The 56,177-nt window shown below is 61.9% G+C and carries 52 protein-coding genes and 2 pseudogenes; 19 read left to right on the top strand and 35 right to left on the bottom strand.

Going from position 1 to position 56,177, the window contains the following annotated elements; all coding sequences use genetic code 11:
* Positions 1-79 precede the first annotated feature (79 nt).
* The 4 genes from F6X40_RS32730 to F6X40_RS32715 are packed head-to-tail and all read right to left on the bottom strand — an operon-like array spanning position 80 to position 4,504.
* A complete protein-coding gene (locus tag F6X40_RS32730; RefSeq protein WP_187630671.1) occupies positions 80-1,144 on the bottom strand; it encodes a WD40/YVTN/BNR-like repeat-containing protein in 1,065 nt (354 codons plus the stop codon).
* Positions 1,145-1,197: 53 nt separating this feature from the next.
* Positions 1,198-1,416, bottom strand: a complete 219-nt coding sequence (locus F6X40_RS32725) for a DUF1329 domain-containing protein (protein WP_410452554.1) — start codon at positions 1,414-1,416, stop codon at positions 1,198-1,200.
* Between the two features lie 26 nt (positions 1,417-1,442).
* Positions 1,443-2,792, bottom strand: a complete 1,350-nt coding sequence (locus F6X40_RS32720; RefSeq protein ID WP_187630670.1) for a DUF1329 domain-containing protein — start codon at positions 2,790-2,792, stop codon at positions 1,443-1,445.
* Positions 2,793-2,806: 14 nt separating this feature from the next.
* The gene (locus tag F6X40_RS32715) at positions 2,807-4,504 is read right to left on the bottom strand and encodes a DUF1302 domain-containing protein (protein ID WP_262421637.1); all 1,698 of its coding nucleotides are present in this window, start codon (positions 4,502-4,504) and stop codon (positions 2,807-2,809) included.
* 1,329 nt (positions 4,505-5,833) lie between these two features.
* Between F6X40_RS32715 and F6X40_RS32710 the strand changes: the two genes are divergently transcribed.
* Positions 5,834-6,493, top strand: coding sequence for a TetR/AcrR family transcriptional regulator (locus tag F6X40_RS32710; RefSeq protein ID WP_187630669.1), 660 nt, complete (start codon positions 5,834-5,836; stop codon positions 6,491-6,493).
* Positions 6,494-6,637: 144 nt separating this feature from the next.
* On the opposite strand, the gene F6X40_RS32705 is transcribed toward F6X40_RS32710, so the two are convergent.
* The 15 genes from F6X40_RS32705 to F6X40_RS32635 all read right to left on the bottom strand — a co-directional run bounded on the left by F6X40_RS32705 (position 6,638) and on the right by F6X40_RS32635 (position 21,953).
* Positions 6,638-7,867 (bottom strand): cytochrome P450, encoded by a 1,230-nt coding sequence (locus F6X40_RS32705; protein WP_187630675.1) that lies wholly within the window; start codon positions 7,865-7,867, stop codon positions 6,638-6,640.
* Positions 7,868-7,938: 71 nt separating this feature from the next.
* The gene (locus tag F6X40_RS32700; protein ID WP_262421638.1) at positions 7,939-9,042 is read right to left on the bottom strand and encodes an acyl-CoA dehydrogenase family protein; all 1,104 of its coding nucleotides are present in this window, start codon (positions 9,040-9,042) and stop codon (positions 7,939-7,941) included.
* A 39-nt stretch (positions 9,043-9,081) separates the two neighbouring features.
* A complete protein-coding gene (locus F6X40_RS32695; protein WP_187630667.1) occupies positions 9,082-10,290 on the bottom strand; it encodes an acyl-CoA dehydrogenase family protein in 1,209 nt (402 codons plus the stop codon).
* A 139-nt stretch (positions 10,291-10,429) separates the two neighbouring features.
* Complete coding sequence (locus F6X40_RS32690) at positions 10,430-11,299, bottom strand: MaoC/PaaZ C-terminal domain-containing protein (protein ID WP_187630666.1); 870 nt, start codon at positions 11,297-11,299, stop codon at positions 10,430-10,432.
* Between the two features lie 22 nt (positions 11,300-11,321).
* Positions 11,322-12,128, bottom strand: coding sequence for an enoyl-CoA hydratase (locus F6X40_RS32685; RefSeq protein ID WP_187630665.1), 807 nt, complete (start codon positions 12,126-12,128; stop codon positions 11,322-11,324).
* 16 nt (positions 12,129-12,144) lie between these two features.
* A complete protein-coding gene (locus F6X40_RS32680) occupies positions 12,145-13,311 on the bottom strand; it encodes an acyl-CoA dehydrogenase family protein (protein WP_184064303.1) in 1,167 nt (388 codons plus the stop codon).
* A 34-nt stretch (positions 13,312-13,345) separates the two neighbouring features.
* Positions 13,346-14,500 (bottom strand): acyl-CoA dehydrogenase family protein, encoded by a 1,155-nt coding sequence (locus F6X40_RS32675; protein ID WP_187630664.1) that lies wholly within the window; start codon positions 14,498-14,500, stop codon positions 13,346-13,348.
* 31 nt (positions 14,501-14,531) lie between these two features.
* A complete protein-coding gene (locus F6X40_RS32670; protein WP_187630663.1) occupies positions 14,532-15,731 on the bottom strand; it encodes an acyl-CoA dehydrogenase family protein in 1,200 nt (399 codons plus the stop codon).
* Between the two features lie 43 nt (positions 15,732-15,774).
* Positions 15,775-16,917 (bottom strand): CaiB/BaiF CoA transferase family protein, encoded by a 1,143-nt coding sequence (locus F6X40_RS32665; RefSeq protein ID WP_187630662.1) that lies wholly within the window; start codon positions 16,915-16,917, stop codon positions 15,775-15,777.
* A gap of 3 nt (positions 16,918-16,920) precedes the next feature.
* Positions 16,921-17,775, bottom strand: coding sequence for an SDR family oxidoreductase (locus F6X40_RS32660; RefSeq protein WP_184061961.1), 855 nt, complete (start codon positions 17,773-17,775; stop codon positions 16,921-16,923).
* A gap of 44 nt (positions 17,776-17,819) precedes the next feature.
* Entirely contained in the window at positions 17,820-18,635 is an 816-nt protein-coding gene (locus F6X40_RS32655; protein WP_187630661.1) for an enoyl-CoA hydratase/isomerase family protein, read from the bottom strand.
* Positions 18,636-18,652: 17 nt separating this feature from the next.
* A complete protein-coding gene (locus F6X40_RS32650) occupies positions 18,653-19,459 on the bottom strand; it encodes an enoyl-CoA hydratase/isomerase family protein (RefSeq protein ID WP_187630660.1) in 807 nt (268 codons plus the stop codon).
* Between the two features lie 11 nt (positions 19,460-19,470).
* Complete coding sequence (locus F6X40_RS32645; RefSeq protein WP_187630659.1) at positions 19,471-20,271, bottom strand: enoyl-CoA hydratase/isomerase family protein; 801 nt, start codon at positions 20,269-20,271, stop codon at positions 19,471-19,473.
* A 105-nt stretch (positions 20,272-20,376) separates the two neighbouring features.
* Positions 20,377-21,528, bottom strand: coding sequence for a thiolase (locus tag F6X40_RS32640; RefSeq protein ID WP_187630658.1), 1,152 nt, complete (start codon positions 21,526-21,528; stop codon positions 20,377-20,379).
* Between the two features lie 59 nt (positions 21,529-21,587).
* Positions 21,588-21,953: a Zn-ribbon domain-containing OB-fold protein gene (locus F6X40_RS32635; RefSeq protein WP_018425526.1), complete on the bottom strand. Its 366-nt coding sequence runs from the start codon at positions 21,951-21,953 to the stop codon at positions 21,588-21,590.
* Between the two features lie 387 nt (positions 21,954-22,340).
* Between F6X40_RS32635 and F6X40_RS32630 the strand changes: the two genes are divergently transcribed.
* Genes F6X40_RS32630 through F6X40_RS32610 form a run of 5 tightly spaced genes read left to right on the top strand, consistent with a single transcriptional unit; the run spans position 22,341 to position 26,909 of the window.
* Positions 22,341-23,504, top strand: coding sequence for an acyl-CoA dehydrogenase family protein (locus F6X40_RS32630; protein WP_187630657.1), 1,164 nt, complete (start codon positions 22,341-22,343; stop codon positions 23,502-23,504).
* Between the two features lie 49 nt (positions 23,505-23,553).
* Positions 23,554-24,030, top strand: a complete 477-nt coding sequence (locus F6X40_RS32625) for a MaoC family dehydratase (RefSeq protein ID WP_184064275.1) — start codon at positions 23,554-23,556, stop codon at positions 24,028-24,030.
* A 2-nt stretch (positions 24,031-24,032) separates the two neighbouring features.
* Positions 24,033-25,286: a CaiB/BaiF CoA transferase family protein gene (locus F6X40_RS32620; RefSeq protein ID WP_184032199.1), complete on the top strand. Its 1,254-nt coding sequence runs from the start codon at positions 24,033-24,035 to the stop codon at positions 25,284-25,286.
* A 38-nt stretch (positions 25,287-25,324) separates the two neighbouring features.
* Positions 25,325-26,089, top strand: coding sequence for a glucose 1-dehydrogenase (locus F6X40_RS32615; protein ID WP_018425530.1), 765 nt, complete (start codon positions 25,325-25,327; stop codon positions 26,087-26,089).
* A gap of 43 nt (positions 26,090-26,132) precedes the next feature.
* Entirely contained in the window at positions 26,133-26,909 is a 777-nt protein-coding gene (locus F6X40_RS32610; RefSeq protein ID WP_187630656.1) for an enoyl-CoA hydratase-related protein, read from the top strand.
* Between the two features lie 207 nt (positions 26,910-27,116).
* Here the strand turns inward: F6X40_RS32610 and F6X40_RS32605 are convergent, their stop codons facing one another.
* The 3 genes from F6X40_RS32605 to F6X40_RS32595 all read right to left on the bottom strand — a co-directional run bounded on the left by F6X40_RS32605 (position 27,117) and on the right by F6X40_RS32595 (position 31,518).
* Positions 27,117-28,277, bottom strand: coding sequence for an acyl-CoA dehydrogenase family protein (locus F6X40_RS32605; RefSeq protein WP_187630655.1), 1,161 nt, complete (start codon positions 28,275-28,277; stop codon positions 27,117-27,119).
* Between the two features lie 78 nt (positions 28,278-28,355).
* Entirely contained in the window at positions 28,356-29,567 is a 1,212-nt protein-coding gene (locus F6X40_RS32600; RefSeq protein ID WP_187630654.1) for an acyl-CoA dehydrogenase family protein, read from the bottom strand.
* A 19-nt stretch (positions 29,568-29,586) separates the two neighbouring features.
* Positions 29,587-31,518: an AMP-binding protein gene (locus tag F6X40_RS32595; RefSeq protein WP_262421636.1), complete on the bottom strand. Its 1,932-nt coding sequence runs from the start codon at positions 31,516-31,518 to the stop codon at positions 29,587-29,589.
* Between the two features lie 354 nt (positions 31,519-31,872).
* On the opposite strand from F6X40_RS32595, the gene bktB reads away from it, so the two are divergent.
* Entirely contained in the window at positions 31,873-33,054 is a 1,182-nt protein-coding gene (gene bktB, locus F6X40_RS32590; protein ID WP_187630653.1) for a beta-ketothiolase BktB, read from the top strand.
* Positions 33,055-33,114: 60 nt separating this feature from the next.
* A pseudogene (locus F6X40_RS32585) lies at positions 33,115-33,936 on the top strand (MBL fold metallo-hydrolase); the annotation flags it as partial.
* A gap of 87 nt (positions 33,937-34,023) precedes the next feature.
* Here F6X40_RS32585 and F6X40_RS32580 read toward each other — a convergent pair.
* On the bottom strand, positions 34,024-35,001 hold the full coding sequence (locus F6X40_RS32580; protein ID WP_184050184.1) for an NAD(P)H-dependent flavin oxidoreductase: 978 nt from the start codon (positions 34,999-35,001) through the stop codon (positions 34,024-34,026).
* A gap of 193 nt (positions 35,002-35,194) precedes the next feature.
* On the opposite strand from F6X40_RS32580, the gene folE reads away from it, so the two are divergent.
* On the top strand, positions 35,195-35,830 hold the full coding sequence (gene folE, locus F6X40_RS32575) for a GTP cyclohydrolase I FolE (RefSeq protein WP_187630652.1): 636 nt from the start codon (positions 35,195-35,197) through the stop codon (positions 35,828-35,830).
* Positions 35,831-35,921: 91 nt separating this feature from the next.
* On the opposite strand, the gene F6X40_RS32570 is transcribed toward folE, so the two are convergent.
* The 5 genes from F6X40_RS32570 to F6X40_RS32550 form a co-directional block, all read right to left on the bottom strand.
* On the bottom strand, positions 35,922-36,464 hold the full coding sequence (locus F6X40_RS32570; RefSeq protein ID WP_184032187.1) for a nuclear transport factor 2 family protein: 543 nt from the start codon (positions 36,462-36,464) through the stop codon (positions 35,922-35,924).
* An 11-nt stretch (positions 36,465-36,475) separates the two neighbouring features.
* Complete coding sequence (locus F6X40_RS42830) at positions 36,476-36,679, bottom strand: hypothetical protein (RefSeq protein ID WP_262421635.1); 204 nt, start codon at positions 36,677-36,679, stop codon at positions 36,476-36,478.
* Between the two features lie 107 nt (positions 36,680-36,786).
* Positions 36,787-36,984, bottom strand: a complete 198-nt coding sequence (locus tag F6X40_RS32560) for a hypothetical protein (RefSeq protein ID WP_187630650.1) — start codon at positions 36,982-36,984, stop codon at positions 36,787-36,789.
* A 282-nt stretch (positions 36,985-37,266) separates the two neighbouring features.
* Positions 37,267-38,052 carry an SDR family NAD(P)-dependent oxidoreductase gene (locus F6X40_RS32555; protein WP_018425546.1) on the bottom strand — a complete coding sequence of 262 codons (786 nt, stop codon included), beginning with the start codon at positions 38,050-38,052 and terminating at the stop codon, positions 37,267-37,269.
* A 151-nt stretch (positions 38,053-38,203) separates the two neighbouring features.
* Complete coding sequence (locus tag F6X40_RS32550) at positions 38,204-39,103, bottom strand: LysR family transcriptional regulator (RefSeq protein ID WP_187630674.1); 900 nt, start codon at positions 39,101-39,103, stop codon at positions 38,204-38,206.
* 229 nt (positions 39,104-39,332) lie between these two features.
* On the opposite strand from F6X40_RS32550, the gene F6X40_RS32545 reads away from it, so the two are divergent.
* The 5 genes from F6X40_RS32545 to F6X40_RS32525 all read left to right on the top strand — a co-directional run bounded on the left by F6X40_RS32545 (position 39,333) and on the right by F6X40_RS32525 (position 44,441).
* Positions 39,333-39,761 carry a carboxymuconolactone decarboxylase family protein gene (locus tag F6X40_RS32545; RefSeq protein WP_187630649.1) on the top strand — a complete coding sequence of 143 codons (429 nt, stop codon included), beginning with the start codon at positions 39,333-39,335 and terminating at the stop codon, positions 39,759-39,761.
* A gap of 73 nt (positions 39,762-39,834) precedes the next feature.
* Positions 39,835-40,785 carry a phytanoyl-CoA dioxygenase family protein gene (locus tag F6X40_RS32540; protein WP_262421634.1) on the top strand — a complete coding sequence of 317 codons (951 nt, stop codon included), beginning with the start codon at positions 39,835-39,837 and terminating at the stop codon, positions 40,783-40,785.
* Between the two features lie 264 nt (positions 40,786-41,049).
* The gene (locus tag F6X40_RS32535) at positions 41,050-41,967 is read left to right on the top strand and encodes an NmrA family NAD(P)-binding protein (RefSeq protein WP_187630648.1); all 918 of its coding nucleotides are present in this window, start codon (positions 41,050-41,052) and stop codon (positions 41,965-41,967) included.
* A gap of 48 nt (positions 41,968-42,015) precedes the next feature.
* A complete protein-coding gene (locus tag F6X40_RS32530) occupies positions 42,016-42,864 on the top strand; it encodes an alpha/beta fold hydrolase (protein WP_187630647.1) in 849 nt (282 codons plus the stop codon).
* The gene (locus tag F6X40_RS32525) at positions 42,861-44,441 is read left to right on the top strand and encodes an AMP-binding protein (RefSeq protein WP_187630646.1); all 1,581 of its coding nucleotides are present in this window, start codon (positions 42,861-42,863) and stop codon (positions 44,439-44,441) included. The genes F6X40_RS32530 and F6X40_RS32525 overlap by 4 nt, the downstream gene beginning before the upstream one ends.
* Positions 44,442-44,459: 18 nt before the next feature.
* Here the strand turns inward: F6X40_RS32525 and F6X40_RS32520 are convergent, their stop codons facing one another.
* From F6X40_RS32520 to F6X40_RS32510, 3 genes are all read right to left on the bottom strand, one after another.
* Entirely contained in the window at positions 44,460-45,335 is an 876-nt protein-coding gene (locus F6X40_RS32520) for an enoyl-CoA hydratase-related protein (protein ID WP_187630645.1), read from the bottom strand.
* A gap of 43 nt (positions 45,336-45,378) precedes the next feature.
* Entirely contained in the window at positions 45,379-45,684 is a 306-nt protein-coding gene (locus F6X40_RS32515; protein WP_262421633.1) for a spirocyclase AveC family protein, read from the bottom strand.
* 85 nt (positions 45,685-45,769) lie between these two features.
* Positions 45,770-46,558 (bottom strand): DUF72 domain-containing protein, encoded by a 789-nt coding sequence (locus F6X40_RS32510; protein ID WP_184064224.1) that lies wholly within the window; start codon positions 46,556-46,558, stop codon positions 45,770-45,772.
* Between the two features lie 172 nt (positions 46,559-46,730).
* Between F6X40_RS32510 and F6X40_RS32505 the strand changes: the two genes are divergently transcribed.
* Positions 46,731-46,883 carry a hypothetical protein gene (locus F6X40_RS32505; protein ID WP_187630644.1) on the top strand — a complete coding sequence of 51 codons (153 nt, stop codon included), beginning with the start codon at positions 46,731-46,733 and terminating at the stop codon, positions 46,881-46,883.
* Positions 46,884-46,958: 75 nt separating this feature from the next.
* Here the strand turns inward: F6X40_RS32505 and F6X40_RS32500 are convergent, their stop codons facing one another.
* Positions 46,959-49,403 (bottom strand): glucose/quinate/shikimate family membrane-bound PQQ-dependent dehydrogenase, encoded by a 2,445-nt coding sequence (locus F6X40_RS32500; RefSeq protein WP_187630643.1) that lies wholly within the window; start codon positions 49,401-49,403, stop codon positions 46,959-46,961.
* Positions 49,404-49,963: 560 nt separating this feature from the next.
* On the opposite strand from F6X40_RS32500, the pseudogene F6X40_RS32495 reads away from it, so the two are divergent.
* Positions 49,964-51,051: pseudogene (locus F6X40_RS32495) on the top strand (MFS transporter); the annotation flags it as partial.
* A gap of 67 nt (positions 51,052-51,118) precedes the next feature.
* Here F6X40_RS32495 and F6X40_RS43670 read toward each other — a convergent pair.
* Positions 51,119-51,484 carry a hypothetical protein gene (locus F6X40_RS43670; protein ID WP_187630642.1) on the bottom strand — a complete coding sequence of 122 codons (366 nt, stop codon included), beginning with the start codon at positions 51,482-51,484 and terminating at the stop codon, positions 51,119-51,121.
* A gap of 56 nt (positions 51,485-51,540) precedes the next feature.
* Positions 51,541-52,797: a class I SAM-dependent methyltransferase gene (locus F6X40_RS32485; RefSeq protein WP_262421632.1), complete on the bottom strand. Its 1,257-nt coding sequence runs from the start codon at positions 52,795-52,797 to the stop codon at positions 51,541-51,543.
* Between the two features lie 254 nt (positions 52,798-53,051).
* Between F6X40_RS32485 and F6X40_RS32480 the strand changes: the two genes are divergently transcribed.
* Positions 53,052-53,240, top strand: a complete 189-nt coding sequence (locus F6X40_RS32480; RefSeq protein ID WP_184064213.1) for a hypothetical protein — start codon at positions 53,052-53,054, stop codon at positions 53,238-53,240.
* Between the two features lie 7 nt (positions 53,241-53,247).
* On the opposite strand, the gene F6X40_RS32475 is transcribed toward F6X40_RS32480, so the two are convergent.
* Entirely contained in the window at positions 53,248-53,556 is a 309-nt protein-coding gene (locus tag F6X40_RS32475) for a DUF4148 domain-containing protein (RefSeq protein WP_184032175.1), read from the bottom strand.
* Between the two features lie 364 nt (positions 53,557-53,920).
* Here F6X40_RS32475 and F6X40_RS32470 point away from each other — a divergent pair, with 364 nt between their 5' ends.
* On the top strand, positions 53,921-55,648 hold the full coding sequence (locus tag F6X40_RS32470; protein WP_187630641.1) for a methyl-accepting chemotaxis protein: 1,728 nt from the start codon (positions 53,921-53,923) through the stop codon (positions 55,646-55,648).
* A 13-nt stretch (positions 55,649-55,661) separates the two neighbouring features.
* The gene (locus F6X40_RS32465) at positions 55,662-55,958 is read left to right on the top strand and encodes a hypothetical protein (protein ID WP_184064207.1); all 297 of its coding nucleotides are present in this window, start codon (positions 55,662-55,664) and stop codon (positions 55,956-55,958) included.
* Positions 55,959-56,177 lie beyond the last annotated feature (219 nt).

Here is a 56,177-nt window from a genome sequence, read left to right as displayed (position 1 = left end):
CGGCCACGCAGCGCTCCTTACTCCTTGCCCTGCGGCCGATAGCGGGCATTCGCACGTGCGTTCCATATGTAAACAGACCCTAGCGCAACTTCGACAATGCGATCCGCGACAGGCCGGCCGCACCGGCCAGCACCGCGGTGTCGCCGCGCAGCGCCATGGCGAAGATGCCGCCCGGCTGGCTCGCGCCGAGTGTATGAAACGTTGCCCCCTGGTCGACGCTCTCGAGCAGCTCGCCCGCCTGGGTCGCGAGAATAAGGTGGCCGTTCGGCAGTTCGGCCGAAGCGAGAATGCTCGCGCCGGTCGGCAGCGTGATCTTGTCCCACGTCGCGCCGCCGTCGGTGGAGCGATACGCGTTGCCGAGCAGACCGTAGACGATCATCGCGTTGTGCGTGGAAGCGAGACCGAAGAAGCTACCCTTCGACGGCGTAGGCACCGCGACGAAACGCTGCTTGTCGGGATCGAGCTTGAGCAGCAGCCCCTGTTCGCCCGCGATATAAAGCGTGCCGTTGATACGGCGCATCGCATGCAGGTTCAACGCGTTGGGATTGTCGACGCGGTCGAACCAGGGCACCCAGCTCTTGCCGCCGTCGTCGGTATGAAAAATGATGTTGAACGAACCGATGACCCAGCCGGAACGCTCGTCATCGAACCAGACGTCGAGAAACGGACGGCCTCCCTGGTCTGCTTCAAAGCGCTCGGCCTCTTCGCGCGATGCCTTGAGATCGGGTGAATCGCCCTGTTGCTTCGCGTAGTACTCGCTCATCAGCCTGGCCGCCTGCTGGCCGTCGAGCTGTCGCGTCCAGCTATTGCCACCGTCGGTGGTATGGAGCACCTCGCCGTCGTGTCCGACCGCCCAGCCCAGCGCGGCCGACTTGAACGTCACGGCCACCAGATCGGAACTCACCGGCACCTGTACCTGGCGCCAATGCACGGCGGCGTCGTCCGATACGAGAATTACTCCGCGCGGACCTACCGCGACCAGGCGCTGTCCGGCCTGCGCCAGCGCCATTAGCGGTTCATGCGCGGCCTGCGGGTTGATGACGGCGGGCGAGCGCATCGGGTCGGCGAATTCAGCGTAGACCGACCCGCTCGCGGCGCATGCCGCGGCGACGATTGCCAGCCAACGAAACAGGGTCTTGCGCATTGTGTCTCCTTCACAGTAACTGGCGATCGATCACGCGAACAGTCCTGAGCTTTTTATGAAAACTTCTTTGTGCGCCACGTCTTCACATTATTGCGCTGCGCCGTACCCACGTAGCGCAGTTCCCAATCCCACAACGCTTCCTGACCGTCCTTCGGCACCGGGAACGGCTTGCCGCCGGATGCGCCGGAAACGAACAGGCCATTCTTTTCGAGCTTCGCGTTCTGCTGGTGATGCGTCCCGCCAGGCGAGCCGGGCAGGGACGCATCACTCAATACCTGATCCTCAACTCGGCGCGCAATTAGCGCACACCCGCGGATTGCATACGCTCCGGCGTGAAGTAGTCATTTGGGAAATTCACGTTGAAGAAAATCCCGGGCGAGTCTGCCGGATGGCTGCCGAAGATATAAATGCCGCTGTTGAAGTCGTAGAACCAGTTACCGAGCGAATACGGCACCTTGTAGTCGTACGCGGGAACCGTGGTCTCAAAGCCGGCGCGATAGAGCTTGCCGGACTGGTCGTAGGCATCCATCATTCCCCCGCCGCCATCCTCGTCGAAGTACAGCGTCTTCTTGCTGTAGATGTGACGCGCGCCCGGCTTGAGCGTCAGCTCCACGACCCATACGCGGTGCAGCTCCCACCGGACATAATCAGGATTCACGAAATGCGGCGTGGTGATCTTGCTGGCCGGCGTGTCGTACTGCTGCTTGTAGTCGTTGTACGGAATGTACATTTCCTTCTTGCCGACCAGCTTCGCGTTCCAGCGATCGATCTTGCCGTAGAACAACTGGATGTCGTCCATCGTGATCGCGCCGGAATAGCCGGGGTTCGGCGTGTCGTAGGCGAGATCGGGCGCCACGCGCACGCGGCGTTGGCCCGGGTTGTATTCCCACGATTGCTGATCGTGATCGGCCGAATCCGTGAAGTACCAGAAGAGCGTCGTGTCGCCAATCAGGCGGGCCGGTGACGCGTAGTCGTTATATACCTGATACCAGATCGCGAGGGGGCCCTTCTTGCGAAACTCCGCTTCGTCCTTCGACTCGAAATACGGATAGAGCAGCGAACTCTTGAACTGCGCAGCAAGAATCGGCGTGCCGCTCGAATCGACGAGCCACGTCTTCACGTTGTTTTTCTGGGCCGTTCCGACGTAGCGCAATTCCCAGTCCCACAGCGCCTCCTGACCGTTTTTCGGCACCGGGAACGGCTTGCCGCCGAACGCCCCATCGATATAAAGGCCATTTTTTTCGAGCTTGGCACTTTCCGCGTCCTTTTCCGAGTTCTGGAGATACCAGTCCGGATACGAAACCGAGCGGTGCGTCGGGTAAACGTCCATCCGGTAAGTCGGATAGCGCTTGAACAGCTCGATCGAGGCGGCACTCAGTTTGTCGGCGTATTGCTGATAGTTCTGAGCCGTGATTTGCAGAACCGGCTTTTCACCAGGAAACGGGTCGGCCCATTTTCCGGAGTCGGCCTTGAACCCGGTCGGAAAGTCCTTGATGCCCCCCGTGTATGCTGGAATCGTGCCCTCCTTGTTGCCGGCAATTTCCGCGCCGAACGGCGTGATCCCACTCTCGATTGCCAGCGTATACGGCGAGGCCCAAACCGCGGCGAGTATCGCCAGCGCCTTAAGAAGCTTTGGGAATCTTTTCACACGTGCCTCCGTCATCAAAACGTTGTCTGATAGGTGATGCCGATCCACGACTTGTCGCTGTACGGTGCACCGAGCGCCGTCGCGGCTCCCGCCGTTGAGTACCCCTTCTTGTTCATGTAGTAGGTGTAGGTAATGTCCACCTCATGCTTGTTGTAGATCGTGAAGTCAAGCCCGACCACGAAGGTGTTCTGCCCCTGTGCTTCGGCCGCCGGCGCGATGACAGATGAGTAGCCCTTCAGATTCAGATTAACGAACAGCGGCATCGTCAAATCAACCCCAGGGAATACCTGATACCACTGCGGGCTCGCACCAATGCCGACCCCGGCCCAGAAGCGCGTCGAGCAGTTGTTAAACGCGGAGTTGCCCGATGCCGAACATTGGCCCGTGGTGTCATAGCTGGAGTTGGCAAAATTCCGCGCATTCGATTGCACGCTTAGCAGCTGGTTGAACGCGAATTCCGCCTGCAGGAACATGTTGTCCCACATGGGCGTCTTGCCGAACGACTGCGTGACGTTCAGCAGACCGTGCAGCGTGCGACCCGTCGGCGCATCGTTGACCGTCGTCGTGTTGACGGCATTGAGTGGCATGTTCCAGCGATACGACAGCTCGCCTGCCACTGCCGAGCTGCCGATCGCACTGTTGAAGCCGGCGCCGATCAGGTTCACGTCGTTGCCGTACTTCGCCGTAACACCGGGAAGGTTGGTGCCCGGGAAGAGTTCGGGTCCGGCACCCGGGAGTAGCACCGCCGCCCACGGCATCTTCATGGCGAAGTGGCGGTACGTAAATTCATAGGTCGTTGCGATCGAATCGACACGCCACTTGCCGTCGATGCCGATATCGCCGATCTGGCCTTTCGTCGGCGCGATGCGCGGAATCGCGAATGTGCCCAGCCCCGGAATGTTTTGGTAGCTGGCGATCGGAGGGCCGTAAAGAATAGGATCGGCACCGCCGAAATATGTGCCGCCTTCAGGCAGCCGATCGTGATTCCATTCGAACGTGTACTGCGCGCCGAGAGAGAACGTGTCGGTAATGTTCGTCGTCACGTCGGCCTGAGCCGTCGGCAACACGATTTCCTTGAGCGAAGCGCTCGGGCTCTGCGTCAGTTTCATCAGGTCGAGCGGCTGCTGACCGATGGCCACCGAGTTCGCGCCACCCAGCGTAGCAAACGCCGACTGCCCCCAGGTGACTGCCGTCCGGCCGAGCTTGACGTTGACAGAGTGACCACCGAGGTCAAAAGTGTGGAACACGAACGCATCACGCAGCTCGGCGCTCGGCCCCTGGTAGTACTTCTTGATGTAGCTGGTGTACTCGTTGTTCGGATAGTTCGGAGGAAATGCAGGATTGCTCGTATTGTGATTCTTGAACGTCGGGTCGTACCACGCGTCCATACTGATGCGGAAGCCGGACGTGTCCTTGTACTTGAAATCGAATTCGCTGTAGAGGTTCAGCATCGACTGGATCGTGCTGAACTTCGGCGTCGATAGATCGCCTTCGTCGTAGGTCGGGCTGTTCGTGTAGAAGTGGTTCGGGTTCTGAAGCCGGATGCCGTAGTCCGCACGCACCGTGTTGTCCCATTCCATGTCGATGTCCGGGTTCGGCACATCGAAGTGGAAGGCGTTGGCGTTCGCGCTCCACAACCCGCACACTGCAGCGATGCAGGTCGCGTGCACGCCAAGGCTGATCGCACCTGGCTTTAGACTCTTCTGTTTCATGCGTCTCCTCTTGTCTTTGTCGCGCTGCCGCAGAAAAGGCCCAGGCCGTTGGACTGCCGCAGACTTTTGCAATGAAGCGAAACCGGCCTCCCTACCTCGTCAGCATCGCGCCTCGGATACCTCCGACAGCGTCACCAGAATGCGAATGCTGTTCGGAAAGATAAACGCTCGAAACTCGACTGTCAACGCTCGCTCACCCCTAAGTGATGCAATTTTCCGAACGACGTTCAAAACGCGGGGTAAACGTGGATTTGAGTTTGGTGATCAACTCGAAGCGGTCCGCGCATGGCCGCGTGACGCTGACGAGACAGTGGCGACGCTTGCATTTGCGAGGTGTCCGATTCGACTGCGCAGATTGACGATGCAAACCATGGATGGCTTTCGGAACACCGTCCGAGCCGATGATGAATCGATAGGCAGGCCGGGCGCAGCCCGGATTCTTCGATTCTAGTCCGGTACGCAGTACAGGCCACGATGAGCCGGCCTTTCCGTCTTTCCATTCAAGCGCGAAAGCAGGACGAATCGCAGAAGCAGCCGAAAACGCTTGTGCGATCGGATCAGTTTCCTTTGCAGTCCTTTTATATAGGCTGTTCACGGACCGCGATCAGACGAATCCCTTATCCCGTTCCTGCGTAGAAGTGCCTTTCTGGTTTGCGAGGAGGAGGCGGGAACACGCGCCATGCCCCGTCGTCGTGCCGAAAGAAGAATATCGCGAAGGAGTTCTCCGCGGCGGACGACCGCGCAAGTACACACCTCGTCTGGCCTGAATTTGCGAAAGTACATCGGGTGATGTGCACCGAGGTGGTTGCAGTGGGCGCAATCCACTTGTCGATCAGCGAACGCAAAGAACCTTCCCCAACCTTCATGTCCAGCTCCTTCTACCGCCCTGTGCGCGCTGCTGACATCACAACCACGAACGCAAATTGGCGACTCTAACCGGCCAACCCCAAACCCTGCGGATCTGCTGCTTCGGCTTGCGACACACGGGAATGGTCGGTTTCCGGCGTAATGTGTCGATTGACTAAATAGTAGTAGTCAGCCGACCCATTATCAAGCCCAAATGACACCAGGGGAAATGCTGGTATGGACAAATCTACCCTTTATTCGGGTAGGATATGTGATGCCGCGAGTGACTGGATCAGGCTTTATCTAAAAGCTAATTAGTCAGAAGACGCATATTTATTCGTCATCCGACTATCATCAGGTCAATGCCGGCGCTGCCCGATCAGGATCGAACGCCGTTCGTATCAGGCGGGGTATAGCCCGCAGATACACATCCCGGACTGGCAACAAGCGCGAGGACAGCAGACGCCAAGGAGAGCACAACAGATGAAAGACCTGACCATCTCATCGGCAGACCTCGGCAACACGGCAGCAGACGGGCCCAGACGGCGCGGGAACAGAACGACCCGCGTGCCCGCCATCATCGAAGTGGCGATCGAGGTCTTCGCATCCGAAGGTAACGCTGGTTTCACTCAACGCCGCATTGCCAGCGAGGCAGGGATTCGACTGAGGACCTTGCAGCACTACTTCAGCACCCGCGAAGAACTATTGCGGGCCACGATCGAGGCATACACGGATCGCTATTTCGAACACTATCGGACGATCGCCCAAGACAAATCCCGGTCACCGGAAGCACGACTGGATGTCATCGTCGACGAGGCGTTCTCCGTACTGACGGCGAGCGGCGGAAACCGCGTTAGCGCCTTTGTGCTGGAATGCTGGAGCCTCGCAGAGCATGAGCCCTTTCTGCATGCCCTGATGGCGAAATCTACTGCGGATTTTCAGGGTCTCCTGGCGGAACTGATCGCGCAGATCAACCCAACCTTGCCCTCGGGAGAATGCACGTTGCGCGGCGCCCTACTCCTTTCACATCTGCACGGTCTGGTCGTCTTTCTTCGCCGGTCCGGCGCGGGCACATTTAATGCGGACTCGTTCCGTCACGCCATGAAGGTCGTCTGGCGAGCGTTGAGCAAGGCATCTCCATAGAACTGCAAGGCAGCTGCTTGTGCCAGAATCGCGCCCGGCCCGGATCGAGCGGCCGGCGCCATGTGACGGGCGCACCGAGCCGCGGATCCCCTTCTACAGACGCACATGGTCGCAATGGCCTGCTCAGGCCATTGTGACCGATCCTCAGCGGACCACGTCCCAGACAAGAGGCAAGTGGTATAGCGTGCCGTTCACACCTCCGCGGACACCCGCTTTCTCGCCAGGCTTGATCTGGAAATCGGGAATCCGCTTAAGCCATTCCTGAAGGAAAACCTTCAACTCCACGCGCGCAAGGAACGAGCCGGGACAACGATGCGCGCCATTGCCGAACGTCGAATGAATCGGCGTAGGCCGAGCGAAATCGACGCTCAGCGGATCGTCGAACTTCCTCTCGTCCAGACCGTGCAGTGTGGTCGGCATGATGATCATGTCACCCGCCTTCAACTGCACGCCCTTGTACTCGAAATCGTGTGTGATCCGCCGCCCTTGATTGACCACCGGGAAGCGCCGCAGAAGCTCGTCCACGGCCTTCTGCGTCAGTTCGGGGTTGTCGATGAGCTGCTTTCGGTGGGCCGGGCTCCCGGCGAGGAATCGCGCGATAAAGCCCATTGCCGAGGCAACCGTGTCGAGGCCGCCAATCAGCACGAGACCACAGAGCCCCCGCACTTCTTCGTCGGTGAGCGCGCGCCCGTCGATCTTCGAATGGACAATCTTGCTGATGAGATCGTCACCCGGGTTCGCGCGGCGTTCCGCAATCTTCCCCCCCAGGTACTGAAAAATCGCACCGAGCGCCTTGAGCTTCTCGTTGGCATCGACCGGGCGGACCATCTTGTCAGCGAGGCCGAGCAAGTACTCGCGATCCTCGGCGGGCAGCGCCACCATGTTCATGAAAATGCCGATCGGAAGATGCTGCGCAAACCCCGATACGAATTCCACCTCGCCCTCAAGATAAAAGCCGTCGATCAATTCGATCGCCATTTCGCGCGCCTTCTCCTCGAGCTTGCCGATTGCCTGCGGCATGAACGCGGGCGCGATCAGCGCGCGATAGGCGGTGTGCTGCGGAGGATCGAAGAAGATCGGCGGCAACGGTTGATGCTCGACGAGCGGCACTGTCAGTTGCTTCGACGAGAAATTCTCATAGTCCTTGAGGATGTGATAGATGTCATCGCCGCGCGTCGCGATCCAGTGTCCGCCGTTGCGGGGTGTCCAGAGAATGTCGGGAATGCCTTCGGCGTGCAACTGCTTGAGCGAGAGATGGTAGTCGTCTTCGGCACCCGGCGGATTGTAGATATCGATGTCGAACACTCGTTCAGGCAATACGTGCGCGGGAATTGGCGCCAGCTCCGGAGTCGCGCCATGAGCAGCTACTGACATCAGTTGTCTCCTTTCTTCAAATCGACCGGCATGTGCGGTCGGGGCCATTCTTGTCGTCTGATTAACTGCAATTACAGGAACGCGCCGTACAGCTCGATATGGTGTTCGGTGTTTCCCCAAGTCATGTCGATGCAGGTGAGCCGCTTCACGTACCACCCCACCGCCAGTTCGTCCGTCATGCCCATCCCTCCGTGCAGTTGTACCGCTTGCTGCGCCACGAAGCGTGCACTACGGCCAATCAGCGCCTTTGCGGCAGTCACAGCACGATGGGCTTCCAGCTCGTCGTCATCGCCAAGTTTCGCCGCCGCAAAGTAGACCATCGATTTCGCCTGCTCTACGGCGGTCAAAATATCGGCGGCGCGATGCTGCAGCGCCTGGAATTTGCCGATCGGCGAACCAAACTGCTTTCGCGTGCGCAGGTATTCAAAGGTCAGATCGCTCAGCCGCGACATCGCGCCCACCGCTTCCGCACAGAGCGCGAAAATACCTTGATCGACGGTCCACTCGAGCAACGGGTAGCCCTGATCGACGACGCCGATGACAGCACTTGCATCGACGCGCACGTCGTCCAGCACCACCTCGGCGACACGCTGCCCGTCGAGTGCCGGAAATCCTTTGACGCTGACGCCTTGCGTTCGCGCATCGACGGCGAACAGCGTGATGCCGTGCTTGTCGGTCTGCTCGCCTGCGCTACGCGCCGAAACCAGCAGAATGTCCGCGCTGTCGCCGTGCAGTACAACGCCTTTGCGTCCATTCAGGATGAACCCGTCACGCGTTGGCTCGGCCCTCATCGCAACATTCCACAAATCGAAACGCGCGCCCGGTTCAAGCGTCGCCAGCGCGGTCTTCAGGCTGCCGTCCGCGATACCAGCCAGCCACTCCGCCTTGCGCGCCTCGTGTCCCGCGCGCCCGATCAACTTCGCGCCGATCACGGCCGTCGAAACAAACGGCTCCAGTACGAGCCCACGGCCGAAGGCCTCCATCACGAGCATGGTCTCGACCGGCCCCGTGCCAAGGCCGCCATGATCCTGCGGCACGTTCAGCGCCAACACGCCCATTTCGGCCAGCGTCGTCCAGTGCGCAGCCGACCAGCCCTCGGGAGTAGCGGCGAGACGGCGCCTCGCCTCGAAGTCGTATTCCTTTTCGACGAAACGGCCGACCACGTCGGCCAGCATCTGTTCCTCTTCAACCAGCGTGAAGTCCATGGCGTGTCCTCAGATGCCGAGCGCCTGCCTGGCGATGATGTTTTTCTGCACTTCAGTCGAACCGCCGTAGATCGAAATCTTGCGCCAGTCCAGGTAGTGCGCGGCCAGCGCGTTGAGCAGCTCGCCGTTCGCGGTTTCGCCGCGCCAGTCCGCCTCCAGCGCTTCGCTTACAAAAGGCACCGCATAGGGGCCTGCGCATTCCATGATCAGCTCCGTAAGCTCCTGCTGAATCTCCGAACCGCGGATTTTCAGCACCGAAGCCTCCGGTCCGATGGGACGTCCTGCAGTTTCGGCTGAGACGACGCGCAGCAGCGACCATTCGTGCGCGATCAAATCGATTTCCACCCTGGCGATGCGATCGCGAAAGCGAACGTCCTCGATGAGAGGCTTGCCGTGCTTACGCTCGGTGCTGGCAATCTCCTTCAGACGTCGCATGAAACGCTTGCAGTTGCCGAGGCCGGCGATGTTGGTCCGCTCGTGGCCGAGCAGATACTTGGCGATCGACCAGCCGCGATGCTCCTCACCGACGAGATTGCTCACTGGCACTGCCACATTGTCGAAGAACACTTCGTTGACGTCGTGGCCGCCGTCAAGCGTGCGGATGGGTCTGACCGTCATGCCGGGCGTCGACATATCGATCAGCAGGAACGAGATGCCTTCCTGTGGGCGGCCGCTGCCATCCGTGCGGACCAGGCAGAAAATCCAGTTCGCCCATTGGGCAAACGAGGTCCAGATCTTCTGGCCGTTGACGACGTAGAACGGTTGACCGTCGCGCTCGACGCGGTCCGCACGCGTCTTGAGCGACGCCAGATCGGAACCCGCACCCGGCTCGGAGTAACCCTGACACCACCAGTCCTCCATCGAGATGATGCGCGGCAGGAACCGTTCGCGCTGCGCGTCGGTGCCGAACTTCTGGATGACAGGTCCAACCATCGAAAGGCCAAACGGCATCTGGCGCGGCGCGCCGGCGGTAAAGCATTCCTCGTCGAAAATGTTGCGCTGCGCGGCATTCCAGGCGGCGCCGCCGAATTGCGCGGGCCATGCAGGTGCGCCCCATCCCTTCCCGGCCAGAATGCGTTGCCAGCGCACGTAGTCTTCGCGCGGCACATGGCGGAAGTTCAGCACCCGTTCACGAATGTCGTCGGGCAAATGAGTCGCTACGAATTCGCGCACCGTGGCGCGAAATTCCTTGTCGGCGGGACTCTCTTTCAGGTCCATTTCAGCCTCCCGCCGGGCCGCCCCCAAGGGAGGCTGAAGCCCCCCCGGGGGGCCGCGAACAACAGTGAGCATGGGGGTCGTTTCATTTCAGGCTCCAGTCGCGGCCCGGCAAAGCACGTCGGCGCTGCCGGGCGCGGTTTCAGGCAATTTCCACGATTCCGTTGTTCAGCACCACCACATCGCGTGCGTCGACGCGCGCCCGCAGATGCAGACGCGTGTCACTGTCCCGCCAGAACTGGAAGCGCACTTCTTCGCCAGGGTACACCGGCGCGGTCAGGCGCAAGGCGAGTCGCTTCAGACGCTTTGCGTCGTTGCCCGCGAAGGTGCGAATCGCGGCGTAACCCGCCATGCCATAGGTCGCGAGGCCGTGAAGAATGGGCCGGTTGAATCCGGCTTTCGATGCCACCTCCGGGTCCGCGTGTAACGGGTTGGCATCACCCGACAGGCGATAGATCAACGCAGCATGGGCACCGGTCGAAAAGACGTATTCCGCGTCCGGCGCGCGCTCCGGCACAGCCGGAAGCGCTTCGGGCGGCGCGTCGCTCGCGCCCGACCCGGCGCTGAACCCTCCGTCGCCGCGCAGAAAGGACACCTGCCGGACTTCGGCAAGTTGTTCGCCCGAAGAGGCGTCGATGATGTCACGCTTGAGTTCGACGATCGCGCCCTTGCCCGCGCCCTTGTCCGAGATGCGGCTCACCCGCGTCTTGCTGACGATGGTCGCTGCAACCGGCATCGGGCGCATGAAGCGAACGTCCTGCTCACCGTGCACGAGCTTCAGGTAGTCGATGCCCGTATGCGGATCGCGCATCCACGATTTCGGCCACGCGAACGCGGCCGCGCAAGTCGGCATCGCTTGCAGGTCCTTTTCATATACGTAGCGCAGCTGTTCTGCGTCCAGCGGGTCTGCGCCCAACCCGAGACCCAGCGAATACAGCATCACGTCGCGCTCGCTATATGTCTGCGTGACATCTTCGATCGGCCAGTTCTTGACGACTTCGTAGTTCAGCATGAGGTGGTAGTCCTATGTGTGCTCAGTAGTCCGTGAAGTTGGGCTTGCGCTTCTCGAGAAAGCTCGCCATGCCTTCCTTGTAGTCATCGCACTGGTTGGCGATCGGCATGTCCAACCCGGCGTGTATCACCGCCTCGTGGGGCGTCTGGAACGGCACCTCCCAGACCTGCTCCTTCATGATGCGCATCGAGCGCGGCGAGCAGTACTCCGCCATTTCACGCGCGTACGCATAAGTCTCCTCGACCAGCTTGTCCGCCGGAATTGCCCGATTCACGAGTCCCATACGTTCGGCTTCGCGCCCCTTGATCTTGCGTCCCGACAGCAGCAGGTCGAGCGCGTGTGCCTGGCCGACGTGGCACGCGAGTATCCAGGCCATCCCGTATTCCGCGCTCAGGCCGCGGCGCGCGAATGCCGTCGTGATGGTCGCGTCTTCGGACGCAAAGCGGATGTCGCAGAAAAGGGCGTGGATCAGGCCAATGCCGACGGTGGCGCCGTTGAGCATCGCGATCACCGGCTTCGGAATGGCCGGATAGTAAGAGCAGCGCGTTTGCCAGTCGGCGCGCTTGCGCATGTCGAACGGACGCGGGAGCTTCGTCATCAGCGCGGCGGGATCACCGCCGAAGCTGTGAATATCGCCGCCCGCGCAAAACGCCTTGCCCGCGCCGGTGAAAACGATCACGCGCACGCCATGGTCCGCGCCCGCCGCTTGCATCGCCTCGTACACTTCGGTCGCCACCTGGTCGTTCCAGGTGTTCATGTGTTCCGGACGGTTCAGCGTGATCGTCGCTACCCGGTCCTTGACGTCGTACAGAATGGTCTCGAAGCGCATCAGATCCCTCCAAAGCTCAGAATGAACGCGGCAGGTCGAGCACGTGCTCGGCGACGTAGGACAGAATCAGGTTCGTCGAAATCGGCGCCACCTGATAGAGCCGGGTTTCGCGGAACTTGCGCTCGACATCGTATTCGCAGGCGAAACCGAAGCCGCCATGGGTCTGCAGACAGGCATTGGCGGCTTTCCACGAAGCCGTGGCCGCGAGATGCTTCGCCATGTTCGCTTCCGCGCCGCACGGTTGATGGTTGTCGAACAGTTCGCAGGCCTTGTAGCGCATCAGATCCGCCGCGCGCACGTCGATGTAGGCCTCGGCGATCGGGAACTGGATGCCCTGGTTCATACCGATGGGCCGGTCGAACACGATACGCTCGCTGGCGTACTTCGACGCGCGCTCGACGAACCAGTAGCCGTCGCCGATGCACTCGGCCGCGATCAGTGCGCGCTCGGCGTTGAGTCCGTCGAGGATGTACCTGAAGCCCTTGCCTTCCTCGCCAATCAGGTTCTCTTCAGGAATCTCCAGATTGTCGAAGAACAGTTCGTTCGTCTCGTGATTGACCATGTTCGGAATCGGCCGCACGGTCAGGCCATTGCCGATAGCCTGGTGCAGGTCCACGAGAAAGCACGACAGCCCATCCGACTTCTTCTTCACGTCCGACAACGGCGTGGTGCGTGCGAGCAGGATCATCATGTCCGAATGCTGCACGCGCGAAATCCATACCTTCTGGCCGTTCACCACGTACCGGTCGTCTCTTTTTACAGCAGTGGTCTTCAGCTTCGTCGTGTCCGTTCCGGTGGTCGGTTCGGTCACAGCCATCGATTGCAGACGCAATTCTCCGCTCGCGATCTTCGGCAGGTATTTGCGCTTTTGCGCCTCCGAGCCGTTTCTGAGCAGCGTATTCATGTTGTACATCTGGCCATGACAAAAGCCAGAGTTGCCGCCGTTGCGGTTGATCTCCTCCATGATCACGGACGCCTCGGTCAACCCGAGACCTGAACCGCCATACTCCTGAGGGATCAGCGCGGCCATCCAGCCGGCCTTCGTCAGCGCGTCCACAAACGCCTCGGGATAGACGCGCTCGTGATCGATGCGGCGCCAGTACTCGTCGGGGTACGCCTTCGAGAGGTCGCGCAAGGCGTCGCGCAGTTCCTGATATTGATCGGGTGGGGAAATTCGGCTCATGAATGGTTTCCGTTTGCTTGGCTGGACGCGCGGTTCACGCTGCTGCATCGATCAGTCCGCCGGCATTGGCGAGCTGGGTCAGATGATGTTCGGTCGAACCGAACTGGATATCGATCACGCTCAGGCGTCTCAGGTAGTGGCCAATCTTGCACTCTTCAGTCATCCCGATGCCGCCATGCAGTTGCACGCCTTGCTGACCCACGAAGCGGCCCGAGCGCCCGATCTGCACTTTCGCCGCCGACATACTGCGATCGCGTTCCGCCGCGTCCGGCTCCTCGCTCATCATGGTCGCGAAGAGCGCCATGCTGCGCGCCTGCTCCACCATGACGAGCATGTCGACTGCACGATGCTGGAGCGCCTGAAATGATCCGATAGGCACCCCGAACTGCTTGCGGACCTTCAGGTACTCCACGGTTTCTTCGTGCGCAGCTGCCATTGCACCTACGGCTTCCGCGCTCACCGCCGCGATCGCGTGCGCAACGACCGTTTCTATCAGCGGCAACGCGGCGCCCGCGGTGCCCAGAACGTCGCTATCTGGAACGCGCACGCCGGACAACTGAATGTCTGCCGCACGCAGTCGGTCTTGCGTCGGATACGGGTGGCGCGTCACGCCCTCTGCGTCGCCCCTAACCACGAACAGCCCGATGCCGTCACGCTCGCGCCTACCACCGGACACGCGCGCCGACACCGCGAGAACGTCGGCGCTGCCGCCGTGAAGCACAACGCGCTTGGCGCCGTCGAGCACCCAGCCGGCGGCTTCGCGTCGTGCGGTAGTCGCAACGTCGGCGAGGTCGTACCGCGCCTGCGCCTCGCTGTGCGCGAACGCCATCTGCAACTCGCCCTGCGCAATCTGCGGCAGAATCGCCGCGCGTTGCGCCGCGTTGCCGCCAAGCCGCGCCAAGCCGCCGCCCAGCACGACCGTCGCGAGATACGGTTCGACCGCGAGAGCGCGGCCCAACGCTTCCATCACGATCATCGTTTCGACAGGGCCGCAGTGGCTGCCGCCGTATTCCTCGTCAAACGAAAGGCCCAACAGACCCATGTCGGCATAACGCGCCCAAAGCTCGCGGCTGAAACCGTCCGGGTCAGCGAGATACTTCGCGCGCTGCTCGAACCCGTACTCGTCTTTGACGAGCCGGTCGACGCTGTCCTTGAGCATGCGTTGCTCATCGGTGAAATCAAAGTCCATATCTGATGCTTCTCCGCAGTTCGCCCGTCGCTCAAAGTCCGAGTACGGACTTGGCGAGAATGTTCTTCTGAATCTCGTTGGAGCCGCCCACGATCGAGACATGACGCGCGAAGTAGTGATTCGGCGCAACGGTGAGCGCCCATTCGGGTTCGCGAACCGGATCGGCAAGCCCACGCAGGAAGTCGAGATCGAGCGGTAAAGCATCCGGCCCTGCCACCTCGAGGAGCAATTCAGCTGCAAGTTGCTGCAGCTCCGAACCCTTGATCTTCAGGATCGAAGTCTTCGGGTCGGGCACATGGCTCTCCTGCGAGCTGCTCTCGGCGATCACGCGCATCTGCGTCATCTCCAAGGCCTTCAGTTCCACCTCGACAGCCGCGACACGTTCACGAAAACGCGAGTCGTCCCACAGCACACCGTCGCCGCAGGGCACGCGCTTCGCAAGATCCTTCGCGTGGCGCACGCGCATCTTCGAAATGCCCACGCGCGCAATCCCGCTGCGCTCGTTGCCGAGCAGATACTTCGCGTAGTCCCAACCCTTGTTTTCCTCGCCAATTCGGTTCGCAACCGGCACGCGCACGTTGTCGAAGAACACCTCGTTGGTTTCGTGGTGGCCGTCGATCGTGACGATCGGGCGCACGGTCAGGCCCGGTGTCTTCATGTCGATCAGCAGGTACGTGATGCCCTGCTGTTTCTTGCCGCTCGAATCCGTGCGTACGAGACAGAACATCCAGTCCGCGTGATGCGCCGTCGAAGTCCAGAGCTTCTGGCCGTTGATGACATAGTGGTCCCCGTCGCGCACCGCCTGGGTTCGCAGCGCGGCCAGGTCCGAACCGGCGCCGGGCTCGGAGAATCCCTGGCAGAACCAGTATTCGAGGCTCGCGATGCGAGGCAGGAAATGGCGCTTCTGCTCCTCGCTGCCGAACGCGATCAAAACCGGACCGATCATGTTCACGTTGAATGACAGCGTCTCGGGCGCCGGGGCCATGTGCAGCTCTTCCTTGAAGATGTATTGCTGCACCGCGCTCCAGCCCGTCCCGCCCCACGCCTTGTCCCACGCTGGCGTCGCCCAGCCGCGCTCGTAGAGCATGCGTTGCCAGCGGCGCAGGTCGGCCGCCGAATAGCGCTGCCCCAAGGTAGCTTTGCGTCGGATGTCGGCCGGCAGCGCTTCCTTGAAGAAGGCTCTGACCTCATTGCGGAACGCCAGCTCTTCGTCGGTATATCGCAGATCCATGAGTGTCTCGTTTCGTCTTTATGGGTCGCCTGTCGGGCGCGGCTCAGGCCAGCGTTCCCGCTTCTTTCAACTCGCCAATGCGGCCCGGTTCGAGCCATGCCGCCAGCGCGGCGTCGATCGTGGTCGCGTCGGGTGCCTCGGGCGCCGTCGGCTTCGCGGGCACCGTGGCGGAGAAGCGCGGCGCCGGCGCGGGCTGCACGATGCCGTCCACTTCGATGAACGTGCCGCGCGCCTTCAGATGCGCATGCCCGGGTGCCTCGGTCCACGACAGAACCGGTGCGAAGCACGCGTCCGTGTGTTCGAGCAAGGTGGTCCATTGCTCGCGTGTGCGTCGCTTGAATTTCAGCGCGAACAGTGCGCGCGCGGCGGGCCAGTTGCTGGCGTCGAGCTGCGTACCCAGGGTTTGCGGATCGATGTCGAGCAGGCGGAGGAGTTCGAGATAGAACTTGTCCTCGATGGGGCCGACCGTAATCCACTTGCCGTCCGCGCATTCATAAACGTCGTAGAAGTGCGATCCCGAATCCGTGATATTCGTCCCGCGCCCGTCGCGCCAGATGCCGGCAGCCTGCATGCCGAAGAACGTGGTAGCAAGGTTGGCCGTGCCGTCGACGATCGCGGCATCCACGATCTGTCCCGCGCCGCCGTTGCGCGCATGCAGGATCGCCGACAGGAGCCCCATTGCAAGGTACAGCGAACCGCCCGCATAGTCGCCGATCAGATTCAGCGGTATCGACGGCGGCTGATCGCGGCGGCCAATTGCGTTGAGGACGCCAGTGATCGCGATGTAGTTCAGGTCATGCCCGGCGTACTGCGCGAGCGGACCTTGCTGGCCCCATCCCGTGATGCGTCCGTAAGCGAGCTTCGGATTGCGTTCGAGGCAGGCCTGCGGACCCAGCCCGAGTCGCTCGGTTACGCCGGGTCGGAAACCTTCTATCAGGGCATCGGCGCGCTCCACCAGCGTGAGCACGAGTTCGACGGCCTCCGGGTCTTTCAGGTCGAGCGCAATCGTCTTTCGGTTGCGCAGCAACAGGTTGTAGCGCAGCGGACGCTCGATACCGAGCTTGACCGGCTGGCGACGTTCGATGCGCAACACCGTCGCACCCAGATCGGCGAGCAGCATCGCCGCCATGGGCCCCGGGCCGATGCCGGCCAGCTCGATGATTCGAACTCCTGCAAGCGGACCCATGGTTCAACCCTTGCGAGCGTGGGCGCGCATGGCGTCCCATTGCTCGTCGGTCCAGTCCTGCATCGCGCGGAAGGTCGGGCCGCCAACACCCTGCATCCAGCGGCCGCCGTCGATCACGATCATGTCGCCTGTGATGTAGCCGGAGCCATTGGACGCCAGATACGCGTAGAGATTGGCAAGTTCCGCGTGATCGCCGAAGCGCCTCAGCGGTACCGAGCGCTCCTGCGGCTCGACCTGCGAGCCCGGCGGGTACAACTGCTCCCATGCGCCCGGCGTCGGGAACAGTCCGGGCGCCACCGCGTTCAGGCGAATGCCCTTCGGGCCCCACTCGACCGCAAGGCTGCGGGTCATGGCGAGAATACCCGCCTTCGCGGCCGCGGACGGCACGGTAAAGGCCGAGCCGGTCATCGTGGGCGTCGATACGGTACTGATCACGTTGCCCGGGTGACCCGCGTCGATCCAGCGCTTGCCCGCCGCGATCGTGCAATAGAAGCTGCCGTGCAGCACGATGTCGAGCACCGCATCCACCGCCCGCGCCGACAGGCTTTCCGTGCGCGCGATGAAGTTGGCCGCCGCGTTGTTCAGCAATACGTCGAGCGGACCATCCCGCCAGATGGTCTCCATCATCGACTCGACGGACTCGGCGCTGCGCACGTCCGCCTGCACCGTCGTGACACGCGCGCCAGGCACGACGCCGCGAAACTCGTCGGCCGTTGCGTCCAGCACTTCCTTGCGGCGACCGCAGATGACGAGATCGGCGCCCAGTTCGAGGTAGCGCAGGCCGATACTCTTACCAAGGCCGGTGCCTCCCCCGGTGATGAGGATTCTTTTGTTCTTCAGCAGGTCAGGCGTAAACATATGCGTTGAACTTCCAGTAGGGACAGCAACGGAGAATGGCGGCGTCAGGCACCCGTGAAAACCGGCTTGCGTTTTTCCATGAAGGCCGTCACCGCCTCCGCGTGGTCGCTCGTTTGACGGGTCAGCGGATTGAGGTCAGTTTCGAGGCGGCATGCGTCTTCGATCGAATTGCCCGCATTGACGAGGCTCGCCTTCAGGAGTGCCAGCGTCACTGGCGGATAGCTCGCGAAGCGCGCCGCGGCCTCGATCGCCGCATCGAGCGCGCCGCCGCTCGCGACCACCTCGCTGACCAGGCCGATGCGGCGCGCCGTGGCCGCGTCGATGACATCGCCTTTCAGCATCAACTCACGCGCCTTGCTGCCGCCGACCTTTTGCGGCAGCGTCCATAGAATTCCAGTGTCGGGAAGCAGTCCGACCTTGCCGAACGCACATGAGTACTTCGCGGTATCGGCACCGACCACGACATCGCATGCAGCCGCCAGCGACAGCCCCGCTCCATAGCACGTGCCCTCCACCGCCGCGACGACCGGCTTCGTGCCCGTATAAATCAGCTTGAACAGACGCACGCCCACCGCGATACGCTCACGAAGCGCCAGCAACTGTAGAGTGGTCGCGTGCATTTCGGACAGGTCGCCGCCCGCGCAAAAATGGCCGCCCGCGCCTGTCAGCACAATGGCGCGCGTTCGCGGATCGTCGTGCATCAGCCGGTGCAAGACCTCGGTCAGCGCAACGCGCATCCTCATGGAGAACGCGTTGCGGCGCTCGGGATAGTTCATCGTGACAATGGTCACGTCGCCTTGACGGCGCACCTGCACGACCTCGTCGGCGCCCGCGGCATTTTCCTTCTGCTCGATACTCATCGCATTGCTCCCCGCGCTCACTCACCCGTGAAGACCGGTTCGGTCTTTTCCATAAACGCCTTGCAGGCAGCCTGATGGTCTTTCGACTGACGCAGGATGGGCTGATAGTCGATCTCGGCTCGCAGCGCGCCTTCCATGGTCGTCGCCGCGTTGGTCAGCGCGTCCTTCAGCAGCGCCACGCCGAGCGGCGGCAAGTCGGCAAGACCGCGCGCAACTTCGATTGCCTTTGCGCGCGCGGTACCCGGCCCGACGACTTCGTTGGCAAGGTGAATCGCTCCGGCCTTGTCGCCGTCGATTTCAGTGGCGAGCGAGAGCATCTCCCTCGCGCGAGCCATGCCGATGCGCTTCGGAAGCGTCCACAGAATACCGGTGTCCGGAATCAGGCCGACGCGCAGAAACGCCGCGCAAAAGCGTGCGTTCGATGCAGCCACGACATAGTCGGTCGCGACCGCGAGCGACAGCCCGGCGCCGAAGGCTACGCCTTCCACGGCCGCCACGACCGGCTTGGGTCCCGCCTGCATTTCACGCACTACCACGCACGACTCCGCCAGAATCTCGCGGCTTTGCAGGATCGTGCGCTTCGTCATCTCGGAGATGTCGGCGCCGGCGCAAAAGTGCTCGCCCGCGCCCGTCAGGACGATTGCCCGCGAGTCCGGATCGTCGACCATCAGCCGATGCATCGTGTCGCGCAACAACTGACGCATCTGACGTCCCATCGCGTTGCGGCGCCGGGGATTGTTTAGCGTCACGATCGCGACCGGTCCCTCGCGGGTCACCTCGATCAGCGACGTCGTATCGTTTTCTGCCGTTTCTCTTTCGCTCATGTTGGCTTCCTTCAGTCGGCCACGAACACCGGCTTGCGCTTTTCCATGAAGGCGCGCACGGCCTCCTGGTGTTCGCGGCTGCGGCGCAGGATGGGCTGCAGGTTGACTTCCGCTTCGATGGCGTCGTCGAGCGTACGGATGCCCGTCGCGAGCGCGGCCTTCAGGTGCGCGGTGGCCACCGTGGGCAGTTCCGCGTACTGTTGCGCCACCTTCGAGGCCGCGTTCAGCGCCTCGCCAGGCTCGACGACCTGATTGGCAAAACCGGTCTCGCCCGCTTCGACGCCGTTGAACTCCCGGGCACTCAGCATGAGCTCGCGTGCAAGGCCGCCGCCCACGCGCTGCGACAACGACCAATAGAGCCCCGTATCGGGCAGCAGCCCGACCTTGACGAACGCGCTCGCATAGCGCGCGGCCGATGACGTGACGACGTAATCGCAAGCAGCGGCGAGCGACAGACCAGCGCCAAACGCAAACCCTTCGACGGCGGCGACGATCGCTTTCGGGCCTTCCACCATCAGTCTGAATATATCGAGCGGCAGTTCATTGCGCTGTCGATATTCGAGCACCTTGCGCGTCTGCATCTCCGATATGTCCCCACCCGCGCAAAACGTATTGCCCGCGCCGGTCAGTACGATCGCACGGCAGGCTTCCTCATGATGCATCAGGCGATAAAGCTGCGCGTACAACGTCTCGCGCATCTTTAGCGAAAACGCGTTTCGCCGTTGGGGATAGTTCAATGTGACGATCGCGATTGCACCGTCTTGCCGGACCTGTACGATCTCTGCTGCATCGCTGCTGGTCTCTTCGCTCATCTGTCCGTCTCCTGTCGATCGGGGTTGGCGCTTTAGCGCTTACTCCGATCCCATGCAAAGCTGTCGACAGTGACCCTGGCGGGCGGCGTGTCTCACAGCGTGTCTTTACAGGGTTTCCTGCGTCCCGAGAATCACCGTGGCCTGGCTCGAGAGCACACCACCGTTACCGTGCGCGATCGCCAGTTTCGCACCGGGTATCTGGCGCTCACCAGCGCGGCCCGTCAATTGCCGCATCGATTCTTCCATCAGGAACAGCCCATACATGCCGGGGTGAACGCACGACAAACCCCCGCCGTTCGTATTGACCGCGAGCCGGCCGCCCGGTGCGATGCCGCCGTCCGAAACGAAGCGGCCGCCTTCGCCTTTAGGGCAAAAGCCGAGGTCTTCGAGAAACAGAATGGTGTTGATCGTGAAGGCGTCGTACAGCATCGCGACGTCGATATCGTTCGCCTTCACGCCCGCCATTTGATACGCACGCCTGCCCGATTCCGCTGCGGCAGTCACCGTGAGATCCGGCATGCTCGCGATTTCGCGGTGCGAAGTGGCCGAAGCCGCGCCGAGCAGATACACCGGCTTGTCGGTGAGATCACGCGCTCGATCGGCGCGCACCATGACGATCGCTGCCGCGCCATCCGTCACGAGGCAGCAATCGCGCACGGAAAGCGGATCCGACACGAGGCGCGCGCCCATCACGTCGTCGATCGACAGGGGCGTGCGCATATACGCATCCGGATTCAGTTGCGCCCACTTGCGCGCGGCGACGGCCACCTCGGCCAGATGCTCACGCTTCGTGCCGTACTGATGCATATGACGCGCCGCCGCAAGCGCATACGACGACACCGGATTCATCGGCTTATACGGGCTCTCCCACGGCGAAGGACGCGACGACTGCACGAGCTTGCCCGCCGCGCTGCGCTGATTGCTCCCATATGCAATCAAGGCAACATCGATCTGTCCCGTACACAACGCCATGGCCGCCGTGTGCGCGTAGATTTCGAACGCCGATCCGCCGCTTCGGTTGTTGTCGGTGAACTTCGGGTTAATACCGAGGTATTCGGCAAACGTGAGACCCGACAGCATGTCGTCCGGCGTGCACACGAAAAGGCCGTCTACATCGCCAGGCGTAAGTCCCACCTGGGCGAGCGCGTCAACGGACGCACGCGCAGCAAGGTCCAGCGACGACAAGCCAGGTGCTTCCCCCATCCCATAGGTGGCGCCTGCCACCAGTGCGGTACGCCCGCGCAAGTTGAATTCCATTCGATCTACCTTTCATCGGTGTGACCGGCTGTTGACGGCCGGCTGCGGGTTAGCGGGCGTCAGGCTGGTTCGAACACAAGCAATGCCGCATCCCCTCGGTACACGATCTTCGCCTGCACCGGCATGCCAATGCGCACGGCCTCCGGCTCGATGCCCTCCACACAACTCAGCATGCGCACACCTTCTTCCAGATCGATCACTGCGACGTTGTAGCTGGGCGTGGGCGATTTCTGGCGCACCACGGTAGTGGAATAAACCGTGCCCTTCCCGCAGGCTTCGACCCACTCCAGATCGCGCATCCCGGTAACCGGCTCAGCCACCCGCGGGTAGAAGACATAGCGGCCGCTGCCGCGGCTGCGCTGGATCATCAAGCGGCCCTCGGCCAGGAATTTCTGATAATCGACTTCAGGACAAAGAGAGTCCATTCCCCGCTCCTCCAAATCGTTTTGCCATGGGCTCGCGCCGAATCGAGCCGCTCTGTCGGGCCAAAATGGAACAAATAACCGAACACTGTTCCAAATCTTAAACGCACTGGGAGCGCGCTGTCAACGGCGGGAAAGCCCTGCCGCGCCCCGCCGCGCAAGGCTGAAACTACATCCCGACCAAATTTTCGACGCACCTCGGACAAACCCGCGGGAGCCGGTTTCAGCGCTTGACGATCACCTGACCCTTCGTTTAATTTATCGAACATTGTTCATAAACGTGAAGACTTCGAATGTGATCAGGAAGTGGTCGGCGGGGGCGACGTATCCCCACTCCGGAGACGAATCCGGGGGGCCGGCCCGAAAAAACCGTAAGCAAGAGAGCTCGAAGTGACATACGAACTAACAGACGACCAGCTTCAGATCCGCGACCTCATCCGTCGCGTCGCAAGGGAGCGCGTGGCGCCGCGGGCCGACGAGATCGACCGTACGGCCGGGTATCCGCACGACATGTACGCACTGCTCAAGGAACTGGGCCTCTTCACGTTGCCGTTTCCCGAAGCGTACGGCGGCGCCGGGAGTTTGATGTCGGCCTGCATCGCCGTCGAGGAGTTCGGGCGGGTTTGCTACAACACGGGCTATCTGCTGGTCGTGCAATGGACACCGTTCGGAGCCATTCTTGAAGGCGGCACGGAAGAGCAGAAGGCCCGCCTTCTGCCGGGGCTCGCCTCCGGTGACTTACGCGGTGCTCTCTCCATTACCGAAGCGCAAAGCGGCTCCGACGTTTCGGGCATTCGCACGACAGCGCGCCGCAAGAACGGCGGCTATGTGCTCAACGGCTCCAAGATCTGGTGCACGAATTCGCATATCGCCGACTTCATTCTCGTCGCCGCCAGGACGCTCGACGAGGAAGGACAGGCGCTGGGGATCAATCTTTTCATCGTCGATCGCAACACGCCGGGCCTGACGATCGGCAACGAAGAAGACAAGATGGGCGCGCGCGGCGTGGCGTCGTGCCCCCTTTATTTCGACGATACCTTCATCCGCGCGGAAGACCGTCTCGGGCCGGAAGGCGGCCAGGGGTTCAAGGTGGCAATGGAGGCGCTCAACACGAGCCGTCCCATCGTGGCCGCGCGCGCGGTTGGCATCGCGCAGGGCGCGATCGATCACACCGTCAAATTCATTCAGGACCGCGTTGCATTCGGCCAGAGCATCAGCAACTTTCAGGGTGTGCGCTGGATGATCGCTGACATGGTCACCCAGACCGAGGCCGCGCGCCAACTCGTCTATCGCACGGCGTCGCTCGTCGATGCGGGCGTTAGCGGCCGTGAACTCGCCCCAATGGCGGCGATGGCGAAGATGTTCGCGTCGGATGTCGCCATGAAGGTCGCGACCGATGCCGTGCAGCTATTCGGCGCCGCAGGCATCTCCAACGAGTACCCGATCAACCGTTATTTCCGCGACGCGAAGGTGGTGCAGATCATCGAAGGCACCAACCAGATCCAACGCAACATCGTCGCGGACAGCGTGCTGGGCCGCATCAGGAAGAACTGACAACGACAGCTCAGCTAACAGCCGAGCCGACAACGACAGAGGACAGGCAATGGAAGAAATCGAAACGGTTGGTCTGGGAATTCACTGGGAGGACCTGCCCGTTGGACGCAAATTCAAGACCGTGGGCCGCACGGTGACCGAAACGGATGTCGTGAATTTTGTTTCGGTGACAGGCATGCTGGAAGTTCTGTTCACCAACACCGAGTTTCTTCGCGAGCAGTCGGCCATCAAGGGGCGCGTCGCGCCGGGCGCGCTGGTCTTCACGCTGATGGAAGGGCTGCTCACGCAGGCCACCATGCAGGGCGTCGGCTTCGCGTTCCTCAACATGGAACTCGACATCAAAGGCCCGACCTATGTGGGCGACACGATTCACGTGGAATGCGAGGTGATCGAATGCAGGCCTAGCAAGGGGCGCCCCGGACTTGGGCTGGTGCGCACCCGCAACCGCGTGATCAGGCAGGACGGCACGGAAGTGATGGTGTACACGCCGCTCAGACTCGTTAAAGGCAAGGGATACAAGGCCTGAGCATGGAAAATCCCCAACAACCCCTGGAACCGGCGACCGGCCCGTTAGCCGGTGTCCGCGTGATCGACCTGACCATCAACGTGCTCGGTCCGGTCGCCACGCAGCTACTCGGCGACATGGGCGCGGACGTCATCAAGATCGAACCGCCCGAAGGCGACCAGAACCGCAAGAATGGCCCTGGCCGCAATCCCGACATGGCAGTGTTCTATACGATCATGAACCGCAACAAGCGCAGCGTGATCCTGAACCTGAAGCAGGCCGAATGCCGCGAAGCGCTGCTCAAGCTCGTCGAGACCGCCGACGTCATCGTGCACAGCATGCGCCCGAGTGCCGCCGAGCGCCTCGGCATCGACTATGAAACCGTGCGGGCGCGCAACCCACGCATCGTGTACGCGTCGGGTGCCGGCTATCGAATCGACGGACCCTACAAGGACCGCCCCGCTTTCGACGACGTGATTCAGGGCGAAACCGGCATTGCCGCGATGAACCGCGACGCGGACGGCTCGCCGCGGTACTTCCCCACCGTGATCGTCGACAAGTTCTGCGGCTACGTGCTGGCGTCGTCGATCGGCATGGCGCTCTATCACCGCGAGCGGACCGGTGTCGGCCAGCTCGTCCATGTGCCGATGTTCGAAACAATGCTGCAATTCAATCTTTTCGAGCATCTTTGGGAAGGTGCGCTGGGCTCCAATGACGGAACCGGCCTGGGCTATCCGCGCATGTTCTCGCCGCACCGCCGGCCCTACGCGACAAAAGACGGGCATATCTGCCTGCTCGCCGTGAATAACGAGCAATGGCGCCGCGTGCTGTGCGCAATCGATGCAGCGCATCTGCTCGACGACCCGCGCTTTCACCACATGGCCGAGCGTATGCGCAACATCAGCGAGCTGTATCGCATCGTCGGCGACGCCATCCGCAACAAGACGACTGCGGAATGGAATGCGATCTTCGCCTCGGCAGACGTGCCGCACGGTCCCGTGCGCGACCTGAAAGACCTGATGCACGACGCGTACATCAAGGAGACCGGGTTCTTCCAGCGCTTCGAGCACCCGACCGAAGGCGACATGGTCATGACCTCGATACCGGTGCACTTCTCCGAGTCGCCCGGCAACGTTCGCTATCTGCCGCCGAATCTCGGCGAGCACAGCATCCAGGTTCTGGTCGAAGCGGGATATAGCGCGGACGAAGCGAGCGCGCTCCTCGCCCGGGCCACAGGAAGGGGCGAAGCCGTATCGGAAGCGCTGAGCAAGGATTAACTGGCGCGACAGCGCCTCGCACATCACGGAGGGAATCAATGAAGGGGCTCAAGGAGAAGGTCGTCGTCGTCACTGGCGCGGCAGGTGGGATCGGAACCGCCATCAGCAGACGATTCGGCGACGAAGGTTCGACCGTCGCGTTGTTCGACCTGAACGAAGAAGGCGCCGTGCGTGTCGCGGCGGAAATCGAGGCGGCGGGCGGCAAGGCGCGAGCCTACCGCGTCGACATCACGGATCACGAAGGTGTGCATGCCGCGGTGGCGAGAGTCGAGGAAGAACTGGGACCGATCGAGGTTCTCGTGAACAACGCCGGCTGGGACATGGGTGCGTTCTTCCTGCAAACCGAGAAGCCGTTCTGGGACAAGGTGGTGGCGATCAATCTGTACGGACCGCTGAACATGCACCATGCCGTGCTGCGACGGATGGCCGAACGCGGCCGTGGCCGCGTCGTCAACATCTCGTCGGATGCGGGACGCGTGGGCTCCTCGATGGAAGCGGTGTACTCGTTCTGCAAAGGCGGCCTCATCGCCTTCACGAAGACGATGGCACGCGAAATGGCCCGCCAGATGATTCCCGTCAACGTCGTTTGCCCCGGCCCGACCGCGACCCCGCTTCTCGACAACCTCGCGCAGGGCGAGAAAGGCGAGCGCATCAAGGCCGCCCTCGTGAAGGCCGTGCCGTTCGGCCGCATGGGCGAACCTGGCGACATCCCGGGGGTGGTGGCCTTTCTCGCGAGTGACGACGCCGCGTTCATCAGCGGTCAGGTCATCAGCGTGTCGGGCGGTCTGACGATGGCTGGATAAACGGCTCCGCGAACGCAATCAACCAACAACATTGGAATACGACATGGAATTCAAGGACATCGGCTATCAGGAGGCGGACGGGGTCGCGACGATCACCATCAATCGCCCGAAGGTGTACAACGCATTCAGCGCCAACACCGTTGAGGAGCTCATCAAGGCCTTCGGCCTCGCGGGATGGAACAAGGATATCGGCGTCGTGGTGCTCACGGGCGCCGGCGACAAGGCGTTCTGCACCGGCGGCGACCAGTCCGGCGACGGCTACACCGGGCGCGGCACCGTCGGTCTGCCGATCGAGGAACTGCAAAGCATCATCCGCGACATTCCGAAGCCCGTGATCGCACGCGTGAACGGCTATGCAATCGGCGGCGGCAACGTGCTGGTGACGCTCTGCGATCTCGCCATCGCTGCCGAGACCGCGGTCTTCGGTCAGGTCGGCCCGAAGGTCGGGTCGGTCGATCCGGGCTTCGGCACCGCCTACCTCGCGCGCATCGTCGGCGAGAAGCGCGCGCGCGAAATCTGGTACCTGTGCCGCAAATACAGCGCGAAACAGGCGCTCGACTGGGGTCTCATCAACGCCGTCGTGCCCGCGGAACAACTCGACGCCGAAACGAAGAAGTGGTGCGACGAGATTCTGCAGATGAGCCCCACCGCTATTGCGCTCGCCAAGCGCTCGTTCAATATCGATACCGAGAACATCCGCGGCATCGGCGCGTTCGCGATGCAGGCGCTTGCGATGTACTACGACACCGACGAATCGAAGGAAGGCGGCAATGCGTTCCGCGAAAAGCGCAAGCCGGAGTTTCGCAAGTACGTGAAGTGACCGGCGGAAATGCCCGCAGGGCGACGCTCAGCGTCGGCGTCGCCCTTTGCGCATACGCGCGCCGAAGTTCAGTATTTGCGGAAGTTCACGCCGACACGCGTGCCAAGCCCCGGGAGCCGGTTCAGTGTCAACATGAGAACCGTTCCGTCACTCTGCACGCCGAGCAGATCGGTTGCTTTCGCGTTCATGGCAATGCCTCGAAAGGGTTCACGCCGCCGCGACCAATGCCTCGTGCTGAATCTGGCGTGCGTAGCGATTCAGGTGATAGTCCGCGTTGCCGAACAATGCGTCGAGCACCAGATGACGGCGATAGTGATGGCCCACCTTGTATTCATCCGTGATGCCGTAGCCACCGTGCAACTGGATACCCTGTTGCGTGACGAACTTCGCGCTACGAGTGGTCTGTGCCTTGCAGCCCGAGATTTCGACGCTCCGGTTCTCCCTGTCGTCGCTGATAGAGAGCAACGCACGGTGCAGTGTTGCGCGCGCCTGCATCGCTTCGATCGCCATGTCGGCCATCCGGTGTTGCAGCGCCTGGAAGCTGCCAATCGCCACCCCGAACTGCCTGCGCGTTTTCAAGTACTCCGACGCGAGCTCGATAGCGTCTTCCATATCGCCCACCAGTTCGGCACAGATCGCAACGACCGCTTCGTCAACGGCGGCCTGCAGTCCTTCGAACGCTCGCCCAGCCTCACCCAGAACATTCGATTCTGCGACGATCACACCATCGAGCAGCAAGTCGGCAGATGGCGTGCCGTCGAGCAACGCGCAAGTCTTCAGCGTCACGCCTGCCTGCTTCGGATCGACGACGAAAACCCCGATGCCGTCCGTAGCATCGGCTGCACCCGCCGCGCGAGCGACGACGAGCAGACGGTCTGCAACGGGCGCTCCAACCACGAGCGTCTTATAGCCGTCCAGCCGCCACGACCCGTCCTCTGTCTTCTTCGCGGTGGCCGTCACGTAATGCACCTGACCCCGCGCTTCACGTTCACTTTGCGCGACTGCATAGACAGTCTCGCCCGAAACGATCTCGCCAAGTATCGCCTCGCGCTGCCCGTCTCGCCCGCAGCGCGTGACAAGTGACGCAGGAAACACACCACACATCACGTATGGCTCCAGCACCAGCGCGCGCCCGATCTGCTCGGCCACGATGGCGCTTTCGACTGACGAGAAACCGAGCCCGCCCAATTCATCCGGCACCGCGACACCGAGCCAACCCATTTCGCCGAAGGTACGCCACGTCTCGCGCGAAAATCCGCCTCCTTGCGAAGCAAGATTGCGACGATGTTCGAACGTATAGCTCTTTTGCAAGAAGCGTTGCGCGCTTTCCTGCAACATCCGCTGTTCGTCGCTCAACTCGAAGTCCATGCTGCACCCTCTTTATGCCGGCAATTGATGCGATCCCACGTCTCGGGGATCGAAGACCGTTCGTGACTCGATACGGCGTCAAAGATCGAACAGTGCTTTGGCGATGATGTTTCGCTGAATTTCGGCCGTCCCGCCATAGATCGAGCAAGCCCGCCGATAGAAGACCTCTGCCGCCAGGCCTGGCGCGTATTCAGGTCCGATGAACTGGGCCTCGCGCAGCTCTCGCTCTTCATTCGGATGGGGATAGAACACGGCGCCGTAATCGCCGATCACCTCCAGCAGCATCTCCGTGAGCTTCTGATGGAGTTCGGATCCGCGCACTTTGAGCATGGATCCGATCGCCATACCGCCACTGCGCTCGTCTATCCCTTGATGCAGGATTTTCTGCACCGCCATGTCGATAGCGCGAACCTCCAATTCGTGCTGCGCCAAACGTGCCGCAAACGTCGGATCCCGGATCAATGGCTTGCCGGCCATCCGTTCGCGCGAGGCGTAGTGCCGGATCTTGCGCAGATAGCGCTTGAGGGCAGGCGCTTCAGCGCCAAGAAACGCCCGCTCGTTAAAGAGCAGAAACTTGGTGTATCCCCACCCCTTGTTGACCTCGCCGATAAGGTTTTCAGCGGGCACGCGCACGTTGTCGTAGAAGACTTCCGCCAGGTGATGGCAGCCATCGAGCGACGCGATCGGCCGCACGGTAACGCCCGGCGACGACATGTCGAGCAGCAGGAAGGAAATGCCCTTTTGTGGCTTCGCTTCGCTATCCGTGCGGACCAGCACGAAATTCCATTGACCGTAGGCGCCGAAGCTGGTCCAGATCTTCTGTCCATTGACGATGTAGTGATCTCCATCGCGAACCGCCGTCGTACGTAGCGATGCAAGATCGGAACCCGAGCCCGGCTCTGAAAAACCCTGTACCCAGAACACTTCACCACGCTGGATAGGAGGAAGAAAGCGCCGCTTCTGCTCTTCGTTGCCAAACTCGCAAATCACGGGTCCGACGAGCGACACGCCCGCCTGATTCTGTATCGGTGCGCCTGCCAGATAGCATTCTTCCTCGAAGATGTAACGCTGCATCGCGGTCCACCCCGTGCCGCCGTCAGCAACCGGCCAATGCGGCACTGACCAGCCGTGCGTTTCGTGCAAGATGCGAGTCCAGCGCTGTGAATCGTCGTCACCTGCCAGAAAGCCCTGCTGCCCGCGAAAGGCGAGGTCGGCCGGCAAATGCTCGTTGAGGAACGCACGAACTTCTTTGCGGAACGCGATGTCCGCGGGATCTACGCGAAAATCCATGGTTTAGCTTCCAGCGTTTTCAGTACGTTGAACCGCGGCGCGCGCCTCGATCTGCGCCCGCTGCTGCGCCAGCGTTGCCGACCAATGTGCGCGGCGTGGGCGGCACGCAATAAAGCTCGTCCACGACAGCGCGCCGTCGCTCGAGCACATTGCGTTGGCTGATTGCGCTCTTTGCACTCAATTCGCCGTTATCGAGCGTCGGCTGCTCGCTTTCGAGCACGATGCGCGCAATGCGCGTAGAGCTGCCGCCAGGACGCGCGGCGAGCTGGTCGAGTCCGGTCTGGAAGAACGCGCGCACGCCGCGGCTGTTGATGATCTGGTCGGCGCCCGGCATCGGATCGTGAAGGTCGTCGCAAAGCGCACGGCACGCTTCGATGTCAGGGAAGACGAGCGCGCTCAGGTAGTCGCGGTCGTGCCCGGCAATCACGATATCCCGCGCATACGGGCCCAACACGTTCAGCGCGTACAGTCGCAACTCGGCGACGTTCACCCAAGTGCCCGAGGACAGCTTGAAATTTTCCGCAATGCGTCCGTCGAAGCGCAGTCCCAGTTCGAGGCGCTGCGGGTCGATGAACGTTGCTGCGTCACCGGAGCGGAAATAGCCTTCCTCGTCGAACGCGGCGGCGGTGCGCTCGGGATCTTTCCAATAGCCGGGCGTCACACAGTCGCCGAGGAAACGGATTTCCAGCTTCGCGCCGACCGGCGCCACCTTCACTTTGACGCCGGGCACGGGCAACCCCGCAATCGCTTCCCGTCGCGGATCCCAGGCCGCCGATAGCGGCGTTGGGCCTGCTTCCGTGCTGCCGATGCCCGACATGATGAGCACACGCTGGCCGATGGTACGCACCGCGAGCTCGTCGAGTTGAGCCCAGATGTATTTCGGCAGACTTGCGCCGCCGTAGTAGATGAGCGCGAGTTTGCTAAAGAATTTCTCGCGCAGTGCCTTGTCCGCCTGCAGATGCGGAATGAGCGAGGCCAACCCTTGCGGCGTATTGAGGTAGACCGCCGGCGCGATTTCACGCAATGCCTGCACCGTTGGGCCAATTTCCTCCGGCGTTGGCTTGCCTGGGTCCAGGTAGTAAGTCCCCCCGCCGTACAGCACCATGCCGAAGTTATGCGTGCCGCCAAAGGTGTGATGCCAGGGCAGCCAGTCGACGAGATCCGATGGCCCGTCCTGAAGAAACGCGAACACCTGGGCGACTTGCTGTCGATTGCTGCACAACATGCGCTGCGAATAGATCACGCCTTTCGGTGCGCCTGTCGTTCCCGAAGTAAACATGATCTTGCCCACCGTATCCGGGCCGACTGCCTTGAACGCCTTGTCGACGTCGGCTGTAACCGGCGTCTTCAGCCACTGCGCGACGCGCGAACCGCCACGACCCTCCGGCAACGGACCGACGACGACACATTCCACGTCGCCGAACACCTCACGCAATGCGCGGCCATACTGCGCGCCGTCCTCCGCGAAGACGAGGCCGGGCGTGCATACGGCCGCGAGTTGCCTGAGCTTCGAAAAGTCCTGCGATAACAGCGAATACGCGGGCGTCACCGGGATATAGGGAATCCCGACGTGCAATGCGGCGAGCGCGAAGAGCGCGTGTTCAAAGCTTCGATCGGAAAGAATCATCAACGGACGAGACGGCGACAATCCTCGATCGAGCAGCGCCTGCCCCAGCGCACGCGCACCGTCGAACGCCTGCCGGTAGGTCAGAGACTCCCATGACTTGCCGTCCGGCGTCCGCCGCGCAAGCAACGCGCGCTCGGGCGTGACGCTCGCCCAGTGTTCGAGCCGCTCCGTCAAGCGGATCGGATACGCCTGGAGCGGTTCCTTCAGTTCATACACGACGCTTCCGTCTGGCCTTCGCTCGACGATGGCATCCATGCTGCCGACGCGAATCGGGCGAAACGGCACATCCATCAGGGCGTCGTGCGAAGCCGTACCTGCATCCATCTGAGTCGTCCTGTTGTTATCTGGCAAGTCATGTCCCGCGAGCGCTCGCATCGCCTTCCGATACCTGGAAATGTTGCGGGCCAAGTTCAACCAATAATTGAACGTCGATCATCTTGCTGAACCAGAATAACGCGAAATCCCAGCCACGTCTATCCGTTGTCACCCACAAGGAAGGCCTGATAGCACACACGCAATCTGGCGCGAATGACGTGCGCGATGTCCGGCACGATCGCAGCCTTGCGCATCGCGCAACAACGTGGACAGAAAACAAGAAATGCGCTACTTTCTGAACGCCATTCGTATTGTTAAACATGACACCGGATCGTAACCGATTACCGGAACCAAGGAGCCATCATGTCGGAAGAGGTTGTCGTCACCGCTGCCGTTCGCACCGCTATTGGAGACTTCGGTGGCGCGCTATCGAGCATTCCGCCCACGACGCTAGGCGCAACGGTCGTTCGCGCGCTGCTCGAGCGTTCGAATCTGCCGGGTAAAGAGGTGGGTCACGTGGTGTTCGGCAACGTGATCCATACCGAGCCTCGCGACATGTATCTCGCGCGCGTCGCCGCGATGGAAGGCGGCGTCAGCGCGGACGCACCGGCGCTGACGCTCAACAGGCTATGCGGCTCCGGCCTTCAGGCAATCATCTCCGCTGCGCAAGCCATCGCGCACGGCGACACGGAAATTGCGATCGGCGCTGGTGCAGAAAGCATGTCGCGCGCAGCATACGTTGCGAGCGGCGCGCGTTGGGGTTCGCGCATGGGCGACATCCGCCTGATCGACATGATGGTCGGTGCGTTGACCGATCCGTTCAGCGCTTGCCATATGGGCGTAACCGCAGAGAACGTCGCAAAGAAGTACGGCATTTCGCGCGACGACCAGGACCTGCTCGCCGTCGAATCGCACCGGCGCGCTGCGCAAGCTATTCATGACGGCAACTTCCGCGAGCAGATCGTGCCCGTAGCACTGCGCACGAAAAAGGGCGAAGCCGTTTTTGACACCGATGAGCATGTGCGGTCGGGCACGACCATCGCCGATCTCGCCAAATTGCGCCCGGCGTTCCAGAAAGACGGTACGGTGACGGCCGGCAATGCGTCGGGTCTCAACGACGGCGCGGCTGCAGTCCTGCTGATGGCCCGTCGCACCGCCGAACAACGGGGCCTTCGTCCGCTTGCGCGACTCGTTTGCTGGGCTCACGCGGGCGTCGATCCGCAATACATGGGCATCGGCCCGGTCCCTGCGACACGCAAGGTGCTGCAGCGCGCGGGTTTGACCGTCGCAGATCTCGATGTGATCGAAGCGAACGAGGCGTTTGCCGCTCAAGCTTGCGCCGTGGCGAAGGAGCTGGAATTCGACAGCGCTAAGGTCAACCCGAACGGATCGGGCATCGCGCTCGGCCATCCGATCGGCGCAACCGGCGCCGTCATTGCGGTCAAAGCCATTCACGAGTTGCATCGTTGCGGTGGGCGCTATGCGCTCGTGACAATGTGCATCGGCGGAGGTCAAGGCATCGCGGCCATCTTCGAGCGCATTTAGGGCTTCGCACAGCGTTATCCATTCAACCAGAGGGACAAACGTGGTACGCCCCGAACAACGACCCCGCTTCTGAGAAACGTGATGCGGTTGACCGCCAGCAACAGCGGCTTGATGACGGGCCCAGGCACGAATAGCTACATCGTCGGCACGGTGGCGACCGGCTTCATCGTGATCGATCCGGGGCCGGACGACCAGGCGCATCTTCAACGCATCTTCGCAGCTACGGGCGGCGCTATTCGAATGATCGTCTGCACGCACTCCCACGTGGACCACGCACCCGGGGCGAGGCCACTGCAGTCCATGTGTCCGCACCAGCCACCAGTCCTCGGTCGGTCGGCCGGGCCTGCCGACAGGGCAAGCCATCACTTCGTTCCGGACCGCGAATTGCTCGATGGCGATTTGCTGACACTTGCGCATGACGGCGAGACGCATCGATTGCTCGTCGTCTCGACACTGGGGCACGCAAGCAACCACGTGTGCCTGGTCCTTCTGGAAGACGGACTGCTATTCAGCGGCGATCACATTCTGAATGGCAGCACGACCATCATCGATCCTCCCGACGGCAACATGACGGCGTACCTTACGTCACTCGACCGGTTGAACGCGATTTGCACCGAACGTGACATCGACTTTATTCTGCCCGCCCATGGGTACGTGCTGGACCGACCGCATGACCAGATCGGCCGCCTCAAGGCACACCGTCTCGCCCGGGAAGCAAAGATCGCCGGCGCGGTAAAGGCACTGCCGACCGGTTCGATCGACGACTGGCTGCGTCTTGCTTATACCGATGTTCCCGAAAGGCTCTGGCCAGCGGCATCCCGGTCGCTGCTGGCGCATCTCGAACGACTCGACGAACAAGGTGGTCCGACTTCGCAGGCCTGATTGCGATCGTAATACATGCATCGGCTGCCGCGCCCGCTAAAACCGGGGGCGCGGTCAGCCTTGTTCGACGGCCGTCTTGTTGCGGACTCAGCTCTCTTCTACAAGCGCGGCCAGCCGGCCATGAATGAGTGCGCGCGCCTCGGCGACCATCCGACTCACGAGTTCCGCGCAGGTGGGAATGTCCTCGATAAGCCCGATTGCGAGGCCGGCCGGAAACGTTCCGTCTTCGGTGTCACCCGTCTCGTACACTCGCTTACCGCGCTCACCGCTCACGAGCGGCTTGAGATCCGCAAACGTCACCCCCTCTTTTTGCTCGAGTTCCAACACCTGCTCCGCTACCGAATTCCTGAAGATACGCGACGTGTTCTTCAGCGTGCGGAAGATCAACGCCGTATTGCGCTCGTCATGCTCTACGAGCCTGCGCTTGACGTTCTCGTGAATCGGCGCCTCCCGCGTTGCCATGAAGCGCGTACCCATATTGATCCCATCCGCGCCGAGCGCGAGCGCGGCGACCATGCCGCGCGCATCGGCAATGCCGCCTGACGCAAGCATCGGAATATGCAGTTTCGCGGCCGCGGCCGGCAACAGGATCAGATTGGGCACGTCGTCCTCGCCCGGATGTCCGGCGCACTCGAATCCGTCCACGCTCACGGCGTCGCAGCCCAACGCCTCCGCTTTCAGCGCATGACGCACCGACGTGCACTTGTGGATGACCTTGATTCCCGCAGCCTTGAATGCGGGCATATATGGCTCGGGATTGCGTCCCGCCGTCTCGACGATCTTCACACCGTTCTCCACGACCGCTTGCACGTACTCGTCGTACGGCACTGGCTTGATCGTCGGCAGAATGGTCAGGTTGACGGCGAACGGCTGATCCGTCATTGAGCGAACCCGAGCGATCTCGTTGCGCAGCGCCTCGGGCGTGGGCTGCGTCAGAGCGGTGATGGTGCCGAGCGCACCGGCGTTCGAGACGGCGGCGGCAAGTTCAGCGCGACCCACCCACATCATGCCCCCTTGAACAATGGGGTATCGAATCCCAAGCAGCTCTGTAATGCGCGTTTTCATGTGCTGATCCCTGTGTAAGTGCAACCTAATCTTTCGACCGGCAATGGTCGAAAGCCGCGTGCAAGATGCGCCGGTCGTTTGTATTTGCGAACACCGTGCAATTATATACACTTCATCCACATCACCGACACTCGTGTGCCGCACTCGCGGACGCCGATGCGATTGCACGAGGCATGAATGATCAGGAGAGTTGATGAACAAACGAGACAATCAGATTGGCGCCGAGGAAGCGTCGATTCGCCCCACGCGGGACCAGGCGGAAGAAGCCGTGCGCACGCTGATCCGATGGGCCGGTGACGATCCCGAAAGGGAAGGTCTCATTCAAACACCCGCACGGGTCGCGCGCGCGTACCGCGAGTTCTTCTCGGGCTATGACTCCGATCCGATGCAGATTCTCGCCACCACGTTTTCCGAAGTGGATGGCTACGACGAGATGGTGGTGCTAAAGGACATCCGTTTCGAGAGCTACTGCGAACACCATATGGTGCCCATCATCGGACGTGCGCACGTTGCCTACTTGCCCGAGCATCGCGTGGTCGGCATCTCCAAACTCGCCCGCCTCGTCGATGTCTATGCCAAGCGCCTACAGATTCAGGAGAAGATGACCGTTCAGATCGCCGATGCGCTGAACACCGTGCTCCAGCCGAAGGGAGTCGCTGTCATTCTCGAAGCTGCGCATCAGTGCATGAGTACGCGAGGCGTGCAAAAGCCCGGCGCATCGCTGGTGACGAGCCGAATGCTGGGCGCATTCCGTGACGATCCTTCCACTCGCCGCGAGTTTCTGTCGATTGTCGGTCACAGCACGATTGCGCCATTGCCCAATAGCTGAAAGCCAACGTCGGCTTCCTGCCGACGTTGGCTTTCATGGCAAATCGATGCTGGGATCCGTGGCAAGCGTCGTTGCAGGCTTGCGTCTGGCCTTAAACCTCGCTGGGTTGGCGCGTCTTTAAAGGCCGTTCGTAAGAGACGTCTTCACGATTTCGTGCACTGACGCCATTGCCCATCAGGATTTCGCGCCACGCAGTGGGCACTTCCGCAGGGGTCAGTTCGTTGATCGCTTCGGAGATGCAGACGCGGGCGGCAATCGCCCATACGCCGTCACGCTTTTCGAAGCGGTCGATATAGCGCCCCACCGCTAGCGTGTCTGGCTTGACGCGATTTTCTCCAAAGAAAAGCCAGTACGTCTCCCCGTGCGCCTCGTCGCCCTGCAATTCGACGCTGTGATTGAACACCATATGGTGGTGCGACAACTGATGCTCGGTATGGTACGCAAAGGCCCAGTCGACGAATTCCTCTGCATCTCCGACGAATGCGCCGTGGTCGTCGATCGCGTCCGGATGGTACGCCGACAGCGTCAACTTCCGGTCCATGCGATCGACCCCGCGGCAATAGCGGTGCACGCATTCGAGTATGTCCTGCTTATCCAACAGTGCTTCGACGCGTGCGCTCAGTTCTTCATTCATGGCTTCTACCGTTAGATAGTCATGGCGACAAAAAAGACGACCGCACCGATCACGGCGCCAATGAAGCAACAATCCTCGCCTGTCGACAAATCGGCTTCCTGCGCTCGCGCACGGCTCGCAATCGCACATCCGATGATGCCCGCCAATGCCGTCGCCCCGAGCACGGCAAACATCATCACGACGTCGAAGAGTGCGGACCGGCCTAGCTCTTCCATGCGCACATCGCGTTGCAGCAGCCAGACCGCGGCGGCCGAAATCGACAGGAGAATGAGTGGGAGCCATACTCTACGCGCTTCCCGAGCGCTCTCGCGAGTCAGCGTTTTCATCGCGCCCGGCCCTCCGTCCGCAGCTTGCCCAGAGCACGAGGCGCCACCGCGCCCAACACGCGCGCCGCCCAATTCGATTGTTTTGCGCGAGCCAATTCGTCCGACGACGGAGCGCCCTTTTCAGCGCGCTGGCGACGATAGTCGTACGTATAGTCCGCAAGAGGACCACGTAAATCGCTGTCGAGAAAGTACATCGCATGTCTCCGATCAGGCTTATGCCTCTCGGGCGCTTGCATGGCGCCTCTTGATGGATATCCTAGGCCATGGAATATGGTTATGCAACAAGTCGTTCAATTAATGGCGTCGGTGTTTTCACTACCCGACAAGGCACAGACCGACGCGCACGCGCGAGCGCCCGCTGCACACATGGACGTGTGTGCGAACGGGTCGGCAATCAACGGGGGAAAGGGAATTGCAGCGCCAAGCCGCGTTCTCGACGCAGCTTGGCGATTCGAACATGGCACGCAGACGAGTAATCAGGAGACCTGGAAGCCGCCGTCGACAGCGAGAAGCTGACCGGTGACATAGTCCGATGCCGGCGACGCGAAAAACAACACTGCCCTAGCGATATCGGAGGCGACGCCGATGCGGCCCAGCGGCATGCGACCAGGTTGGGTGATCGGCCCGTGAGCCTGATGAACCTTCGTCGATGCGGCCGCGCCCTCGGTTGCCACGCCGCCGGGCAGCACTGCGTTCACGCGAATTCCGTCTGCTGCGAATTCGAGCGCTGCCACCTTGGTGAGGTTGTTGACACCCGCCTTCGACGCGCCGTAGTCGCCGTTGTCGAAAATCACCGGCTGCAGCGAAGCCACCGACGAAATATTGATAATGGAACCGCCGTTTTTGGCACCTTGCATTCGCTTGATCGCTTCGCGCATGCAGAGGAAGGTGCCGCGCAGGTTGATGCCGAGCACCTTGTCCCACTTTTCTACCGACGTTTCGACGAATTGCGTCTTCGGATAGATGCCCGCGTTGTTCACGAGAATGTCGAGGCGCCCAAGCTTCGCCTGCACCGTTTCGTACATCGCAAGAATCGACGATTCATCGCCGATGTCCACCTTGATCGCGATAGCCTTGCCAGACGCACTTTCGATTTGCCTGGCCGTCTGCTGCGCCGCTTCCTCATTCAGGTCCGCCGCGACCACCGCCGCGCCGGCCGACGCCAGCAGCAAAGCCGTCTCGCGGCCGATGCCTGAGCCCGCCCCTGTTACCACCGCCACTTTCTGATCGAGATTGAAAAGACTCGCCACATTCGTGCTCATTGCTCCTCCTTTGGCTCGCCGCGCGAGCGGGTTATTTTCTGAACGTCATTCGCAAAGATAAACACACCACTTTGGAGTGTCAAGATGAACGAGAAGCGGATGACGAAAGGAGCAGCATGGACGAAGCTGTCGAGCAGTGCGATTGCGCGTATCACCCCGTCGCCGGCGACGCGATATCGCGCATGATGTCGAGCATCGAACGGTGGTAGGGCTTGTGAGGTCTATCGGCCCACACCAGCGAAACCTCAGTTTCGCCTGCAGCCGGAACATCCTCGATGTCGACGAAGGCGACACCCTCCACGGGCAGGTATCGCGCCGAGTCCAGCATCAGACCGATGCCCAGTTCATGAGACACGAGGTTGAGCATCGTGTATGGATGGCGCGCTTGCTGGGTCACCCGCGGCGACAGCCCCGCCTCGCAGCGCGCTGTCTCGAACGCAGCGAACAGCGGCTGCGACATCTGCTGAGGGAACATGATGAGCGGGTATCGCGCGAGATCCGCGATACGAATTGAAGGCTGCGCCGCCACGGGCCACTTCGCCGGAACCGCGGCCACCACACGCAGACGCTCGATGACCACGCTTTCCAAACCGGAGACGTCCGCCGAGCTGGTGACTACCACGCCCAGGTCGATGCTGCCGTTTTTCACGCTGGCGACGGTCAAAGCACTGCCGCGCTCGATCAACCGGACGTCAACGCCCGGCCATTGCTTGCGAAGCCCCTGAATGGCTAGCGGCATGATTCGCAGCGCACACATCGGCACGAACGCTACGCTCAGGCTCGCCAGTTCGTCGGCGGCTTGCCGCACGCGCCGCTCGGCCAGCTCCGCTTGCGCGATCAGTGGCTTCGCTTCCGCGAGCAACGCGGCTCCGGCGGCTGTGAGCGAAACGCCTCGCGGTGTACGTTCGAGCAGCTTGATACCGAGCTGCTCCTCCAGCCGCATGATCGACTGGCTGAGCGGCGGCTGCGCCATGCCCAGGCGCGCAGCCGCGCGGCCAAAGTGCTGGGTCTCCGCAACCGCAACGAAGTGTCTGAGATGCCGCAATTCCATGACGTGATATGGCTTTGATATCGGGTGTCCCCAGCATATCGCCTTTGTCCCGTTGCGGTGCACTACGGACGAACCCTGGTCATATCGGGTGCGCACTATCTTGACGTCCAGCACCGTTCAACATACATTTTAGAATGTCGTTCCACAATACGAACAATGACCAACGCGGCTCGGGTGAGTCGCATCCGCTATCAATAGCCGCGCCGCCGCGGTTAAACAGGAGACACAAGTGAAGAGCCTCGAAGAAAAACTCGCCTATGGCTTAAAGGTATTCGGCGAAATCATGGGTGAAGACAAGGCAGCCGGCTTACGTTCCGCAAGCGAGTCCACCGGCTTCGGATCCGACATTTCACGCCTTGCCATCAACTACGCGTTCGCGGATGTCTGGGGCGACGACAAACTCGAGCGCAAGCAGCGCAGCCTCGTCACGCTGGGCATTCTCATCGCCAGCCGGCAGACGCTCGAACTGAAGAACCACGTCCGCATTGCCGTGCGCAATGGTCTGAGCGCACGCGAACTCGAAGGGGTGCTGATTCAGGCGCTTCCGTATGCCGGGTTCCCCGCCGTCGCCTCCGCTACCACGGCCGTTCTGGAGACACTGCGGGAACTTGGCATCGACACCACGACCCGCACTTCGGAAGAACGCGGATTGCTGTGAGCCGACATCAGAGCGCCCCCGCGACCAAAGGAGACAATTTATGAGCACACCAAGCGTGGATATCGTGCCGACGATGCGCGAATTCAACGTTTCCAATGGCCTGCTCGGCAATCACGCCGAGTTGCAAGAACGCTGGAACGAAGACGGCTACCTGTTCTTTCGCGACGTTCTCGACCACGAGCCGCTGGAGCGCATGCGCGGTCTGCTTGTTGATCACCTCGACAGCAACGGCTTCGTGGACCGCAACGACCGAGACGTGCGATGGACTGGCAAAGACCGCGAAAATTTCAGCTTTTTTCCCGTGAAGGCGATGAACGAGCAGGGTGCGGCACGCACCGTGATGGAAGACCCCGCAGTTCGTGCATTCTTTCAGCGGCTGTTCGGCGTACCGCTTTATTGGGTACCTTTCACCGAATACCGCACGTCGCCGCCCGCTATCGACAAAAGCCGCACACGGTTCGACTTCATTCATGAAGATGCGATCTACAGCGACCGCCTCGATTTCATCATTTGCTGGATTCCGCTCAGCGATATCGATGCGCAAGTCGGCGGACTGGCCGTAGCGGAAGGATTGCATAGGCTTCCGTGCCTGCACAGGAAGGACGGCGACAAGATCGTTCCCATCGATCTCGCGAGCGTGCCAGAAGACGCATGGCGCCGCACGAACTACCGCTTGGGCGACGTCCTGTTGATGAGCCGACGCACGCCGCACTCTGGTCTCAGCAATCATTCGGACCGTTTTCGTCTGTCACTCGACACGCGCATCCTGCCGCACGGCGGAAGTTTCCCGTTTGAGCCCCGCCTGCCCTATGTGGGCACGCTGACGTCGATCGCATCGGACCAGATCGTTGTGCGCGACGCGCATGGTGAACATGTGTTGCGACTCGACGACACGAGTTATCTGCGCGGCCTCCAGGGCAACCGCCTGCGCGGAGACGAAATTGCCGGGGTTTATCAGCCGGGATCCGAGGTGATCGTTGCACATGAAGGCGCCCTCGTTCAAACGCTGCGCCCGCAGCATTGATCGTGGTGTCAGGGGCAAAGACGAAGCTTCGTCTTTGCCCCTCGCGCCATTCGCCTTGCTCTCTGGCGTGGCAGCTCTGAAGCATCGATCACTGGCATCCTTTGCTCGTTGATTTATGAACATCGTGCTAATATCGGAACGAATGCTTGTGAGCAACCAGGCCGCGAGCCTGCAATGGCTGTCACAGGGTTAGCGGCATCGCGCGCAAGCCGCCCAGGCGTGATACGCCTGGCCAACGTCTAAGGTTCGACCTCGGGACAAGTCATGATCGATTCATCCGCCGCGGTACTCGTCATCGGCGCCACTGGCGCACAAGGAGGCGCCGCGGCTCGCCATCTTCTTGCGGCTGGACGCAAGGTACGCTTCCTGACACGAAATCCAGACTCGCCGGCTGCGCGGGCACTCGTCGACATGGATGCGCAGGCGCTACGGGGAGATCTGGACGACCGCGACTTGCTCGCAAAAGCGATGGAGGGCGTCGGTTCCGTCTTCTCCGTTCTCCTGCCTGATTTTGATCGCAGCGACAGGGAACGCCGCCAGGGTTTTGCGCTCGTCAACGCAGCGCGCAACGCGGAGGTCCCGCAGTTCGTTCACACCTCCGTGGCGCAGGCCGGCAATCATGAGACGTTTCCTGGCTGGAGCGAGCAACGTTGGAACCGAAAATACTGGACGGACAAATGGGACGTGGAAGAGGCCGTTCGCGCCGCGGGTTTCGAATCGTGGACGGTCTTGCAACCGGCATTCATGATGGACAATCTCGCTGAGCCGAAAACGGGCGCGATGTTTCCGCACCTTCGCGAAAGCTTGCTGCTCAGCGCGTTGCTACCCGACGCACGACTCGACTGGATTGCCGCCGACGACGTGGGCGCGCTCGCGGCCAGCGCGCTAAACGATCCGCAACGCTGGCACGGTGAGACTGTGCCGCTGGCGTCGGAAAGACTCACGATGTCTGAAGTTGTGAATCGCCTGAACAACGTTCTGGGCGCACAGATCAACGTTTTGCACGTGTCACCGGATGAAGCCCGAGCAATGGGTCTCGCACCCGGATGGGTGAATGCACAGGAATGGATCAATGCGGTCGGGTACCGCGTCGATATCGATTCGCTTTCCAAACGTGGTGTCCAGCTCACCCCGATGGTGGACTGGATCGATGCGAATCGACAGCACATCGTACTCGCATAGCTGGTCGATGGACCGCGTGTGCGAGCCTCAGGTAACGGAAAATCCGCAATGAACGATCGTGTCCCCTCATGGTTCGACCACGCCATGGCCCAGCCGCGTCGATCTCACTTCACCGAAGGCGGCGGGGTGACTGTCCATTATGTCTCGTGGAACGCCGCAGACACCGGTAAGCCGCCACTTGTCTTCGCACACGGTTTTCTCGGGCACACGCACTGGTGGGACTTCATTGCGCCCTTCTTCACCGATCGCTTTCGCGTCTTTGCTCTGGATTTCCGCGGCATGGGCGACAGCGCCTACAGGCAGGAATACAGCGCCGACGTTTTCGTGCGCGACCTCGTCGCTGTCGTGGATGCAATCGGCTCTGGACCGTGCGTCGCGGTGGGCCACAGTTTCGGCGGATCGCGTCTGCTCCAGGCGTGCGCGACCTTTCCCGATCGTCTCTCGCATGCAGTCGTGCTCGATTCGTATTTCATGCTACGCGGCGAAACCTTGCCTGCAGTGGAACGACGCCCGCCGCCCCGCCCCTATCCGGACTGGCATACTGCACTCAGTCGCTTTCGACTCATCCCGGAACAAGATTGCGAGCCGTGGCTGCTCGAGCATCTCGCGCGGACATCACTTCGTCAAACCGCCGACGGCTGGGTATGGCGCTTCGACCCGAAGTTGCGGAATCTCCAGCCGGTCGAAGGCGAAGAAGACCTGCTGACCCGCATCGCGGTTCCCGTCAGCTACGTGCACGCCGAGTGCAGCAGCGTGGTCAGCGCCGATCGCGCGCGCCGCATCGTAGCTTCGATTCCCGGCGCGAAGGGTCCCATCACGATGCCACGCGCAGGCCATCACATGATGCTTGACCAGCCACTCGCGCTGGTGAGCCTCTTGCGAGCCTTGCTAGCATGAATTCCAATCCGGGCGAATCGAAAACTGCGCCGTGGTCGAGCGGTTTGCCTCTTGCGGCCCTGATTGCGCGCGCCGTCGAAAAGCACGGCGCGACGCCACTCCATTTTCATACCCAGGCCGGCGCCTACACTTGCACCACCGAGTCCCTGCTGCACGACGCGAAAGAGATTGGCAAGGCACTCACAGCCCTCGGTCTGCGTCGAGGCGATGTGATCGCGATACAGCTTCCCACACAGCGCGAGACTGCGCTTCTGTATCTGGCTGCACTGGAGATCGGTGCGGTACTCGTGCCGATCGTACACATCTACGGTCCCGCCGAAGTCGCCTTCATCCTTCGGCAATCCCGCGCCCGCGTTCTGTGCGTGCCCGATTTCTGGTCCCGAACCGACTACCTGGAGCGTGTCGCCGCGCTCGGCGACACGCCCGACCTCGAGCGCGTGATCGTCGTTGGCGGTCGGGCGCCCTCGAACGGCATCACGTTTGGCGCGCTGCAACGACTCGCCGCGACAACGCATGAACAACGCCCTGCTGACCCGCCAACGTCGGAAGACATCTGCCTGCTGCTGTACACGTCAGGAACGACAGCTTCGCCCAAAGGCGTGCAGCACTCTCATCGCACAGTCGGCGCAGAGTGGCAGATTCCGTTCATCGACGGGCCTGGGCCGTACCTCACGCCCTTCCCTGCTGGCCATATTGCAGGCTTCAATTTCCTGTTGCGTCCATTCATTACAGGCACCGAGATGGTGTTCATGGACCGATGGGACGCCTCGCTTGCCGCGCGCCTGGTCGATGAGTATCGCGTGCGCCTCTCGGGCGGCACACCGTTTCATCTCCAGGGGCTCCTCGAAGCCGCCCGCCGCGACGGGCGCAGCCTGGCGTCCCTCGCTTCTTACGGTCTGGGCGGCACGGGTGTCACGCCGGAGCACGTCGCCATGGCCGATCGGGCCGGCTTCGCGGGAACCCGCGCGTACGGGCTGACCGAGCATTCGACAGTGAGTGTCGGCTGGGCCGATTCGCCTTTTGATATCCGGGCCTGCACGGACGGTCGCATTCAACCCGGCTCGCAGGTGCGCGTTGTCGACGAGTTGGACAGCGACCTGCCTGCCGGACGCGACGGCGAGATTCTGATCAAAGGACCGGAGCTGTTTGTCGGCTACACCGACCCGGCGCTCAATGCGGCCGCGTTCACTCACGACGGATGGTTCCGGACCGGCGATATCGGCCGTCTCGACGCAAACGGCTGCCTGACCATCACGGACCGAAAGAAGGACATCGTGATTCGCGGAGGAGAAAATATATCGTCGCTCGAAGTAGAGCGAGTACTTGCCACTCACCCGGCCGTGCGCGATGTCGCCGTCGTGGCGCAGCCAGACGCACGATATGGCGAAAGAGTCTGTGCGGTCGTCGTCTTGCACGAACGCATGTCGCTCGACCTGATCGCAGTCCAGACCCACTTTGCCGGCGCGGGCGTGGCGAAGCAAAAGACGCCCGAGCAACTTTGCATCGTTGCAGAGCTGCCGCGCACGCCTTCGGGAAAGGTGCGAAAAGGCGATCTGCGCAAGCAACTTTCCGCGTAGTAGCAAATCATCTGGTGCTTATCGAGCGGAGCCGTCCCGGTGCGACTTGAAAAACCGATCTCGTTGCATTGACACCTGATCGGACGAAACGAGCCGATCGTAGATCGCACGCGCTGCGGCCATGCCGGCATCGAAATCGGGCGACTCGGCTGCGGCGGCGATGGCATCCAGACACTGGCTTTCTATTGCATCGCTACAGCTGAGGCGTGAGCGCGCTTTAGCGACAATGGAAACCGGATCGCCATCAGGCAATGGCAACCGGCGAATCAATGGCAACGATGTACCGCCTATCTTCTCACGCGCAAGCTCGATCGCAAGGCGCGACATTTCATGCCCATCGCCATCGACGATCCGGTCAAATAACGCGCTGCCCCGGAAGGTTCCCGCGCGCACGATTTGAGCACCAAGAATGAATTCGATCGACTTCGCGAAGCCCAGCACACGCGGCAAGCGCTGCGTGCCGGACAAAGGGATCACGCCGAGCTTGCATTCGGGCAGACCGATCTGCGCGTTGTCCGCGACCACACGGTAGTGGCACACCAACGCGGTTTCCAGACCACCGCCAATGGCAAACCCGTGGATAGCGGCTACAACCGGCTTGTCGCTCGCCTCGATCACCGGATGAGCGTGCAGCGACAATGCTGGCCAAGCTGTGGCAGCGGAAGTGCCGAACTCGCGAATATCACCTCCCGCGGAAAAGCCGCGTCCACTGCCATTGAGTACGATCGCGCGAACCCGCGCGTCGCACCGGGCCGCTTCAAACGCAGCAACGAGTCCGCGACGGATTCCCAGACCTAATCCGTTGACTGGCGGATGGCTCATCGTGACGATAGCGATTTCGTCTTCTACGCGATACTCGACGTCGGCGAAGCGATGCGGCTTGCAATGCGTCATCGGTTATCCGCTGTGGCGTTTGACGATGGCGGGCACTGTGCGCCTAACGGTTGTTAGCAAGCCAACTCGGCATATCCGCCGGCCACGGATCGGCATACACCGCGTGCACACCCATCGCGGTCGTGTAGGCTAGATTCAGTATGTTGCAAAACGCGATGAAAGCCAGCACCCGAAGCGCCGTGCGCACCGCTGGACGGCAACCGACACGATCGACACCTCGCTCGATGGCCGTATATCCGTCTTCGTCGACGTTCAGCAGAAGGAAGGCCGAGGCCACGAAAACAGATGGAAACAGCGTAGGTGCGGATTTGTGCAAAAGCGAAAAGCGCACCGAGCCCTGCCCACGCATACACGCTGGGTCGACTGCTACCGATACAGATTGCTATTCGTGCGCAAAGACACGCGCTTGTCACGATCTCTTCGAAAGGCTTATCTCAGCAAGGGGTCTTCTCTAATTTTTCCATCAGTGTCAGAGCGTTAGGTACCGCCTCACCGCGCGCGGTATTGTCGAAAATACACCAGACCTCGGAGTTGGAGTTTCGAGCGTCCAAAATCCGCGCAGCCACCGCTTCGATGAACGGCTCGTCGTATGCCGAATAATAGATCTCCGGCGAGCCATGCAAACGGATGTACAGCGTACCCGGATCACCCACCGGTTCGACGCCGGCGATCGGCGACGGATGCGCGCGCACGCAAGCGATCCCCGCATTTTTCAGCGTTTGCGCGCCCTCCTCGGTAAACCACGTTGCGTGGCGCGGTTCGCAGACGATATGCGCTGCCGTGAGGCCGCGCAGCAGCGAAAAAAAATCTCGCGCCGGGACCGTATCCAACGCCAGGCGGGGCGGTAACTGAAGCAACAGGCACCCCAGTTTTTCACCCAACGGCGTGACCTCACGCACGAATTCTTTAACGGTGGCATCCGCGTCGCGCAACCTGAGCTCGTGCGAAATCCTCCGTGGAACCTTGACAGAGAACCGGAATGCATCGGGCACGCTTGCAGCCCACCGAGCATACGTCTTCGGCTGGTGCGAACGATAGAACGACGAATTGATTTCAACCGCAGAAAAGATCCGGGCATACCGCTCGAGATGGCTTCCGTGCGCAGGAAACCGCGCCGCTACCTTGGCCGACAGTCCCCATCCTGCACAACCGATTCGTATCGGCGATGCCGTGCAACGGTTCTCGCGAGGCGTCGCATGATTCGGGGGGGTTTTATCCGGCAAGGTCGGAGTCCATATTGGGTTTCTCAGTACGCGGAGTGACCGACAGATTCTCGCACTGACGTGAATTCAAGGTAGCGGGAACAGGAGATGCGTAGCTCTGCAGGATAGCCCGACGAGTGCTGTCCGATTGCGTCGCAAGTATTGATCGGATGCCACCCAACCAGGAGATGTCATGAAACCAATCCTCTACCGCCGGCTTCTCGCGAGCGCGATCACGATCGCTATCGCCGCGATGTGCGTGGGCTGCAAGCCCGCCGATAAGGCGGGTGGAACAGCCAACGCGGATTCGGCGGCGAGCAGTTCGCCGTCCGCCGCAAGTCAGTGACAAACAGATGACCGCATTGCCGTGCGTGGACGTGGCAGTCCTGTCCACGCACGTCCACCCTGCTTCACCGCTTTGCTATTGCGGCAACGCATAGGCAATCACGTAGTCGCCGAGCTTCGTACCGAATGAGCCGTGACCGCCTGCCGCAATCACCACGAACTGACGTCCGTTGACCGAATAGCTCATCGGCGTTGCCTGCCCGCCGGCGGGCAGACGCGCCTGCCAGAGCTGCCTGCCGTTGTTCACGTCGAAGCCGCGAATGTAGTTGTCGGCCGTCGCGCCGATGAACGCCACGCCGCCCGCCGTGACGATCGGGCCGCCGAGCATCGGCATCCCCATCTTGAACGGCAACGGAATCGGTGAGCTGTCCCGCACCGTTCCGATCCGCTTCTTCCATACGATCTGGTTGGTCTTCAGATCGATCGCCGAAATGAAGCCCCAGGCAGGTTGCTTGCAAGGAAGACCCAACGGTGACATGAACGCATTCAGTGTCACGCCGAACGGAACGCCGTATTGCGGCTGAATTCCGGTCTCCGTCCCCGAACCTTTCGCGCCCGGTACCGGCTGAATCGGATTGCCCGGGCCACGCGGAATCAGCCGCGAAACGAACGGCAGCGCAATCGGATTGGCGACCGCAATCTGGCGATCCGTATCGACCGCCATGCCGCCCCACTCGAACATGCCGAGATTGCCGGGAAAGACCAGCGTCCCCTGCACCGACGGAGGTGTGAAGGTGCCTTCATAGCGCAGCTTGTGGAACATGATCCGGCATACCAGCTGGTCGTACATCGTGGCGCCCCACATGTCGGCATCGGTGAGATCCTTCGATGGCCGGAATGTCAGTCCGGAGAACGGCTGGGTAGGCGAAACATGGTCGCCGGGCGCCGCACCCTGCGGCACCGGACGCTCCGGAGCCGGCACCACCGGCACGCCCGTGCGCCGGTCGAGCACGAACAGGTTGCCGGTTTTGGCCGGCGCATACACGACAGGCACGGTATTGCCCTTGACGTCGGTAATGTCCGCGAGCGTGGGCTGCGATGGCAGGTCCATGTCCCACAGGTCGTGGTGGACCGTCTGATAGAACCACGCGAGCTTGCCCGTCGACGCGTGCAGCGCGAGCAGGCCGCTCGCGAAACGCTCCTGCTCCGCCGTCCGGTTGCCGCCCCAGATGTCCGGCGTGGTCACGCCCATCGGCAGATAGACGATGTCCAGCTTGGGATCGTATGCAGCGGGCGCCCACGAGTTCGGGGACGTGAGCGTGTAGTGACCGCCGGCGGGAGGATTCTGATTCGGGTCCTTCGCGCCCGGGTCGAACACCCACAGCAGTTCGCCGGAACGCACATCGAAGCCGCGGATCACGCCCGACGGCTCGCGCGTCGAATAGTTGTCCTCGACCGCGCCCGCGACGACGATCACGTCGTTCGTGATGACCGACGGCGAGGTCGGCTCATACATGCCGGGGGTCGTCACCGGCTGGTTGTGCTGGAGATCGAGATCGCCGCCGTTGGCAAAGGTTTTGCACAGCGCCCCTGTCTCCGCGTCGAGCGCATACAGGTGGCCATCGTTGACGGGCAGATAGATGCGGCGCATGCAGGCCCCGGCGGTCGCGGCAGTCGCGGCGGGCGCCGCGGCCGATGCTGCCTGCTGATCCGGCGCAGCGGCCGATGCGCCCGAGGGCTGATCAGCCGTCGGCGCGGGACCGGCCGCGGAAAGATCGACGTAAGACACACCACGGCAGGTCACGTGCTGGAACGACGGATCGGCCTTCAGCTGCGGATCGAATTTCCATTTCAACTTGCCGGTCCGCGCATCCAACGCCCATAGGATCTGATGCGGCGAGCATAGAAACAAGGTCTCGCCGATCTTGATCGGCGTGACTTCGTCCGTAATCTCGACGGGGTCGTTGGGGCCTTTGCTATCCCCGGTCCGGAAGGTCCACGCGACCTGTAAGTCCTTGACGTTTGCAGGCGTGATTTGAGTCAGCGGGGAATAGCGGGTACCGGCCTGGGTGCGCGCGTAGGCCGGCCAGTCGGCGGCGCTATCACCGGTCTCTGCGGGGGCCGCCGATGCCGCACTGAAGCTCCCGTTGACCGTTTGCGGGTCGTTGAAGTTCGCGTAGATGAGCACGCCCGCCCAGACAGCCAATGCAACGACGAGCGAACCAATGCCGAGCCCGCGTGCGCCCTCCATCCGCCAGCTCACGAGCAGCAGTAGCCACACGCCGAAAATGACCAGCACCCCGGAGCGCGGAGCCAATGCCCAGAAGTCCGTGCCGGACTCCCACAGCGCCCAGACCGCCGTCGCAATCATCACGAGCGCATAGAGAACGAGCGCAGCGGGCTTGCGCTGGTAAAGCAACCACGTCACTACTGCGAGCAGCAGGCCCGTGATCAGGTAGTACCACGACCCGCCTACGGCAATCAGCCATGCTCCGCCGATCACGAGGTAAAGCGAAGTGAGCGCGAGAAACACAAGTGTGATGGCACCGATGACGACTGACCAACCGGGCTGTCTCGACATGATGATCTTCCACCCTAATCAAGAACGACGTGCGCGCGCAGACCGCAAAAGATGGGCCTGGTCTGTCCTGTTGTTCGATGCAGGCGCCTGACTTCTCGCGGGTTATCGCGCGTGCAGCGATGAGATCGAACCTGCCGCGGACATGCAACCGATACCTCGCTATCTGACCTGTTGGCCCAGGTGGTCGAGAGCGTAGCGTCGGCAATGCTCAAGATATGCCGCTTCGTTGGCGACGGTCAATTGAATCATGCTGCGCCACAGCGATGATGACGCATCGAGCGATCTCGGCCCCTTGCCTGTCAGCCCCGCATAAAAGCCCTTGGCGCCCGCTGGGCAGGAGGCGGGAGATCTTTTGAGGGCGCTTTTTTCACCCTTCGAATACGGCGCCGATGATCGCCAGACTGCTGGGCACGAAGAGCGCCGCGCCAATGCCCTGCACCGCGCGGGCGGCGATCAGCGAACCCGCGTTCGGCGCAAGCCCGCAAGCGGCCGACGCCAGCGTGAAGACCCCGATGTCTCGCACGGGCTCGCTTGCGCAGCGACGATGTGCGCGGTCTTCGCTGTCGTGGCGCGCGATCTTCTTCCTCAACGTCCCGCTTGCAGCGGTGACGATTGCGCTCGCGATTTTGTCGGTGCCGAACAGCCACAAGCTCGATGCGCCTCAACAGTCGGACTGGCCCGGCGCGCTGAGCGCGGCAGCGGGGCTCGCCGCTCTCACCGATGGCCTGACCCGGGCGTTGGCGCATGGCTTCGGGCATCCGCTCGTACTGTGCGCGATCGGCGTCGGCGTGTTTGTGCTGGCCGCATTCGTGATGATCGAAGCGAACAGCCGTCACCCCATGATGCCGCTCGACGTGTTCCGCTCGCGCGATTTCACCAGCGCCAACCTCGTGACGTTGCTGCTCCACTTCGGTCTGGGCGGCGTACTGTTCTTCCTGCCGTTCAAGCTGATCCGCGCACATGGCTACACCGCAACCGAAGCGGGCGCGGCGCTGCTGCCAGTGCCGGTCATCATCGGCTCGTTGTCGCGCTTCACCGGCAACCTGACGAGCCGCTTCGGTTCACGGGCGCTGTTGAGCGCTGCCCCGGGCGTCGCCGGAATCGGGTTCGTGATGCTCGCGCTGCCTTTCGTGCGCGGTAGCCAGTGGGCCGGATTCCCCCTGCGCTTGCCGTGCTCGGACTCGGCATGACCATCACGGTCGCGCCACTCACGACGACAGTGATGGAGTCGGTGCCGGCCGACCGCGCAGGCGTCGCATCCGGCATCAACAACGCGGTTGCACGCGTAGCCAGCCTGCTGGCGATCGCGGTGCTCGGCATCGTGTTCGTGTGGTCACACCACGCGGAACTGTCGGCGCGGCTCGACGAACTGCACGTTCCTCAGGGCGCACGCCAGACCGGGCGGTTGCTGGAGCCGGACGCGCAAACCGGGGCGGCAGCCGGCGATGCTCATACGGCGCCGCAGACACCCGTGGCGCAGGCGGAAGCCGACGCCATCACTGACGCGCTGCGCGCCGTCGCGCTGGTGTCCGCCGCGTGCGCATTCGCAGGAGCGGGTCTCGCGGTGGCGACCATCCAGCCCGCAAGTGATGTGCTTGGCGTCGCCGGACGCGCCTGCTTTCGGCATCCATACTTCGATGTCCGCTGAAACGTACCGCCTTCAGGCAGGCAACGACTATGCGCGGCCCGCTGACGGATCGCCGTGTACACGTTTGCTACCAATCGCGCCGCAACCATGTGCAGGGACTGAGCCGTGGACAAGGTGCGGAACCCTTCCTGAAAATCCCGTAAAGCAATGAGGGGGGTGGCCGAGTCCTGACGAATGCTCTGCGCATTCTTTCGGTATCGCCAAATCCGGTCTCTCTGGCGATCACTGCAAGTGAGAGCTCTCCGGTATCGACGAGGCTGCGAGCGGCATCGACCCGCAGGATGAGCAAGATCGACCAGGTTTTGTACGCCAGCAAGACGCGTACGTCGTCGGGCGGCCGCGACGGCGAAAGATAGCCGCCCACGCCCGTGCCGAGCTCCAGCTCGGCGTCGACCGTCAGGTCGGCCGGCAGCGCAACCTTCAACATCGACATCGTCTGAACGCCGTCTCCATGACGAAATGCGGTGCCTGGAGCGCGCGGGGTGTGCGCTACTCGAATGCAACGAGGGCTTGCGGCGAAGGTGGCAGCGGCGTCACCGTTACGTTGGAAAAGCCGGCTTCGCGGCCCATTTGCTCGAGTTCGCGCGCGGTGTACGCGTCGCCTTGCGGCGTGGACGCAAGCATCATAAAGGAAAACGCGGCTGCGAACGGCGGCGACACGCGATCCTCGTCGGGAACAAATTCCACCGCGAGCGCTCGCCCTGCGGGACTGAGGCTCCTGCGGACTTTGGAGAGTAATTCCACGCAGGTTGGCGGATCGAAGTGGTGCAGGAAGTTCGTGACCAGCGCCAGATCGAAATTCGTACCCCAATCGACTTCGAACGCACTGCCGGCGACCGTGCGGTAACGCGAACTGACACCGGCCGCTGCGGCGTTCTCCGTCGCGACCTCGAGAACCGGTTGCCAGTCGGTCGCCACGATTTCCGCGCCGGGGATCGCTTCGGCGATCGCGATTCCGAACAGCCCATGCCCGGCTGCAATGTCCAGCACGCGCTTCGGTGCCTGAGGCCGCGCACTCACGTGTTGCGCGATGCTCTGTGCGGTTTGTGTCACGAACGGTGCCATCGCACGCGCGAACTTCACCCAGACGGGATGCTCGGGCGCGATGTTGCCCAGCCCCACGGCTCCTCCGTTGCGAACGAACGCGGCGGGGTCGTCCAGCCACAGTGCCGTCATTTCAGGAGCCGCCAGGAAATCCACGATGCTCCCCATCCAGGCCGGCGAGGAAGTCGTCAGGAATGCAGTGGTCGACGGCGTCAATCGGTACTGTCCCGTTTCCTTCTGCAGAAACCCGTGCACGGTCAGAAAGTCGCAGAGTATGCGCACACCGCGCTCGGCGGCCTTTACCCGCTCGGCTATACGCTTAACGTCGCCGTGCTCGTCCGCTATCGCGGTGAACAGATCGAGCTCGACGGCGGCTTTCACCGCGGCAGTCTTCTGATAGGCGATCGCGGCATCGACGAAGGCCTGCGGAGAGATGTCGTCCATGGGTCGGTAGCTTATCGTGAGATAGCCTGCAATCAGGTGTTTGAATCGAATCTTTCCTGGCGGGTTTTCAACGCGTTTGTGCAGCATGGGGCTTCTGATAAGCCTAGTCGAATAATGGCTACGTGTCGAACCTCTGGTTGGAGCGGGGGCGAGCGGCCACTCCGCAGGCCTGCTCGCACTCGGCGGAATCCCGAATTGGTGGCGCTGGCGCGCTCCGTTACTCTCGGCCGGAACCCGAATTTCCGGGTTGGGCCGCAAGCGGTCCTCTGCAAACGCATGACGAACGTCTCTTGATGAGACGCGACCCGCCATTCGGCCAAGGGACCTCGAAAAACGATTCCTAAGTCGAGGCAGTTTATTTTTCAAGCGCCGTGTTAGGCGGCTTAGACTTCGATTGCCATGCTGATCTATGACGCCTTCGGGCAATTCGTCCCCTGTGCTGCTCGCCCAATTTCTGGCGCATGCGTTCGATGTAGTCGTTAGCACCGCTGACACCCTCGGCGTTCAGTGCGTTGGTCGACGCCATCAACGATGAAGCCGCCAGCTTCTACAAAAAGTACGGCTTCGTGCCGCTTACCGATGAACCGCTCGCGCTGTTCCTGCCGGTAACGGGCCGCATCGGCGAACCCGCAAGCCGCGACGATGCCGCTCGCCGTGTGTCACCGGGCCGGGCGGTTGAAAGCGCCCGGCCACCCGGCTGATCGCCAATCAACTTCCTTTGTAGATCGAATGATCGGAGGCCCACTGGGTCGGTCGCCCCGAAGCGGCCGAACCCGATTTCACGCCACCGTAGCCACTGGACGCCTGCTGCTGGGCCGCCACGCTCGCCAGCGCTGCCTGGATGTTTGCCGGGTAGTGCGCGTCACTGTGGTTGCGGTCGTAGCCCGCTTTCTGCAGCTGGACGAGTTCCGCGCGCACCTGCTCGCGCGTCAGGGGACCGTTGTTGTGAGCGGACGCAACCGTGGGCAGAGCGAGGACCGACACGAGCGCGAGAACGGGGATGAGTGCTTTAGCCATGATGAAATCTCCAATTTTGAGCGTCAGAAACAGAAAGAAAAGACTGGTTAGCGAAACAACGACCGCCGGGGCGGAAGCCTGTGCTAAGTCGTTGAAGCCAGTTTATCTGCTTACCATTTCATTACAATCACCTTTCACCCAACAGAGCGTTTCCGCGTCTGCAACGTCGCTAGGCTTCTATCCGCACAAAAACGCTTGAACGGAATGGCGGTTAGCAGTTCGGCATCAAGTTTGACGGCTTAATGCCGTATACAAACATCATGTGTGATTTGTTTATCAACCGTGTGTTGGCGCTTGCGCTGCCCGCTTCCTTCGTCTTGCGCCTTGCGCACGCCTCGTCATCGGCTTCCCATTTAATTTATCCATGTTCAAGAATCTAAGTATCCGTGCCCGCCTAGCGCTGGTAATGGCTTTTCTCGCCGTGCTGCTGATCCTCGGCGGCGTCATGGGGATCGTCGGCGTGTCGATGGCCAACAACGATGTGCAAGAGCTTTATTCCAACAACCTGGCCTCTTCGGAGGCGCTCGGTCGGGCGAGCGTTTCATTAGCGAGAGCGCGCATCTGGACGTTCTGCATCGCACTGGATCCGACCGGTTCCGTCGTACCGCAACAAGCGCAGGACGCGCGGGATCTGCTCGCCGCGTCGAAGCAGGCGTGGGACGCGTATCGCGCGCTGCCGTTCTCCGGACCCGAGGAGGCGAGCCGCGCGGCTGACGTGAATTCGAAGCTTGAAAAGCTCCTCGCGGATGGCTTCGAGCCGATGTTCAGCGCGATTGCCGCTCACGATGTGGCGAAGCTCTCCGACCTTACCTTGCACCAACCACCATCCCTGTTCACCGATGTGACCAACGGCATGGACGCACTTGGCCAGACCCAGGTCACGGCTGCCCGCGCGACGTTTGAGGCTGCGCGGGCCCGCTTCCACGCGTTCGTCTGGGTAGCCCTCGCCGGTATGCTGATGGCGCTCGGTGCGGCGGCACTGGCCTGGCGGTCGCTGCAGCGGGCAATCGGCACGCCCCTTGCCCAGGCACTGGGCCATTTCAGGGCGATTGCCGACGGCGACCTGACGACGCAGGTCGAGGTCCGCACGCGCGACGAGATGGGGCAGCTGATGAGCGGCCTGCAGGCGATGCAAGGCAAGCTGGTGCAGACCATCAGTGTCGTGCGGGACGGCTCCCGGTCGATCGACACCGCCGCGCAGGAAATCTCGGCCGGCAACCTGGACCTATCGCAACGGACCGAAGAGCAGGCCGCGTCGCTGGAGGAAACCGCCTCGTCCATGGAGGAACTGACCTCGACTGTGCGCCAGAACGCCGACAACGCGAGGCAGGCGACCACGCTGGCCAGTACGGCTTCGGGCGTCGCGCAACGCGGCGGGGAAGTGATCGGACGCGTGGTCGAGACGATGCACGGAATCTCCGATAGCTCAGCCAGGGTGGCCGAGATCATCAGCGTGATTGAAGGCATCGCGTTCCAGACCAACATCCTCGCGCTCAATGCCGCGGTCGAGGCGGCCCGCGCTGGTGAACAGGGTCGCGGCTTCGCGGTCGTGGCGGGCGAGGTCCGCACGCTCGCCCAGCGCAGCGCCACGGCGGCCAAAGAGATCAAGGACCTGATTGGCGAGTCGGTGACCCGGGTTGACGCCGGCTCGAAGCTGGTCGAGGAAGCCGGCAGCACGATTAGCGAAATTGTCCAGTCGGTGAAGCGCGTGACCGACATCATGAGCGAGATCGCTGCAGCATCGCAAGAGCAGAGCATCGGCATCGGACAGGTCAACACGGCCGTCACCCAGATGGACGAGGTGACCCAGCAGAATGCGGCGCTGGTCGAGCAAGCCTCGGCGGCAGCACAGTCGCTGGCCCAGCAGGCCCAGGGATTGCGTGACGCGGTGGCCGTCTTCAAGGTCGACAACCGGGGCACTTCCCCGTCACGGGTGATTGCCGCGAGGAGCGAACCGCAGCGGCCTGCACCGAAAGCCCGCACGTCCCGTCCCGCCACGTTGACAAGGCTAGAGACGGCGCCCCTGGTTACCCCGGACAGGCCTGCAGTGGTTGCGGCCGGCACCGGTGCTGCAGACTGGCAGTCATTCTGAGCGGAACTGAAAATTGAACCAAACCAACGACGCACTTGAACAGATGGCCAAGCTCGTGACCGCCAACACGAAGGCAATGAGCGCGCTTGGCGCGCGGGCGATGGTGCTGGGCAAGTTTCGTGATGCCGCCTTGCCCCACCTGACGGCGTTACAGCGCGCCGGGATTGCCAGAGCATTCCGGCAGGGCATTGAAGAAACCATGTCACTGATGGACGACGTGCCCCTGCCCGCGGAATATCATTCGGCGATGCTCGAACTCACCAATGTCATCCTCGCCACACTCGGCCCAAGCCGGGCCTCGCCCCTTTGAGCGAGCCGGAACGGCCGCTTTTGAATGGCGGACTCAACCGGTCGATGCAATAGTTTGCTGGAATCGGTCGCGGGCAGCAACTGCGCTGTCGCGCAGTGTTGATCCGGGAAGGATCAACAGCGAAACACGCCCGCGAAAATCAACAGGATGGATCGCTAAAGGCGAGCTCGACTAATGGTGCGAGCATCATGGCAGCCGCGTTTGCGGGAGGCGGCTCGA

The organism is Paraburkholderia sp. UCT31 (genome assembly GCF_014397655.1).
GTDB classification, from domain to species: Bacteria; Pseudomonadota; Gammaproteobacteria; order Burkholderiales; family Burkholderiaceae; genus Paraburkholderia; species Paraburkholderia tuberum.
The sequence above is the reverse complement of the archived record's forward strand: the minus strand, read 5'-3'. Positions and strand labels throughout refer to the sequence as shown.

Bases quoted from the DNA above. Each gene is read 5' to 3' on its own strand.
- F6X40_RS32730 (WP_187630671.1), bottom strand. From the start codon at position 1,144: ATGCGCAAGACCCTGTTTCGTTGGCTGGCAATCGTCGCCGCGGCATGC.
- F6X40_RS32715 (WP_262421637.1), bottom strand. From the start codon at position 4,504: ATGAAACAGAAGAGTCTAAAGCCAGGTGCGATCAGCCTTGGCGTGCAC.
- F6X40_RS32710 (WP_187630669.1), top strand. From the start codon at position 5,834: ATGAAAGACCTGACCATCTCATCGGCAGACCTCGGCAACACGGCAGCA.
- F6X40_RS32705 (WP_187630675.1), bottom strand. From the start codon at position 7,867: ATGTCAGTAGCTGCTCATGGCGCGACTCCGGAGCTGGCGCCAATTCCC.
- F6X40_RS32700 (WP_262421638.1), bottom strand. From the start codon at position 9,042: ATGCTGGCCGACGTGGTCGGCCGTTTCGTCGAAAAGGAATACGACTTC.
- F6X40_RS32695 (WP_187630667.1), bottom strand. From the start codon at position 10,290: ATGGACCTGAAAGAGAGTCCCGCCGACAAGGAATTTCGCGCCACGGTG.
- F6X40_RS32690 (WP_187630666.1), bottom strand. From the start codon at position 11,299: ATGCTGAACTACGAAGTCGTCAAGAACTGGCCGATCGAAGATGTCACG.
- F6X40_RS32685 (WP_187630665.1), bottom strand. From the start codon at position 12,128: ATGCGCTTCGAGACCATTCTGTACGACGTCAAGGACCGGGTAGCGACG.
- F6X40_RS32680 (WP_184064303.1), bottom strand. From the start codon at position 13,311: ATGAGCCGAATTTCCCCACCCGATCAATATCAGGAACTGCGCGACGCC.
- F6X40_RS32675 (WP_187630664.1), bottom strand. From the start codon at position 14,500: ATGGACTTTGATTTCACCGATGAGCAACGCATGCTCAAGGACAGCGTC.
- F6X40_RS32670 (WP_187630663.1), bottom strand. From the start codon at position 15,731: ATGGATCTGCGATATACCGACGAAGAGCTGGCGTTCCGCAATGAGGTC.
- F6X40_RS32665 (WP_187630662.1), bottom strand. From the start codon at position 16,917: ATGGGTCCGCTTGCAGGAGTTCGAATCATCGAGCTGGCCGGCATCGGC.
- F6X40_RS32660 (WP_184061961.1), bottom strand. From the start codon at position 17,775: ATGTTTACGCCTGACCTGCTGAAGAACAAAAGAATCCTCATCACCGGG.
- F6X40_RS32655 (WP_187630661.1), bottom strand. From the start codon at position 18,635: ATGAGTATCGAGCAGAAGGAAAATGCCGCGGGCGCCGACGAGGTCGTG.
- F6X40_RS32650 (WP_187630660.1), bottom strand. From the start codon at position 19,459: ATGAGCGAAAGAGAAACGGCAGAAAACGATACGACGTCGCTGATCGAG.
- F6X40_RS32645 (WP_187630659.1), bottom strand. From the start codon at position 20,271: ATGAGCGAAGAGACCAGCAGCGATGCAGCAGAGATCGTACAGGTCCGG.
- F6X40_RS32640 (WP_187630658.1), bottom strand. From the start codon at position 21,528: ATGGAATTCAACTTGCGCGGGCGTACCGCACTGGTGGCAGGCGCCACC.
- F6X40_RS32635 (WP_018425526.1), bottom strand. From the start codon at position 21,953: ATGGACTCTCTTTGTCCTGAAGTCGATTATCAGAAATTCCTGGCCGAG.
- F6X40_RS32625 (WP_184064275.1), top strand. From the start codon at position 23,554: ATGGAAGAAATCGAAACGGTTGGTCTGGGAATTCACTGGGAGGACCTG.
- F6X40_RS32620 (WP_184032199.1), top strand. From the start codon at position 24,033: ATGGAAAATCCCCAACAACCCCTGGAACCGGCGACCGGCCCGTTAGCC.
- F6X40_RS32615 (WP_018425530.1), top strand. From the start codon at position 25,325: ATGAAGGGGCTCAAGGAGAAGGTCGTCGTCGTCACTGGCGCGGCAGGT.
- F6X40_RS32610 (WP_187630656.1), top strand. From the start codon at position 26,133: ATGGAATTCAAGGACATCGGCTATCAGGAGGCGGACGGGGTCGCGACG.
- F6X40_RS32605 (WP_187630655.1), bottom strand. From the start codon at position 28,277: ATGGACTTCGAGTTGAGCGACGAACAGCGGATGTTGCAGGAAAGCGCG.
- F6X40_RS32600 (WP_187630654.1), bottom strand. From the start codon at position 29,567: ATGGATTTTCGCGTAGATCCCGCGGACATCGCGTTCCGCAAAGAAGTT.
- F6X40_RS32595 (WP_262421636.1), bottom strand. From the start codon at position 31,518: ATGGATGCAGGTACGGCTTCGCACGACGCCCTGATGGATGTGCCGTTT.
- bktB (WP_187630653.1), top strand. From the start codon at position 31,873: ATGTCGGAAGAGGTTGTCGTCACCGCTGCCGTTCGCACCGCTATTGGA.
- F6X40_RS32580 (WP_184050184.1), bottom strand. From the start codon at position 35,001: ATGAAAACGCGCATTACAGAGCTGCTTGGGATTCGATACCCCATTGTT.
- folE (WP_187630652.1), top strand. From the start codon at position 35,195: ATGAACAAACGAGACAATCAGATTGGCGCCGAGGAAGCGTCGATTCGC.
- F6X40_RS32570 (WP_184032187.1), bottom strand. From the start codon at position 36,464: ATGAATGAAGAACTGAGCGCACGCGTCGAAGCACTGTTGGATAAGCAG.
- F6X40_RS42830 (WP_262421635.1), bottom strand. From the start codon at position 36,679: ATGGAAGAGCTAGGCCGGTCCGCACTCTTCGACGTCGTGATGATGTTT.
- F6X40_RS32560 (WP_187630650.1), bottom strand. From the start codon at position 36,984: ATGTACTTTCTCGACAGCGATTTACGTGGTCCTCTTGCGGACTATACG.
- F6X40_RS32555 (WP_018425546.1), bottom strand. From the start codon at position 38,052: ATGAGCACGAATGTGGCGAGTCTTTTCAATCTCGATCAGAAAGTGGCG.
- F6X40_RS32550 (WP_187630674.1), bottom strand. From the start codon at position 39,103: ATGGAATTGCGGCATCTCAGACACTTCGTTGCGGTTGCGGAGACCCAG.
- F6X40_RS32540 (WP_262421634.1), top strand. From the start codon at position 39,835: ATGCGCGAATTCAACGTTTCCAATGGCCTGCTCGGCAATCACGCCGAG.
- F6X40_RS32535 (WP_187630648.1), top strand. From the start codon at position 41,050: ATGATCGATTCATCCGCCGCGGTACTCGTCATCGGCGCCACTGGCGCA.
- F6X40_RS32530 (WP_187630647.1), top strand. From the start codon at position 42,016: ATGAACGATCGTGTCCCCTCATGGTTCGACCACGCCATGGCCCAGCCG.
- F6X40_RS32525 (WP_187630646.1), top strand. From the start codon at position 42,861: ATGAATTCCAATCCGGGCGAATCGAAAACTGCGCCGTGGTCGAGCGGT.
- F6X40_RS32520 (WP_187630645.1), bottom strand. From the start codon at position 45,335: ATGACGCATTGCAAGCCGCATCGCTTCGCCGACGTCGAGTATCGCGTA.
- F6X40_RS32515 (WP_262421633.1), bottom strand. From the start codon at position 45,684: ATGCGTGGGCAGGGCTCGGTGCGCTTTTCGCTTTTGCACAAATCCGCA.
- F6X40_RS32505 (WP_187630644.1), top strand. From the start codon at position 46,731: ATGAAACCAATCCTCTACCGCCGGCTTCTCGCGAGCGCGATCACGATC.
- F6X40_RS32500 (WP_187630643.1), bottom strand. From the start codon at position 49,403: ATGTCGAGACAGCCCGGTTGGTCAGTCGTCATCGGTGCCATCACACTT.
- F6X40_RS43670 (WP_187630642.1), bottom strand. From the start codon at position 51,484: ATGTCGATGTTGAAGGTTGCGCTGCCGGCCGACCTGACGGTCGACGCC.
- F6X40_RS32475 (WP_184032175.1), bottom strand. From the start codon at position 53,556: ATGGCTAAAGCACTCATCCCCGTTCTCGCGCTCGTGTCGGTCCTCGCT.
- F6X40_RS32470 (WP_187630641.1), top strand. From the start codon at position 53,921: ATGTTCAAGAATCTAAGTATCCGTGCCCGCCTAGCGCTGGTAATGGCT.